At 46.4% G+C, this 56,825-nt stretch carries 57 protein-coding genes and 1 pseudogene (1 of these 58 running past the window's edge); 31 read left to right on the plus strand and 27 right to left on the minus strand.

Going from position 1 to position 56,825, the window contains the following annotated elements; all coding sequences use genetic code 11:
- A partial coding sequence (locus tag RH89_RS10520; RefSeq protein ID WP_004401730.1) for an LptF/LptG family permease occupies positions 1–323 on the minus strand: 323 nt, incomplete at its 3' end.
- 191 nt (positions 324–514) lie between these two features.
- Here RH89_RS10520 and pepA point away from each other — a divergent pair.
- From pepA to RH89_RS10535, 3 genes are all read left to right on the plus strand, one after another.
- A complete protein-coding gene (gene pepA, locus RH89_RS10525; RefSeq protein WP_004401731.1) occupies positions 515–2,026 on the plus strand; it encodes a leucyl aminopeptidase in 1,512 nt (503 codons plus the stop codon).
- Positions 2,027–2,084: 58 nt separating this feature from the next.
- A complete protein-coding gene (locus tag RH89_RS10530; RefSeq protein WP_004401732.1) occupies positions 2,085–2,534 on the plus strand; it encodes a DNA polymerase III subunit chi in 450 nt (149 codons plus the stop codon).
- Positions 2,535–2,626: 92 nt separating this feature from the next.
- Positions 2,627–5,485 (plus strand): valine--tRNA ligase, encoded by a 2,859-nt coding sequence (locus tag RH89_RS10535; RefSeq protein WP_004401733.1) that lies wholly within the window; start codon positions 2,627–2,629, stop codon positions 5,483–5,485.
- 109 nt (positions 5,486–5,594) lie between these two features.
- Here the strand turns inward: RH89_RS10535 and RH89_RS10540 are convergent, their stop codons facing one another.
- From RH89_RS10540 to mlaF, 8 genes are all read right to left on the minus strand, one after another.
- Entirely contained in the window at positions 5,595–6,326 is a 732-nt protein-coding gene (locus tag RH89_RS10540) for a 1-acylglycerol-3-phosphate O-acyltransferase (protein ID WP_004401734.1), read from the minus strand.
- Positions 6,327–6,452: 126 nt separating this feature from the next.
- Positions 6,453–7,715, minus strand: coding sequence for a UDP-N-acetylglucosamine 1-carboxyvinyltransferase (murA, locus tag RH89_RS10545; protein ID WP_004401735.1), 1,263 nt, complete (start codon positions 7,713–7,715; stop codon positions 6,453–6,455).
- A gap of 9 nt (positions 7,716–7,724) precedes the next feature.
- On the minus strand, positions 7,725–7,979 hold the full coding sequence (ibaG, locus tag RH89_RS10550; RefSeq protein WP_004401736.1) for a BolA family iron metabolism protein IbaG: 255 nt from the start codon (positions 7,977–7,979) through the stop codon (positions 7,725–7,727).
- Positions 7,980–7,991: 12 nt separating this feature from the next.
- Positions 7,992–8,351, minus strand: coding sequence for an STAS domain-containing protein (locus RH89_RS10555; protein WP_004401737.1), 360 nt, complete (start codon positions 8,349–8,351; stop codon positions 7,992–7,994).
- Positions 8,351–8,995, minus strand: coding sequence for a phospholipid-binding protein MlaC (mlaC, locus tag RH89_RS10560; RefSeq protein WP_004401738.1), 645 nt, complete (start codon positions 8,993–8,995; stop codon positions 8,351–8,353). Before mlaC ends, RH89_RS10555 begins: the two co-directional genes overlap by 1 nt.
- Entirely contained in the window at positions 8,995–9,486 is a 492-nt protein-coding gene (mlaD, locus tag RH89_RS10565) for an outer membrane lipid asymmetry maintenance protein MlaD (protein ID WP_004401739.1), read from the minus strand. The genes mlaC and mlaD overlap by 1 nt, the downstream gene beginning before the upstream one ends.
- A 2-nt stretch (positions 9,487–9,488) precedes the next feature.
- The gene (gene mlaE, locus RH89_RS10570) at positions 9,489–10,277 is read right to left on the minus strand and encodes a lipid asymmetry maintenance ABC transporter permease subunit MlaE (protein ID WP_004401740.1); all 789 of its coding nucleotides are present in this window, start codon (positions 10,275–10,277) and stop codon (positions 9,489–9,491) included.
- Positions 10,270–11,070 (minus strand): phospholipid ABC transporter ATP-binding protein MlaF, encoded by an 801-nt coding sequence (mlaF, locus tag RH89_RS10575; RefSeq protein WP_004401741.1) that lies wholly within the window; start codon positions 11,068–11,070, stop codon positions 10,270–10,272. Before mlaF ends, mlaE begins: the two co-directional genes overlap by 8 nt.
- Positions 11,071–11,325: 255 nt before the next feature.
- Here mlaF and RH89_RS10580 point away from each other — a divergent pair, with 255 nt between their 5' ends.
- The 15 genes from RH89_RS10580 to RH89_RS10650 all read left to right on the plus strand — a co-directional run bounded on the left by RH89_RS10580 (position 11,326) and on the right by RH89_RS10650 (position 24,580).
- Positions 11,326–12,291: a calcium/sodium antiporter gene (locus RH89_RS10580; protein WP_004401742.1), complete on the plus strand. Its 966-nt coding sequence runs from the start codon at positions 11,326–11,328 to the stop codon at positions 12,289–12,291.
- Positions 12,292–12,314: 23 nt separating this feature from the next.
- Complete coding sequence (kdsD, locus tag RH89_RS10585; protein WP_004401743.1) at positions 12,315–13,286, plus strand: arabinose-5-phosphate isomerase KdsD; 972 nt, start codon at positions 12,315–12,317, stop codon at positions 13,284–13,286.
- An 8-nt stretch (positions 13,287–13,294) separates the two neighbouring features.
- The gene (gene kdsC / locus RH89_RS10590) at positions 13,295–13,843 is read left to right on the plus strand and encodes a 3-deoxy-manno-octulosonate-8-phosphatase KdsC (RefSeq protein WP_410482902.1); all 549 of its coding nucleotides are present in this window, start codon (positions 13,295–13,297) and stop codon (positions 13,841–13,843) included.
- Positions 13,840–14,403: an LPS export ABC transporter periplasmic protein LptC gene (gene lptC, locus RH89_RS10595; protein ID WP_004401745.1), complete on the plus strand. Its 564-nt coding sequence runs from the start codon at positions 13,840–13,842 to the stop codon at positions 14,401–14,403. The genes kdsC and lptC overlap by 4 nt, the downstream gene beginning before the upstream one ends.
- Positions 14,384–14,881, plus strand: a complete 498-nt coding sequence (gene lptA, locus RH89_RS10600) for a lipopolysaccharide transport periplasmic protein LptA (protein WP_022551567.1) — start codon at positions 14,384–14,386, stop codon at positions 14,879–14,881. The genes lptC and lptA overlap by 20 nt, the downstream gene beginning before the upstream one ends.
- A gap of 6 nt (positions 14,882–14,887) precedes the next feature.
- Entirely contained in the window at positions 14,888–15,613 is a 726-nt protein-coding gene (lptB, locus tag RH89_RS10605; RefSeq protein ID WP_004401747.1) for an LPS export ABC transporter ATP-binding protein, read from the plus strand.
- 62 nt (positions 15,614–15,675) lie between these two features.
- Positions 15,676–17,148: an RNA polymerase factor sigma-54 gene (locus RH89_RS10610; protein WP_004401748.1), complete on the plus strand. Its 1,473-nt coding sequence runs from the start codon at positions 15,676–15,678 to the stop codon at positions 17,146–17,148.
- Between the two features lie 23 nt (positions 17,149–17,171).
- Positions 17,172–17,459: a ribosome hibernation promoting factor gene (hpf, locus tag RH89_RS10615; RefSeq protein WP_004401749.1), complete on the plus strand. Its 288-nt coding sequence runs from the start codon at positions 17,172–17,174 to the stop codon at positions 17,457–17,459.
- 2 nt (positions 17,460–17,461) lie between these two features.
- Positions 17,462–17,905, plus strand: a complete 444-nt coding sequence (gene ptsN, locus RH89_RS10620) for a PTS IIA-like nitrogen regulatory protein PtsN (RefSeq protein ID WP_004401750.1) — start codon at positions 17,462–17,464, stop codon at positions 17,903–17,905.
- Positions 17,906–17,907: 2 nt separating this feature from the next.
- Entirely contained in the window at positions 17,908–18,801 is an 894-nt protein-coding gene (gene rapZ / locus RH89_RS10625) for an RNase adapter RapZ (RefSeq protein WP_004401751.1), read from the plus strand.
- 21 nt (positions 18,802–18,822) lie between these two features.
- Entirely contained in the window at positions 18,823–19,101 is a 279-nt protein-coding gene (locus RH89_RS10630; RefSeq protein WP_004401752.1) for an HPr family phosphocarrier protein, read from the plus strand.
- A gap of 114 nt (positions 19,102–19,215) precedes the next feature.
- The gene (gene mgtE / locus RH89_RS10635; protein ID WP_004401753.1) at positions 19,216–20,574 is read left to right on the plus strand and encodes a magnesium transporter; all 1,359 of its coding nucleotides are present in this window, start codon (positions 19,216–19,218) and stop codon (positions 20,572–20,574) included.
- A gap of 204 nt (positions 20,575–20,778) precedes the next feature.
- Positions 20,779–22,416, plus strand: coding sequence for an AMP-binding protein (locus RH89_RS10640; RefSeq protein ID WP_004401754.1), 1,638 nt, complete (start codon positions 20,779–20,781; stop codon positions 22,414–22,416).
- On the plus strand, positions 22,413–23,753 hold the full coding sequence (locus tag RH89_RS10645) for a ferredoxin reductase domain-containing protein (RefSeq protein WP_004401755.1): 1,341 nt from the start codon (positions 22,413–22,415) through the stop codon (positions 23,751–23,753). The genes RH89_RS10640 and RH89_RS10645 overlap by 4 nt, the downstream gene beginning before the upstream one ends.
- A 62-nt stretch (positions 23,754–23,815) precedes the next feature.
- A complete protein-coding gene (locus RH89_RS10650; RefSeq protein WP_004401756.1) occupies positions 23,816–24,580 on the plus strand; it encodes an enoyl-CoA hydratase-related protein in 765 nt (254 codons plus the stop codon).
- 6 nt (positions 24,581–24,586) lie between these two features.
- Here the strand turns inward: RH89_RS10650 and RH89_RS10655 are convergent, their stop codons facing one another.
- The 4 genes from RH89_RS10655 to RH89_RS10670 all read right to left on the minus strand — a co-directional run bounded on the left by RH89_RS10655 (position 24,587) and on the right by RH89_RS10670 (position 28,705).
- Complete coding sequence (locus RH89_RS10655) at positions 24,587–26,032, minus strand: sensor histidine kinase (protein ID WP_004401757.1); 1,446 nt, start codon at positions 26,030–26,032, stop codon at positions 24,587–24,589.
- A complete protein-coding gene (locus tag RH89_RS10660) occupies positions 26,029–26,835 on the minus strand; it encodes a response regulator transcription factor (protein WP_004401758.1) in 807 nt (268 codons plus the stop codon). The genes RH89_RS10655 and RH89_RS10660 overlap by 4 nt, the downstream gene beginning before the upstream one ends.
- Before the next feature lie 166 nt (positions 26,836–27,001).
- The gene (locus RH89_RS10665; protein WP_004401759.1) at positions 27,002–27,199 is read right to left on the minus strand and encodes a hypothetical protein; all 198 of its coding nucleotides are present in this window, start codon (positions 27,197–27,199) and stop codon (positions 27,002–27,004) included.
- A 132-nt stretch (positions 27,200–27,331) separates the two neighbouring features.
- The gene (locus RH89_RS10670) at positions 27,332–28,705 is read right to left on the minus strand and encodes a PhoH family protein (RefSeq protein WP_004401760.1); all 1,374 of its coding nucleotides are present in this window, start codon (positions 28,703–28,705) and stop codon (positions 27,332–27,334) included.
- A gap of 422 nt (positions 28,706–29,127) precedes the next feature.
- On the opposite strand from RH89_RS10670, the gene rapA reads away from it, so the two are divergent.
- The 3 genes from rapA (at position 29,128) to RH89_RS10685 (ending at position 33,861) form a co-directional block, all read left to right on the plus strand.
- Entirely contained in the window at positions 29,128–32,037 is a 2,910-nt protein-coding gene (gene rapA, locus RH89_RS10675; RefSeq protein WP_004401761.1) for an RNA polymerase-associated protein RapA, read from the plus strand.
- 93 nt (positions 32,038–32,130) lie between these two features.
- The gene (gene rluA, locus RH89_RS10680; RefSeq protein WP_004401762.1) at positions 32,131–32,868 is read left to right on the plus strand and encodes a bifunctional tRNA pseudouridine(32) synthase/23S rRNA pseudouridine(746) synthase RluA; all 738 of its coding nucleotides are present in this window, start codon (positions 32,131–32,133) and stop codon (positions 32,866–32,868) included.
- Between the two features lie 39 nt (positions 32,869–32,907).
- Positions 32,908–33,861, plus strand: coding sequence for a D-2-hydroxyacid dehydrogenase (locus RH89_RS10685; protein WP_004401763.1), 954 nt, complete (start codon positions 32,908–32,910; stop codon positions 33,859–33,861).
- 57 nt (positions 33,862–33,918) lie between these two features.
- Here RH89_RS10685 and RH89_RS10690 read toward each other — a convergent pair whose 3' ends face one another.
- The 4 genes from RH89_RS10690 to argR form a co-directional block, all read right to left on the minus strand.
- Positions 33,919–34,359, minus strand: a complete 441-nt coding sequence (locus tag RH89_RS10690; protein ID WP_004401764.1) for a universal stress protein — start codon at positions 34,357–34,359, stop codon at positions 33,919–33,921.
- A 54-nt stretch (positions 34,360–34,413) separates the two neighbouring features.
- Entirely contained in the window at positions 34,414–36,996 is a 2,583-nt protein-coding gene (locus tag RH89_RS10695) for a TRAP transporter permease (RefSeq protein ID WP_004401765.1), read from the minus strand.
- 273 nt (positions 36,997–37,269) lie between these two features.
- Positions 37,270–38,238, minus strand: a complete 969-nt coding sequence (locus RH89_RS10700; protein WP_004401766.1) for a TAXI family TRAP transporter solute-binding subunit — start codon at positions 38,236–38,238, stop codon at positions 37,270–37,272.
- A gap of 318 nt (positions 38,239–38,556) precedes the next feature.
- Entirely contained in the window at positions 38,557–39,027 is a 471-nt protein-coding gene (gene argR / locus RH89_RS10705; RefSeq protein WP_004401767.1) for a transcriptional regulator ArgR, read from the minus strand.
- Between the two features lie 372 nt (positions 39,028–39,399).
- On the opposite strand from argR, the gene mdh reads away from it, so the two are divergent.
- Positions 39,400–40,335, plus strand: coding sequence for a malate dehydrogenase (gene mdh / locus RH89_RS10710; protein ID WP_004401768.1), 936 nt, complete (start codon positions 39,400–39,402; stop codon positions 40,333–40,335).
- A 123-nt stretch (positions 40,336–40,458) separates the two neighbouring features.
- Entirely contained in the window at positions 40,459–40,644 is a 186-nt protein-coding gene (locus RH89_RS10715; RefSeq protein ID WP_004401769.1) for a hypothetical protein, read from the plus strand.
- Positions 40,645–40,706: 62 nt separating this feature from the next.
- Here RH89_RS10715 and ispB read toward each other — a convergent pair whose 3' ends face one another.
- Positions 40,707–41,678: an octaprenyl diphosphate synthase gene (ispB, locus tag RH89_RS10720; protein WP_004401770.1), complete on the minus strand. Its 972-nt coding sequence runs from the start codon at positions 41,676–41,678 to the stop codon at positions 40,707–40,709.
- A gap of 268 nt (positions 41,679–41,946) precedes the next feature.
- Here ispB and rplU point away from each other — a divergent pair, with 268 nt between their 5' ends.
- The 6 genes from rplU to folA all read left to right on the plus strand — a co-directional run bounded on the left by rplU (position 41,947) and on the right by folA (position 45,813).
- The gene (gene rplU / locus RH89_RS10725; protein WP_004401771.1) at positions 41,947–42,258 is read left to right on the plus strand and encodes a 50S ribosomal protein L21; all 312 of its coding nucleotides are present in this window, start codon (positions 41,947–41,949) and stop codon (positions 42,256–42,258) included.
- Between the two features lie 22 nt (positions 42,259–42,280).
- Complete coding sequence (rpmA, locus tag RH89_RS10730) at positions 42,281–42,538, plus strand: 50S ribosomal protein L27 (RefSeq protein ID WP_004401772.1); 258 nt, start codon at positions 42,281–42,283, stop codon at positions 42,536–42,538.
- A 259-nt stretch (positions 42,539–42,797) separates the two neighbouring features.
- A complete protein-coding gene (cgtA, locus tag RH89_RS10735; protein ID WP_004401774.1) occupies positions 42,798–43,964 on the plus strand; it encodes an Obg family GTPase CgtA in 1,167 nt (388 codons plus the stop codon).
- Positions 43,965–44,064: 100 nt separating this feature from the next.
- The gene (locus RH89_RS10740; protein WP_004401775.1) at positions 44,065–44,832 is read left to right on the plus strand and encodes a threonine/serine exporter family protein; all 768 of its coding nucleotides are present in this window, start codon (positions 44,065–44,067) and stop codon (positions 44,830–44,832) included.
- Positions 44,829–45,293, plus strand: a complete 465-nt coding sequence (locus RH89_RS10745; protein ID WP_412179117.1) for a threonine/serine exporter family protein — start codon at positions 44,829–44,831, stop codon at positions 45,291–45,293. The genes RH89_RS10740 and RH89_RS10745 overlap by 4 nt, the downstream gene beginning before the upstream one ends.
- 34 nt (positions 45,294–45,327) lie before the next feature.
- Positions 45,328–45,813: a type 3 dihydrofolate reductase gene (folA, locus tag RH89_RS10750; RefSeq protein ID WP_004401777.1), complete on the plus strand. Its 486-nt coding sequence runs from the start codon at positions 45,328–45,330 to the stop codon at positions 45,811–45,813.
- Positions 45,814–45,892: 79 nt separating this feature from the next.
- Here the strand turns inward: folA and RH89_RS10755 are convergent, their stop codons facing one another.
- The 6 genes from RH89_RS10755 to lptD form a co-directional block, all read right to left on the minus strand.
- Positions 45,893–46,705: a symmetrical bis(5'-nucleosyl)-tetraphosphatase gene (locus RH89_RS10755; protein WP_004401778.1), complete on the minus strand. Its 813-nt coding sequence runs from the start codon at positions 46,703–46,705 to the stop codon at positions 45,893–45,895.
- 12 nt (positions 46,706–46,717) lie between these two features.
- Entirely contained in the window at positions 46,718–47,098 is a 381-nt protein-coding gene (gene apaG, locus RH89_RS10760; protein ID WP_004401779.1) for a Co2+/Mg2+ efflux protein ApaG, read from the minus strand.
- A gap of 358 nt (positions 47,099–47,456) precedes the next feature.
- On the minus strand, positions 47,457–48,266 hold the full coding sequence (gene rsmA, locus RH89_RS10765) for a 16S rRNA (adenine(1518)-N(6)/adenine(1519)-N(6))-dimethyltransferase RsmA (protein WP_004401780.1): 810 nt from the start codon (positions 48,264–48,266) through the stop codon (positions 47,457–47,459).
- Positions 48,263–49,252, minus strand: a complete 990-nt coding sequence (gene pdxA, locus RH89_RS10770) for a 4-hydroxythreonine-4-phosphate dehydrogenase PdxA (protein WP_004401781.1) — start codon at positions 49,250–49,252, stop codon at positions 48,263–48,265. Before pdxA ends, rsmA begins: the two co-directional genes overlap by 4 nt.
- A complete protein-coding gene (gene surA, locus RH89_RS10775; RefSeq protein WP_004401782.1) occupies positions 49,242–50,534 on the minus strand; it encodes a peptidylprolyl isomerase SurA in 1,293 nt (430 codons plus the stop codon). The genes pdxA and surA overlap by 11 nt, the downstream gene beginning before the upstream one ends.
- 43 nt (positions 50,535–50,577) lie before the next feature.
- Positions 50,578–52,869 carry an LPS assembly protein LptD gene (gene lptD / locus RH89_RS10780; protein ID WP_004401783.1) on the minus strand — a complete coding sequence of 764 codons (2,292 nt, stop codon included), beginning with the start codon at positions 52,867–52,869 and terminating at the stop codon, positions 50,578–50,580.
- 150 nt (positions 52,870–53,019) lie between these two features.
- On the opposite strand from lptD, the pseudogene djlA reads away from it, so the two are divergent.
- Together djlA and RH89_RS10790 are read left to right on the plus strand one after the other, a co-directional pair.
- A pseudogene (gene djlA / locus RH89_RS10785) lies at positions 53,020–53,882 on the plus strand (co-chaperone DjlA).
- Between the two features lie 15 nt (positions 53,883–53,897).
- Positions 53,898–54,434: a DUF924 family protein gene (locus RH89_RS10790; RefSeq protein WP_004401786.1), complete on the plus strand. Its 537-nt coding sequence runs from the start codon at positions 53,898–53,900 to the stop codon at positions 54,432–54,434.
- Between the two features lie 25 nt (positions 54,435–54,459).
- On the opposite strand, the gene RH89_RS10795 is transcribed toward RH89_RS10790, so the two are convergent.
- From RH89_RS10795 to leuC, 3 genes are all read right to left on the minus strand, one after another.
- Positions 54,460–55,245, minus strand: coding sequence for a DUF547 domain-containing protein (locus RH89_RS10795; RefSeq protein ID WP_004401787.1), 786 nt, complete (start codon positions 55,243–55,245; stop codon positions 54,460–54,462).
- Between the two features lie 114 nt (positions 55,246–55,359).
- Positions 55,360–55,962 carry a 3-isopropylmalate dehydratase small subunit gene (gene leuD / locus RH89_RS10800; RefSeq protein ID WP_004401788.1) on the minus strand — a complete coding sequence of 201 codons (603 nt, stop codon included), beginning with the start codon at positions 55,960–55,962 and terminating at the stop codon, positions 55,360–55,362.
- A 10-nt stretch (positions 55,963–55,972) separates the two neighbouring features.
- Positions 55,973–56,825: the 3' portion of a 3-isopropylmalate dehydratase large subunit gene (gene leuC, locus RH89_RS10805; protein ID WP_004401789.1), read on the minus strand. 551 nt of this gene lie beyond the right edge of the window; only the last 853 of its 1,404 coding nucleotides appear in the window; its start codon lies off the right edge, out of view; it ends in the stop codon at positions 55,973–55,975.

Raw genomic sequence — 56,825 nt, forward strand, 5'->3', positions numbered from 1 at the left:
ATCACTGCCAGACTTAATGCAGCCTGAATCAAGAATTTATTGCCAATTCCGGTCGCGTTCATCACGGTAATTTCACTTTCAGCGTATAAGCGTCCAAAAGTCAGCAATATCCCCAGATAAAGGCTTAAAGGCAGCATAAGCATGCCCATTGTCGGCATATTTAAACCAACCAGCGTTAAGATTAGCCGAGCAGGAATATCGCCGTCAGACGCGTGGGAAAGGATACGAATGAACTCCTGACTGAGGAAGATCAGAAACAGGACTAAAAATACAGCAAATTGCGTCTTGATTGTCTCGCGGATCAAATATCTAACAATAATCACGCTGAAATCACCTATAGAAAACTTGTTTTTTTAATTGAATCACTATAATTTCTCGTTGAATCTTTTATTTTTAAATCTTTGGCTAATTGTTAGTCAACATAATGGGCTTAGCGTTCCAACGTGAGTATTTTAAGCTAAGTGAGCATTATCTAACATTTAGTTCAGTTTGTCTTCAGGATGTAGGAGTACGCATGGAGTTCAGTGTAAAAAGTGGCAGCCCTGAGAAACAGCGCAGCGCGTGTATCGTTGTCGGTGTTTTTGAGCCTCGCCGTCTTTCTCCAGTAGCCGAGCAGCTCGATAAAATTAGTGATGGCTACATCAGTTCACTATTACGACGCGGTGACTTGGAAGGAAAACCAGGGCAGATGCTACTTCTGCACCAAGTTCCTGGTGTTCTCTCTGAGCGTGTGTTGCTGGTAGGTTGTGGTAAAGAGCGTGAGCTAGGCGAACGCCAATACAAAGAAATCATCCAAAAAACCATCAGCACTCTGAATGAAACAGGCTCAATGGAAGCGGTTTGCTTCCTGACAGAATTACACGTTAAAGGCCGTGATACCTACTGGAAAGTACGCCAGGCGGTAGAATCTACTAAAGACGGTCTTTACACTTTTGATCAGTTCAAGAGCACTAAGCCAGAAACCCGCCGTCCACTTCGTAAGCTGGTCTTCAATGTACCAACTCGCCGCGAATTGAATCTTGGTGAGAAAGCCATCAGCCATGGTTTAGCAGTGGCTTCTGGTGTGAAAGCATCAAAAGATCTAGGCAACATGCCACCAAACGTTGCGAATCCGGCTTACCTAGCTTCTCAAGCTCGTCGTCTTGCTGACGAGTACGAAACGGTAACCACCAAAATCATTGGTGAGCAGGAGATGGAAAAGCTAGGCATGACTTCATACCTGGCAGTCGGTCGTGGTTCACACAATGAATCTTTGATGTCCATCATGGAGTACAAAGGCGCGCCAGACCCTGATGCGAAGCCTATTGTACTTGTCGGTAAAGGTCTGACATTTGATTCAGGCGGTATCTCTCTAAAACCTGGTGCAGGTATGGATGAGATGAAGTACGACATGTGTGGTGCAGCATCTGTCTTCGGTACCATGAAGGCACTGGCGAAGCTGAACCTGCCAATCAACGTAGTCGGTATTCTGGCTGGTTGTGAAAATATGCCGGGCAGCAACGCATACCGACCTGGTGACATCCTGACTACCATGTCTGGTCAAACGGTTGAAGTATTGAATACCGATGCCGAAGGTCGCTTGGTACTTTGTGATGCACTGACTTACGTTGAGCGTTTCGAACCAGAATGTGTTGTAGATGTTGCCACGTTAACGGGTGCTTGTGTGGTTGCACTAGGTCACCACATCAGTGCCGTGATTTCGAATCACAATCCGCTATCGCATGAATTGATTAATGCCTCTGAACAAGCGGGTGACCGTGCTTGGCGTTTGCCAATGGCAGAAGAGTACCAAGAGCAAATCGCCAGCCCGTTTGCCGATATGGCAAACATTGGAGGTAAATCAGCAGGTACTATTACCGCAGGTTGCTTCTTGTCTCGCTTTACTAAGAAATACAACTGGGCGCACCTTGATATCGCAGGTACAGCTTGGAAATCGGGTGGCAAAGACAAAGGCTCAACAGGGCGTCCTGTCTCAATGCTGGTCCAATTCCTTCTGAACCGCAGCGGCCAGGACACAGAAGAGTAAATCTTCAGAATTCAGAAAGGGCCGAAAGGCCCTTTCTTTTTTTAGGTGAACGGAAAAAATGGCAACAGCGACGTTTTATCTGGTTAAAGAAGGCAGTTCACAATCACAAGAGCAGGGGTTCTTCGAGTATGTGGTGTTTCTCGCTCACCATTTTGCTAAGCAAGGAGTAAAGGTGTTTGTGAATGCCGACGATAAGCCTTCCGCTGAAGCCATTGCAGAACTGTTGTGGCAGGCAAAACCTGAAGACTTTATTGCTCATAACCTGGTTGGTGAAGGACCTAAGTCGGGGACGGCAATTGAGGTAGGACACTCCTCCGTTAAGCCATCCTGGAATCGTCAACTAGTTATAAATGTGGCGAATGATAATACAATTTTTGCCCCAACCTTTGGTCAGGTGGTAGACTTCGTTCCCTGCGAAGAAAAAGCAAAGCAACAAGCTCGAGAAAGGTATAAAATTTACCGTCAGGCTGGTTACCAGCTTCAAACAATCGAGATTCAATATCCTTAGTCCAACCCTATAGTTAAGGCGTCTCTCCAGAGAGCCCTCAATTATAGAGTTTGACCAAGATTAACCCGTAAACGTATCCATTAAAGAGCACTATGGAAAAGACATATAACCCAACATCTATTGAACAAGCGCTTTATCAAGCTTGGGAAGAGAAAGGCTACTTTAAGCCGCACGGTGACACGACAAAAGAATCATACAGCATCATGATCCCGCCACCGAACGTCACTGGTAGCCTGCATATGGGCCACGCGTTCCAGGATACCATCATGGATACACTGATCCGTGCTGAGCGTATGAAAGGTAAAAATACGCTTTGGCAGGTGGGTACAGACCACGCGGGCATAGCAACTCAAATGGTGGTTGAGCGTAAAATTGCCGCTGAAGAAGGCAAAACTAAGAACGATTACGGTCGTGACGCATTCATCGACAAAATTTGGGAATGGAAAGGCGAGTCAGGCGGCACTATCACAAAACAGCTTCGTCGCCTTGGTGCTTCTGTGGATTGGGAACGCGAGCGTTTCACCATGGACGATGGCCTTTCTAATGCCGTTCAGGAAGTCTTTGTTCGCCTGTACGAAGAAGATTTGATTTATCGTGGCAAGCGCCTGGTTAACTGGGATCCTAAACTGCACACCGCGATTTCTGATCTAGAAGTTGAAAACAAAGACAAAAAAGGCCACATGTGGCACTTCCGTTACCCTCTAGCGGATGGTGTCAAAACGGCAGAAGGCAAAGATTACATCGTTGTCGCAACGACACGTCCAGAAACTATGCTGGGTGATACTGGCGTAGCAGTGAACCCAGAAGATCCACGTTACAAAGATCTGATTGGTAAAGAAATCCTGCTTCCAATCGTTGATCGTCGTATCCCTATCGTAGGTGACGAGCACGCCGATATGGAAAAAGGTACAGGTTGTGTGAAGATCACACCAGCTCACGACTTCAATGACTACGAAGTGGGTAAGCGCCACCAGCTACCAATGATCAACATTCTAACCTTCAACGCGGATATTCGTGATGCGGCGGAAGTCTTCACCACTAACGGTGAAGCGAGCGATGCCTACCCAACGGACCTTCCTGCCAAATACCAAGGTGTGGAACGTTTTGCGGCGCGTAAAGCGATCGTAGCGGACTTTGATGAGTTGGGTCTTTTGGATGAAGTGAAAGATCACGATCTAACCGTTCCTTACGGTGACCGCGGTGGTGTGGTTATTGAGCCAATGCTAACCGACCAATGGTACGTTCGCACAGCGCCTCTTGCGGAAACGGCAACTAAAGCAGTGGAAGACGGAGAAATCCAATTCGTTCCTAAGCAATACGAGAACATGTACTTCTCTTGGATGCGTGACATTCAAGACTGGTGTATCTCTCGTCAGCTTTGGTGGGGGCACCGTATCCCAGCTTGGTACGACAACGACGGCAACGTATACGTAGGTCGTACTGAAGAAGAAGTTCGCGCCAATAACAACCTAGCGCCTGTCGTCGTTCTACGTCAGGATGATGATGTACTGGACACCTGGTTCTCTTCTGCGCTGTGGACTTTCGGAACGCAAGGCTGGCCAGAAAACACAGATGACCTGAAGACATTCCACCCTTCAGACGTACTGGTTACCGGTTTTGACATCATCTTCTTCTGGGTTGCACGTATGATCATGATGACGATGCACTTCTGTAAAGACGAAAACGGCAAACCACAAGTACCATTCAAGACAGTTTACGTGACGGGTCTTATCCGTGATGAAAACGGCGATAAGATGTCTAAGTCTAAGGGTAATGTGCTTGATCCAATCGATATGATTGATGGTATCGATCTTGAGTCTCTTGTTGAGAAGCGCACAGGCAACATGATGCAGCCTAAGCTTGCGGCGAAGATCGAGAAGAACACGCGTAAGACGTTTGAAGACGGTATTGAACCTTACGGTACAGATGCATTGCGTTTCACTCTTGCAGCGATGGCGTCTACGGGGCGTGATATCAACTGGGATATGAAGCGTCTTGAAGGTTACCGTAACTTCTGTAACAAGCTATGGAACGCTAGCCGTTACGTATTGATGAATACCGAGGATCAAGATTGTGGCTTTGGTAGCAATGATATTGAATACTCACTAGCTGACAAATGGATCGAATCTCAGTTCGAACTGGCAGCGAAAGAGTTCAATGGTCACATTGATAATTTCCGTCTGGATATGGCAGCGAACACGATTTACGAGTTTATCTGGAACCAATTCTGTGACTGGTATCTAGAGCTAACGAAACCGGTTCTTTGGAAAGGCAACGAAGCCCAGCAACGTGGTACACGTCGTACGCTAATTACTGTTCTAGAGAAGACTCTTCGTCTGGCGCATCCAGTAATTCCATATATCACAGAAACTATCTGGCAGAGTGTTAAGCCATTGGTTGACGGTGTTGAAGGTGACACAATCATGCTTCAATCACTTCCTCAGTACGATGAAGCAAACTTCAACCAAGCGGCGCTTGATGATATTGAGTGGGTTAAATCATTCATTACCAGCATTCGTAACCTACGTGCAGAGTACGACATCAACCCAGGTAAGCCGCTTGAAGTAATGCTTAAAGCGGCAAGCGAAGAAGATGCCGTTCGTCTTGAAACGAACAAGCAAGTTCTTATTTCTCTGGCGAAGCTTGAATCTGTACGCGTTCTTGAGTCTGGCGAAGAGACCCCTGCTAGCGCGACAGCACTTGTTGCTAAGTCTGAGCTTATGATCCCAATGGCAGGTCTGATTGACAAAGATGCAGAACTTGCTCGTCTGGACGGCGAAATCAAGAAAACTCACGGTGAGATCAAACGCATTGAGGGTAAGCTAAGTAACGAAGGTTTCGTTGCGAAAGCGCCTGAAGCGGTTGTGGCAAAAGAGCGTGAGAAGCTTGAAGGCTACAAAGAAACGCTAACGAAACTTGAAGAGCAAAAAGCAACGATTGCTGCTCTGTAAGCGATTTTCCTGCTAGTTAACTACTAGCAGGAATACTGTTATTTGCTTTGTAGTAGATACAAAAAAACGGTCATCAGTTGATGACCGTTTTTTATGTTCTGAAATTAACCTACTTTTGGTTGTTCAGTTTTTCCACTTCAGCATCCAACTCTTCAAGTTTAGCTTTCATTTGGGCACGGCACAGGTTTGCTAGCTCGCGAACATTTTCCTTGCTGTAACCTTCGATACTGACCGGAGGTAGCATCTCAACAATCACATGCCCATTATCCCAGCGATTCAGCTTGAACTTGCCTTCAGTGGTGCTGCAAACAATCGGAATGATTGGCACATTTGCACCGACTGCAGCGTGGAAAGCCCCTGTTTTAAAAGGTAGCAGACCGCGTCCACGTGAACGAGTACCTTCAGGAAACATCCATACTGATACGCCACGCTCTTTCACTTTCTCAACCACTTGCTCAATAGTGCCCATCGCTTTGCTTCGGTTAGCACGATCAATCAGGATGTTACCAGTAATCCAATAAAGCTGACCAAACAGTGGTAGCCAAGCCAGGCTTTTCTTACCTACGGTGACGACATTGGGGGTTACCGCAGAAGAAACGGTGAACATATCCCAGTTGTTTTGATGGTTAGCAATGTAGATGTGCTGACCACGCTGATAAGCATCTTCAGGAATACGCAAATCCAGCTTGATACCGAACACTTTAGACATGCGACCAAAGTAACGACCAAAGGTGAATACGTGTTTTGGGTTTCTCGGACTAAGCAGGCAATAACCGCAGCCAAATACAAACATCAGGACAGCAAATATTGCTACAGCAATGATACGCAATAACGCAATCATAGAATTCTCTTTGTGATTCAAGGACTACCGAGGCAATCTGGGTTGCCTGCGTAGTGAATATAAACGCAACAAAAAAGCCGAAACCTGAGAAATACAGTTTCCGGCTTTCGGGTTCAGGGGTAGAGTTTAACCAGACTCTCTGAAACGCTCAATATTTGCTCCGAGCGCGGAGAGTTTATTTTCGATTTTTTCATACCCTCGATCAATGTGGTAAATGCGATCGACGATGGTTTCACCTTCTGCAATACAGCCAGCGATTACCAGGCTGGCAGAGGCACGCAGATCCGTTGCCATTACCTGTGCACCGCTTAAACCTTCGGTATCACCGCAAATAACGGTGTTTCCTTCGATTTCTGCTTTTGCACCCATGCGCATCAGTTCCGGGACATGCATGAAACGATTTTCAAAAATGGTTTCGGTAATGACGCCACCACCTTTTGCCATCATATTCAGAAGCGTGAACTGTGCTTGCATGTCGGTTGGGAAACCAGGGTGAGGTACAGTGCGAATCGATACGGCTTTCAGATCTCTGCCTGTCATGTCTAGGCTGATCCAGTCCTCACCTGTTTCGATAAGCGCCCCTGCTTCTTCAAGCTTTGCGAGTGCAGCTTCAAGCAGTGAAGCGTTGGTGTTTTTACAAAGGATCTTACCACCAGAAACTGCGGCAGCAACGAGGAAAGTCCCCGTTTCAATGCGATCCGCAACAACAGAGTGTTTGCCTCCACCTAAACGTTCAACGCCTTCGATGGTGATGGTATCAGTACCCGCGCCAGTAATTTTCGCGCCTAATGTATTTAGGAAAGCCGCAGTGTCGACTATTTCAGGTTCACGCGCTGCGTTATCCAGAACCGTTTTGCCTTCAGCCAGGGTTGCAGCACACATTACTGTAATGGTTGCGCCAACACTGACTTTGTCCATAACGATGTGTGCACCTTGGAGGCGACCATCAACTTCGGCTTTTACATAACCTTCTTCTAGAGTGATAGTCGCACCGAGCTGCTCAAGACCGTATATGTGAAGGTCGACAGGTCGTGCGCCAATCGCACAGCCACCAGGCAGGGAAACTTGTCCCTGACCAAAACGAGCAACAAGAGGACCTAACGCCCAGATAGAAGCGCGCATGGTTTTAACTAAGTCGTAGGGTGCGCAGTACTGGTCGATAGAGCGTCCATCCACATGCACCGAACCGTTACGTTCTACTTTTGCACCTAAACGCTTGAGCAGCTCCATGGTTGTGTCGATGTCGCGCAGTTTAGGAACATTGGCAACTTCCACGGGCTCTTCTGCAAGGATAGAGGCAAATAAAATTGGGAGGGCGGCATTTTTAGCGCCAGAGATAGAGACCTCGCCACTGAGAGGACCCGAACGTTTAACTCGAAACTTTTCCATCAATAAACCTTAAAGAGACATGAGTTTCTTATCGCGTTCCCACTCTTCAGGCGTGTAAGCCTTAATTGAAACCGCATGGATATCGTTTCTTTGGATGTATTCCATCAGCGGAGCGTAAATGAGCTGCTGTTTCTTTACACGGTTCATTCCTTCAAAACTGGCATCAATCGCAATCACTTCATAGTGGCTGCCTTCGCCTTTAACGTGCAACTCTTCTAGATTAAGAGCTTGATCTAAAATTTTTTTTACTTCAACGCTGTCCACGGTAGATCCTATTTAAACTTCAATGTGTTTGCGTTCACCCAGAGCTTCATTGTGAGGCTTATTTGCAGCCTCGCTCTCGGGAAATAGCAGTGATTCGACGTTACTCAGTTGACACAAAGTGCGTAGCTGGTCGGGCACGAAACTGAGCATTATATGACAGTTTTGTTTTTTTGCATGCTCAATTAAATGAATCAGCATCACCATACCAGCGGAATCAACTCGATTCACTCCGCTCATGTCAATATTTAACTGGGTTGTGTCAGTTTTTCGTTGCTTTAAAAAATGCCATAAACCTGGAACACTTTCGCGATCCAGGTTTCCAGATAAATAAGATTGAGTAGGGGCAGCTTGCTGCCATTGAGGATGCGCCATCAATTCACATCCTTAAACTGAATTGGTCGAGCTGCCAGCTCTTGCAAGTCTTTGCTTACGGCTACAAGCCCGTCTTTACGGATTTTTCCATTCCACTCAGATTGTTTACTGGAAAGTAAGCTAACACCTTCGGCAACCATATCAAATGCGGCCCATTCACCACTTTTCTTGTTCTTTCTTAACTTAAAGTCCAGTTTGATGTTTGGGTTAGGTGCATCAATGATTTCCACGCGAATTGAAATGATGCGACTCTTGGGGTCAAGAGGTCTTGCAGGCGCGAATTCTATTAATTGATCGGTGTATTGGGTTAAAACCTGAGCGTAAGAGGTAACCAGATATGCTCTAAATGCTTCGACGAAGACTTTAACGTCTTCTTTTTTTGCTTTTTTAAGGTTTGGACCGAGTAGTTTGAGAGCTGCGTAACGATCGTTGACGTAGGGCATCAGCTCTTCTTCAACCACCACTTTGAGTGTTTCCGGGTTGTCTCGAATCTGGCTTTGTTCGTTTTTTAAGCGGCTGAATGTTTTGTCTGCCACTTGCTTCATCATGTCGTAGGGTTTGGTTGCATCTATGGTTTGTGCCATGCCAGTGAAAGACATTAAGCTCATCAAACCAATCACTAACCATTGCTTCAACCGATTCATTATTGTTCCTCCGAACCTTGAGAATCCCCACCGACGCGGTAAAGCACCTGACCAATCAAGTCTTCAAGCACCAATGCGGATTTCGTATCCTCTATATAGTCGCCATCCTGCAGCATGTCGATGTCTTCGTCGACAAAACCGGGGACAAGTCCAATATATTGCTCACCAATAAGACCAGACGTCAGAATCTGAGCACTTGATGTTTCTGGAAAGTCGCCGTATTTCTTATCAATGGTCAACGTGATAACGGGCAGGTAGCTTTCTGTATCTAACGTAATGTCAGACACTCGTCCAACGACTACACCACCGATTTTGACTGGTGAGCGAAGCTTCAAGCTGCCGATATTGTCGAATTGCGCTCTTAACGTGTATGTCTCACCGGAACCCAGACTTTTGACATCGGCGACTTTTAATATCATCACCAAAATCGCAACCACACTCGCGATGACAAAGCTTCCTACTAATAATTCTAACTTACGAGTTTGTTGCATCTTTAGTTCCCAAACATAAGTGCTGTTAATACGAAATCTAACCCAAGCACAGCCAATGACGAGTGTACAACGGTTTTAGTGGTAGCACGGCTTATCCCTTCAGAAGTCGGAATGGCGTCATAGCCGTTAAACAGTGCTATCCAGGTAACGGTCAGAGCAAATACTATGCTCTTAATCATACTGTTTCCAATATCTTGCCCAAGCTCGACAGATGATTGCATGGATGCCCAGAAGCTGCCGTGGTCAATGCCTTTCCAATCTACGCCAACCAGTTGACCGCCCCATATACCTACCGCCATAAAGATCATCGCTAACAGCGGCATAGAGATGACCCCAGCCCAGAAACGTGGCGCAATCACCCGACGGAGCGGGTCAACAGCCATCATTTCCATGCTCGACAACTGTTCAGTCGCTTTCATCAGACCGATTTCTGCCGTTAAGGCTGAGCCCGCCCGACCTGCAAAGAGCAGAGCGGTCACTACAGGGCCTAATTCCCGGAGTAGGGACAGTGCGACCATCTGACCCAGAGCGCCTTCAGCGCCAAAATCCACCAGTACAACATAGCCTTGCAGGCTGATGACCATGCCGATAAACAGACCTGACAAAACAATGATGACCATGGACTGGACACCAACGCTGTACAGCTGTTTAACGAGCAACGGAAAGTGTTTTACAGGTTGCGGTTTAGCGAACAAGGCACCAAACAACATTAGGGTTGCTCGCCCCCATGCTCTACAGATAGACAGCGCACTGTGACCAGTGTTCGCGATAAAAGTGAGAAAACTACTCATTAAACAGTTCCTCACTCAGTGACGAAGCAGGATATTGGAATGGAACAGGTCCATCTGCCTGACCGGTTAAAAATTGTTGTACGTTTTCATCGGGGTTTGACATCAGCTCTTCTGGTGAACCGCTGGCAATGACCTTGCCATTCGCCAGTATGTAGGCGTGATCTGCAATGCTCATGACTTCAGGAACATCATGGGAAACAACAACGGATGTTAGGTTGAGTGCTTGATTGAGGTTTCGAATCAGCTTGACCAGAACTCCCATGGTTATCGGGTCCTGCCCGACAAAAGGTTCATCGTACATGATGAGCTCTGGATCCAGAGCAATGGCACGGGCAAGGGCTGCTCGTCGTGCCATGCCTCCTGATAATTCACTTGGCATTAACTGAGAAGCTCCACGTAGTCCAACGGCTTCGAGCTTCAACAATACGATACTGCGGATAAGTTCTTCGGTAAGTTCAGTATGTTCGCGTAATGGAAATGCGACGTTATCGAAAACATTGATATCGGTGAACAAAGCGCCGGATTGAAACAGCATGCTCATCTTTTTGCGTGCTTCGTACAATACACTTCGCGATAGAGTGGGAATGTTCTGCCCATCAAAAATCACCTCGCCAGAATCCGGGGCGATCTGCCCGCCAATCAAACGCAGTAACGTGGTTTTCCCTATTCCAGAAGGTCCCATAATGGCGGTGATTTTTCCCTTTGGAACTGACAGGCTGACATCGTCAAAAATTTTCCGTGTTCCACGATAAAATGTCAGGTTTTGGATAGTGACTAAATCCGGTGTCGACATAAAGTTCTTCTAACATGCTGCTGGTTGAGCGGAGGTGAATTAGCAATCATAAGCACTAAGCGCCTTGAATTCAAAGCAAAGCTATCGAATTTGACCTTAATTTAACCCAAAGTTCAAACCTATTGAGATTTCTTAATACGAATTGTTTATCTCATTCAGTCCTTTCTTTTTTCCTTAATGACTTCCATTTTTACTCATGAACCGTCAAAATTGGCGGTCACTTGTCTTTCTACTCAGTAAATTAAAGGGAACATCATGCTAGAAGCCGTTGCGTTGCTTGTCGTAGGCTTAATTTTGCTCGTCTGGAGTGCAGATAAATTGGTCTTAGGTGCCGCCGCTCTTGCCCGAAATTTTGGTATTTCACCGCTGGTCATTGGTATGACGATTCTGGCAATGGGGTCTTCAGCTCCCGAAATGATGGTTTCAGCCACCGCGGCACTGGATGGAAAGACAGACACTGCAGTGGGTAACGTTATCGGTTCTAACATTGCCAATATCGCCCTTATTCTGGGTATTACTGCACTGATTAAACCTCTTTCAATCAGCTCCGTGGTTGTGCGTCGTGAGCTGCCTCTAATGATCGTTGTTACCCTGGTTGCGGGTGCGTTGATGTACGACAACTTCCTTGGCTTCTACGAAGGCATTCTACTTTTTGTTCTGTTTGCGGCATTCATCATAGCGATGCTAAGAATCAGTCAGAAAGAGAAACAAAATGGCGATGCGTTTGTCGAAGAGCAGGAATCTGAAATTCCAGAAGGCATGGCAAACTGGAAAGCTGGCATGTGGGTCGTTGTTGGTTTGGCGCTTCTGCCATTATCGGCGGATCTGTTAGTAGACAATGCGGTAGTGATTGCTAAATTCTTTGGTATGAGCGATCTGGTGATTGGATTAACGATTATCGCGATTGGAACAAGTCTTCCTGAATTGGCGGCTTCTCTTGCCGGTGTCATGAAAGGCGAAGACGACATGGCGGTGGGTAATATCATCGGCTCGAATGTGTTTAATATCCTGGCCGTTATGGGTATTCCGGGCATTCTGAACCCTAGTATCCTGAATGAAAATGCCATGGGACGCGACTTCTGGGTCATGCTGGCTGTATCACTGCTGTTAGTGGTTATGGCTCTTGGGAAGTCCCGCAGCGTTAATCGCGTCGAAGGTGGTGCCTTGTTCACCATTTTTGCCGTTTACCAAGGTTATCTGTTCTACCACCTGGCTGCTTAATCTAAATTATCGGGGGCTCATTCATGTCGAAATCATTTGATTTCTGTGCTGCTGCACGAGAAGTGTTGAACATTGAAATTCAGGGTTTGTCTCAGCTAGAGCAATATTTTGATTCGTCATTTGAAAGAGCCTGCCAAAAAATCCTGTCTGCTAAAGGCAAGGTTGCCGTGATGGGAATGGGAAAGTCCGGTCATATCGGTAAGAAAATAGCCGCGACGCTGGCGAGCACAGGTACTTCGTCTTTTTTTGTACACCCCGGTGAAGCGAGCCATGGCGATTTAGGCATGGTTGGTGCTGGCGATATTGTTCTCGCCATTTCAAATTCGGGTGAGTCCTCAGAAATTCTGGCTCTCTACCCCGTGCTTAAACGCCGTGGCATCGATATCATCAGCATGACAGGCAAGTCTTCGTCCAACATGGCGAAGCAAGCCGACATCAACCTCTGTATTCATGTCCCTAAAGAGGCGTGCAGTTTAGGGTTAGCGCCTACCACCAGTACCACGGCGACTCTGGTCATGGGGGATGCATTAGCAGTATCACTCCTACAGGCCAGAGGGTTTACCGCCGACGACTTTGCTTTATCGCACCCTGGTGGCGCGCTGGGTCGTAAACTTTTACTCAAACTACGAGATGTCATGCAAACGGGTGATGCATTGCCAAAGGTTTCTCCTGAGGCAACAGTTAAAGATGCACTACTTGAGATTTCTCAAAAAGGCTTAGGTATGACTGCAATCGTGGATGAGCAAGATCAGGTACTGGGCATTTTTACGGATGGTGACTTGCGTCGTCTTCTTGATAAAAAAATCGATATTCATTCGGCTTCAATAGGTTCTGTTATGACCAAAAGCCCTATGATGGCGTCACCCGACATGCTGGCGGTAGAAGCGGTCAACATGATGCAGGCAAAAAGCATCACCAGTTTGCTGCTGAGTGAAAACAAAACTTTGGTTGGCGCGTTGAATATTCATCACTTATTAAAAGCTGGAGTAATGTAGTGGGGCAAATGATCTCAACTTTGTATGGTGAAGTAGAAAGCGGCATTGTGGACATTGCCAAAAATATTAAGCTGTTGATTTGTGATGTAGATGGCGTGTTCTCTGATGGTCTGATTTACATGGGCAATCAGGGAGAAGAGCTAAAAACTTTCCATACTCGTGATGGTTATGGCGTGAAATCGCTGATGAACGCCGGGGTTGAAATCGCCATCATAACGGGTCGACAGTCTAAGATTGTTGAAAATCGTATGAATGCGCTTGGTATTTCCCTTATCTATCAGGGACAAGATGACAAGCTCAAAGCCTATGAAGACATTTGCAGTAAGCTCTCTGTTTCCCCTGAAGAGACAGGCTACATAGGGGATGATTTGATCGACTGGCCTGTTATGGAAAAAGTCGGTCTTAAAGTGTGTGTCGCAGATGGTCACCCGCTATTGGCAAAGCGTGCGAACTATGTCACCCAAATTAAAGGTGGTCATGGCGCTGTGCGAGAAGTCTGTGACTTGATTTTAGAAGCGCGTGGCGAGCTGGACGTGCACAAAGGTTTGAGTATATGACCTTACCGCGCCCAATTTATTTGGTTCTGATTTTTATCTCGTGCTGGTGTGTGTATTATCTATACGGTAAAAGCGACCCTGAGATCCTTCAGGTAAAACCAAATGTTGAGCTGCCTGCGTTTTCTGGTAAAGACCTTCTTAACACCAGTTATGCTGAAAATGGCGTGCGAAATTTTGATATACGGTCTAACTTTTTGGACCACTTTGCGAAAAGTGGTGATACCGTTTTCGAAACTTTGGAGCTGAGTGTATACCGAGAAGGTGACGTTCGCGAATGGGCTATCACGGCGAATAAAGGCGTTCTCAATGATGATAACGTGCTGACTTTGACTGGTAATGTGTTAGCCAAAAATTTAAACCCAGAAGCTGGATTTGATTCGATGACCACGGAAAAGTTGATCATTGAATTAGTAAGTAAAGATTTTAATACCGATGAGCCTGTAAAGCTTGTTGGTCCGACGTTTATTTCAAACGGAAATGCCATGGTGGGTAACTTCGGTGACAACACGGCGACTCTGTTTAACCAAGTGCAAAGTATCTATGAGACAAAGACTCCTTAGCCTTATTTCTTGCCTAATATTGTCTGCTCCGGTTTATGCCTTAAGTACGGACTCTGAGCAACCAATCTACATTGATTCTGATAGTCAGGCGCTGGATATGATCAGCAATACGGTCACATTCATTGGCGATGTGGTGTTGAAGCAAGGCAGCATCAATATCACAGCAGACAAAGTTGTTGTTGTACGAAATTCTGAAGATGAGAGCATCGAGCAAATTGAAGCATTCGGAAAGCCGTCCGTGTTTACTCAGTTAACGGATGACGGTAAAACTCTCCATGGGGAAGCAAATACGCTGCATTATCATGTTCGTGATGACTTGCTCACCATGACCAAAAACGCAGTGCTTTCCCAAGACGACAGCGTAATTAAAGGTCCGTTAATCAAATACTTGATAACGCCTCAAAAACTGATCGCAGATGGTAAGAAAGGCGAACGTGTTTCCACCGTACTGCAACCGACTCAACCTAAGAAGCAATAAATTTTCATGGCGACTTTAAAAGCAGAAAACTTAGCAAAAAGTTATAAAAAACGAAAAGTAGTCACGGACGTAAGCTTAGAGGTAAAATCAGGGCAAATAGTAGGGTTACTCGGTCCTAATGGTGCGGGTAAAACCACCTCTTTTTACATGATTGTTGGACTGGTCGGGCGTGATGAAGGGCGAATTTCGATTGATGAAGAAGACATCAGTATTTTGCCAATGCATGCCCGTTCGCGTTTAGGTATCGGTTACTTGCCGCAAGAAGCGTCGATTTTCAGAAAGCTATCGGTGGAAGACAACATCATGGCGGTTCTGGAAACGCGCAAAGAGCTGACCCGAGAACAGCGTCAGGACCGATTGGAAGATCTGTTGGACGAGTTCCATATTCAGCACATTCGCAAGAGTAACGGTATGGCGTTGTCTGGTGGTGAGCGTCGCCGGGTGGAAATTGCCCGAGCATTAGCGGCTAACCCTAAATTTATATTGCTGGACGAACCGTTTGCTGGGGTCGACCCAATCTCGGTTATCGACATTAAAAAGATCATTGAGCACCTGCGAGACAGAGGGCTGGGTGTATTGATTACCGATCACAATGTGCGTGAAACGCTGGATGTGTGTGAGCGTGCATACATAGTGAGTCAGGGACATTTGATTGCGGAAGGTACACCGGAACAGGTTCTCAATAATGAACAGGTAAAACGGGTTTATCTGGGTGAGCAATTCCGTCTATGATTAAATAGTGGATAGAAGATGGCGCATCCTCTCCCAAATTAGAAAGATAAGAAAAGGACTACATGAAACCCTCATTACAATTAAAGCTAGGTCAACAGCTGGCAATGACGCCTCAGCTACAACAAGCGATACGCTTGCTGCAGTTGTCGACGTTAGACTTGCAACAGGAGATTCAGGAAGCGCTGGAATCCAATCCTCTGCTGGATGTGGATGAAGGGCAGGATGAAGCTGCGGCAAGTGACGAGTCAGCCAAAGAGACCAGCGCTAATGAGAAAGAGTCCAACGACGAAATAACCGCAGAACCTGAGCTTAGTGACAGCTCAGATCTGATTGAGAAATCCGAGATCAGTAACGATCTGGAAATCGACACCACCTGGGAAGATGTTTACAGCGCCAATACGGGTAACACAGGTATTGCACTTGACGATGACATGCCCGTTTACCAAGGTGAAACCACCCAAAGCTTACAAGACTACCTAACCTGGCAACTTGATCTCACTCCTTTCACTGAAACCGACCGTACCATTGCTATGGCTATCATCGATGCTGTAGACAACTACGGCTACCTCACGTTGGAAGCAGAAGAGATTCTGGACAGCTTAGGCAATGAAGAAGTCGAATTGGATGAGGTGGAAGCGGTACTTAAGCGTATTCAGCAGTTTGACCCTCTTGGTGTTGCGTCACGCAATCTGCAAGAATGTTTGTTGCTTCAACTGGCTACCTTCCCTGAAGATACGCCGTGGCTTTCGCAAGCCAAATCGCTGTTAGAGAATCACATCGATCAGCTAGGCAATCGCGATTACAAACTGATCATCAAAGAAACCAAGCTCAAAGAAGCCGAGCTGCGCGACGTATTATCGTTGATTCAGCAGCTTGATCCTCGCCCCGGCAGTAGCGTCACTCCTGACGAGACAGAATATGTCATTCCCGATGTGTCCGTGTTCAAAGAACACGGTCAGTGGCGTGTGTCGATTAACCCAGACAGTGTGCCGAAGCTGAAAGTGAACCAGCAGTATGCTGCTCTTGGTAAGGGGAACAGCTCTGACAGCCAGTTTATCAAAACCAATTTGCAAGAAGCCAAATGGCTGATTAAGAGCTTGGAAAGTCGAAACGAGACGCTGCTCAAAGTTGCACGTTGCATTGTTGAACATCAACATGATTTCTTTGAGTATGGTGAAGAAGCCATGAAGCCAATGGTGCTGAACGATATTGCACTGGCGGTCGACATGCATGAATCGACCATATCAAGGGTCACCACTCAAAAGTATATGCACACTCCGCGTGGTATTTTTGAACTGAAATATTTCTTTTCCAGTCACGTCAGTACCGATAATGGCGGAGAGTGTTCATCAACGGCAATTCGCGCCTTAATTAAAAAGCTGGTGGCTGCGGAAAACACCGCTAAGCCTCTCAGTGACAGCAAAATTGCCGCTTTGTTAGCTGACCAGGGGATACAAGTCGCACGACGAACGATCGCGAAATATAGAGAGTCCCTCGGCATCGCGCCATCGAGTCAGCGTAAACGCCTACTCTAGGCCAACAACAAGAAGGAAAGTCTATGCAAATCAATATCCAAGGGCACCACGTTGATCTTACCGATTCAATGCAAGACTACGTTCAATCCAAGTTCCAAAAACTAGAGCGATTCTTCGATCACATCAATAATGTTCATGTGGTTCTGCGAGTTGAAAAATTGAATCAAATCGCAGAAGCTACACTCCACGTCAATCAAGGTGACATTCACGCTACTTCAACGGATGAAAGCATGTATGCTGCCATTGACTCTTTAGTCGACAAACTTGTTCGACAACTCAATAAGCACAAAGAAAAGCTAAGTAGCCATTAACCATGCAATTAAGCGAAGTACTTTCATTGGACTGCACAAAAAGTGCAGTCCAATGCACAAGCAAGAAAAGAGCACTGGAAATCATCAGTGAAGTTGCCGCCAGTCACACGGGGCAAAACTCAACGACCCTGTTCGAGTGTATGCTCAACAGAGAAAAAATGGGCAGTACAGGAATTGGCAATGGCATCGCCATTCCGCACGGTCGCATGATGGACAGCGATCAGGCTGTCGCCGTATTGCTTCAATGCCAGGAACCCATTGAATTTGATGCCATCGATAATCGTCCGGTGGATCTGTTGTTTGCGTTGCTTGTACCGGATGCACAATGCAAAACACACCTTAAGACTTTATCTGCAATGGCAGAGCGCCTGAACGATAAGTCTACTCTCAAATCTCTGCGTAACGCTCAGAGCGATCAAGAGCTTTACGACATCATCACTCAGTAGCCATGACAAACTCATCTCAGCCATCTTCCCAAAAACGCCTGATTGTCATCAGTGGGCAGTCAGGGGCCGGCAAAAGTGTCGCCCTGAGAGTTTTGGAAGACTTAGGCTATTACTGCGTCGATAACTTACCTGTATCGCTGCTGGAAAGCTTTGTTCAGTCCATTCAGGGCGGGCAACAAAACGTGGCAGTGAGTATTGATATTCGCAACCTTCCGCAAGACCCTGCTCTGGTAACGACAACGCTGACCAAGCTGAAATCAGAGCTGGACGTCAACGTCCTGTTTTTGGATGCAGATGAGACCACTCTGCTGAAAAGATACAGCGAGACACGTCGGATTCACCCTCTCTCAATGCGCCCTAAAGAGAAACTTTCTCTGGAGCAGGCGATTCGTCTGGAGAAGGGCTTACTCCTCAATTTGAAAGAGTATGCGGATCTGGTGTTGGACAGCAGTAATCAGTCTTTGCATGATTTGAGCGAGACAGTTCGCCAGCGAGTTGAAGGGCGGGAAAGCAAAGAACTGGTGATGGTATTTGAATCTTTCGGTTTCAAATATGGGCTACCTAACGACGCCGACTACGTTTTCGATGTTCGCTTCCTGCCCAATCCACATTGGGAACCGGCTTTGCGACCTCAGACGGGGTTGGATGCGCCGATAAAAGCTTTTCTGGAAAAGCATGACGAAGTAACGGAACTGAAAAATCAGATTCAGTGCTTTATCGAGCACTGGTTGCCGCTGCTTCAGAAAAACAATCGCAGTTACCTCACCGTAGCCATTGGCTGTACTGGCGGTAAGCACCGTTCGGTGTACATCACTCAGCAGTTGGGTGAGTATTTCACCAAGCAGGGGCAACAAGTTCAGATTCGCCACACCAGCTTGGAAAAGCACCACAAATAACAATTGAATTGAGGATAATGAATGGCAACGGAATGCTGTAGAACGGTATTTATCCAAAATCGTTTAGGTTTGCACGCTCGTGCAGCCGTCAAACTTGTCGAACTGGCTCAAAGCTTTGACGCGGATATCAGCGTCAGCAATGGTGAGAAAACCGTTGTCGCAGATAGCGTGATGGGGCTTCTGATGCTGGAATCATCCCAAGGGCAAAGTGTTACCATCTCCGCCAACGGTCAGGATGCAGAAGCAGCATTAAGCGCTGTTTGCGACCTGATTGAGCATCGTTTCGACGAAGAAGAGTAATTCTTCTCCTCTTTCACAATAAGTTAATAAAGTCGTTCTTCCTGAACCTAGCATCTTGAGGCAGTTTGGGTATACTCAACATATTGTAAACGAATGTAAAAATAGGGGACGAGAATGGCAGAGCAGTTAGAAATTGACCAAACTCATCAAACCCTACAAGAAGTCAGCGATGCGCTAGATAGCGGTCGATTTGTCCATGTCCGTAGAATGTTACAGGACATGGAACCGGAAGATATTGCCCACCTTTTACAAGCTTCTCCTCGAAAAAGCCGTGACGTACTTTGGCAGCTCACCGATCCTGAAGATTACGGTGAAATTCTTGATGAGCTCTCGGAAGATGTCAAAGACAGTCTGGTGTCGAAAATGGCACCAGAACGACTGGCTGAAGCGACAGAAGGTCTGGAAACCGATGACGTTGCTTACGTTTTACGTAGTTTGCCAGACGACGTATCCCGGGAAGTGTTGTCGCAGATGGATGCGGCAGACAGGCACCGAATTGAAACCGCACTTTCTTACGATGAGGATACCGCTGGTAGCTTGATGAGCACCGACGTCATCACCATCCGTAGTGATGTGGATGTCGATGTGGTACTTCGTTATTTGAGGATGAAAGGCGAACTGCCGGAAGCGACCGATGCACTGTATGTGATTGATGACGACAACAAGCTGGCTGGGTATTTACACCTCACCACACTCCTGACGTCTCAACCGGATGTACAAATCAGCGAAATCATGGAAGACGCCGATGAAGCGATTTCCGTGAATGCCAGCGACAGTGACGTGGCAAGCCTGTTTGAACGTCGTAACTGGGTGTCTGCGCCTGTTGTGGATGAAGATAACCAGTTGGTGGGCCGTATTACCATTGATGACGTGGTTGACGTTATCCGTGAAGACGCTGAACACTCGATGATGAGTATGGCGGGTCTGGATGATGAAGAGGATACCTTCGCCCCCGTCGTAAAATCGGCACGAAAGCGCAGTATCTGGCTGGGTGCGAATGTACTGGCGGCACTGACTGCAGCCTCTGTTTCCAATCTTTTTGAAGCCACGTTACAACAGATGGCGGCGATTGCTGTTTTGATGACCATTGTTCCTTCCATGGGAGGCGTCGCCGGTAACCAGACGGTTGCGCTTGTGATTCGAGGTCTGGCGCTTGGTCACATTGGTGATACCAACAAACGTGAATTGCTGTTAAAAGAAGCGGCCATCGGCTTTCTGAATGGGTTGCTATGGGCACTCATCATTGGCGGTATAGTGGTTGTTTGGAAAGACGACTGGTTGCTAGGAGGCGTCATTTCTGCGGCTATGATGACCAACCTGCTTGTTGCAGGGGTCGCCGGGGTGAGCATTCCTATCTTCCTGAAAAAAATGAATATCGACCCGGCTCTGGCTGGCGGAATGGCCTTAACCACGGTGACGGACGTGGTGGGGTTAATGGTCTTTCTTGGTCTCGCCACACTCTTTATTGTATAAGCAATATCAAAGGATTACATCAATGCCTCTTTCAGTTGAAAGGGGCATTTTTTATTCTACCTTGCCATTTCAATGTCCGGTTTTCATCAGAGTTTCTTCACAAAGACTGGCGAGAAACTTGTGACAAACTCAGTACCTGGTTGTGAGAATTTTGTGAACTTCTCTTGTTAGCTTTTTAGCAAATCAATAACAAGGAGAAAGTTAATGAAACTCCCAAAGTTACAGTCAGAACACAACCTCCACCCTGAGCTTGAGCAATCTTTCCATCAGGCTACGCGTCGTTTTCATTTTCACAGAGACGCGTTGTCTGAATTGCCAATGAGCGATCAGATCTTATTCGAGCAGTTTGGTCAGGGTCCTTACGCTACCCCAGAATTCTCATGTCTTCATACGGCAATTGAAGCGCAGGCACTGCAGCGCCCTGAAGCCATTGCCGCAATTCATGAAGGTCAGGAAATTACCTACCAAGCTTTAAACGAGAAAGCCAATCAGCTCGCCCAATTTCTGAGTCAGCGTGGCGTCGGGCAGGGTGATGCGGTCGGGATCTTTCTAACCCGTTCTATTCCAATGCTCATCGGGATACTGGCTACCTTAAAACTGGGTGCCTGTTACGTTCCACAGCACGCCGGAGTCGCGCCTGAGAAAGTGCTTAAACACGTTTGCGATACAGCAAATATCGACGTGGTACTTAGCCTGTCTCATCTCTCAGAGCACCTGCCAGAATTCGAGCATCAAAAGCTATTCTTTCTCGACGAGCTGCTTGATGAACTCTCCCCAGCCAATCAATACAGCTTTCCACTAGTCGACCCCACGTCCCGTTGCTTTATTTTGTTCACATCAGGAACCACAGGGACACCAAACGGAGTGCAGGTAACACACCAGAATGTGGCAAATATTGTAATGACGTCGCCAGGAAACCTGGGAATAGAACCGGGTATGAAAGTAGGACAGATTCTGAGCATTGCCTTTGATATGTGTGCCTGGGAAATCTTTGTCACGCTCTGCCACGGGGCTACCTCGCTGATTCGCAGCCGAAACATAGAAGAAACCGTCAGTCGCGCGGACGCCGTCATCGCTACCCCTTCCATTCTGGCAAGCTTAAACGCTGAACATTGTCAGTCTGTTCAGGTGGCAGCCGTTGCTGGAGAGCCATGCCCACAGCCTCTGGCGGATAGCTGGTCATCGTTCTGCCGTTTCTACAACTCTTGTGGTCCAACGGAAACCACCATCATCAATACTGCGCAACATTATTCTGAGTCTTGTGATGAGCTCACCATAGGTAAACCGACACCGAACAACACCGTTTACGTTCTGGATGAAGATCTGAAGCCGTGTGCCATTGGTGAAGTAGGTGAAATGTGGGCTGGTGGATTGTGTGTCACCTCGGGCTACATTGGCAATGAAGTGCTCAATGCCGATCGCTACCGCCCGGATCCTTTTCTTGGTGGTAAATACAAAATGTTCCGCACCCGAGACTTGGGCAAATGGAATAAAAATGGTGAGCTCACTCATCTGGGGCGAACTGATGATCAGGTCAAGATCCTCGGGTTCCGAGTTGAGTTGGATTCGGTGTCACGTGTACTCGAAAAAACCGATCACTGCCACCAGGCCGTCACTATGAAGGTCGACTGCAAAACACTCATCGCATTTGTTACTCCAAGCCATGTTAACCCTGAGCAGGCGCAAGAAAGCGTGAGAGCCCATTTGCCTTATTACTGTGTACCTAAGGTGGTTTTTGCGCTGGATAGCCTGCCCAAAACATCAAGAGGAAAAATCGATAAGCGCGCATTGATGGCGCATTTCCAAGAGTCGCAAACAGAAGTTACGGAGGAAACCCAATGAGTTCGATAGATCAAAGTGCCATTGTTCTGCCCGAGCAAAAATCGTTACTTCGTCGTATCTGGTCTTATCCTGCGATGGAACACTATTACCGCTTAGTGATTGTAGTGCTCACTGCGAATTTGATGACACTGGCATATGGCGTTGTTGCAGGAGGCTGGTTTCAATCTGACTCCATTGCACTGCAAACACTCTCGAACATGGTGGTACTGAACCTGACTGTCGCAGTGCTGGTGCGTCAGCAATACGTAATCAACCTATTGTTTTGGCTGGCAACGCGAGCGCCTACCTCATGGCCGTTAGCAATTCGCTGGCACCTTGGGAAAATTTACCACCACGGTGGGTTACACAGCGGAAGCGCGATGGCAGCAACAACTTGGTTCGCCATCTTTACTGGTGCTTTGGCATACAGCTACCAGCATCAACTGGCAAATATATCGCCAAGTACACTGGGAATTACGTACGCCATTCTTGCTCTGCTGATGTTGATCATCTTTATGGCGCTGCCAAACATTCGTAAGAAATATCACAACGCGTTTGAGAAAACGCATCGCTTCGGTGGCTGGAGTGTTCTGGCGCTGTTCTGGACGCAAACTTTTGCTCTGGCGGTAGATTTACATCCAGAGCAGAGTTTCGGACAAGTCTTGTTGGAGTCCGCATCGTTTTGGGCTCTGGTGGTCGTTACCTTCAGTATTCTTCTTCCATGGCTGCGCCTGCGTCGTGTTCCAGTGGAAATAGTGACGCCATCAAACCACGTCGCGCTGCTTAAGTTTGATTATGGCGTGACACCATTTGCCGGGTCTTCTACGGCTATCAGCACCAATCCTTTAATGGAGTGGCACCACTTTGCAAACGTGCCTAGCCCAGGTGAACCAGGCTTTCGATTGACGGTATCACGAGCTGGTGACTGGACGGGCAAGCTGATTGAAAACAAACCAAGCCACCTTTGGGTTAAAGGGATCCCGACCGCAGGAGTGGCGAACATAGAAGTGCTGTTTAAGCGAGTGGTGTATATCGCGACAGGAAGCGGAATCGGACCTTGTCTGCCACATCTTTTGGCAAAAGAAGTGCCGATGCATCTGGTCTGGTCAACCCGAACACCACGCGAAACCTACGGTGATGAATTAGTAGATGAAATCTTATCGGTTCAGCCGGATGCGGACATCTGGGACACCACGGAAAAAGGCAAACCAGACATGGTGAAGCTGGCGTACGCGGCTTACAAAAAATTTGATGCAGAAGCGGTGATATGTATCGCCAATCAGAAACTGACCCAGGAAGTGGTGTTTGGCTTAGAGAGTCGGGGAATTCCAGCCTACGGCGCCATTTGGGATTCCTAAAACCATTCCAGCCTACGGCGCCATTTGGGATTCCTAAAACCATTCTAGCAAGGAGAAAGGTCATGATTATCCAAACTGAACTAATCGGTCGCGTCGTTCTTATTCGACTCAACCGACCTGATAAACTCAACGCCCTCAACAGTGAAGTCATGTCTGCGATTACGCAGACATTGACCGAGTACGATCAAAACCCTGATATCGGCTGTTTTGTGATAACGGGGTCAGAGCGGGCTTTCGCTGCTGGTGCTGATATCGCAGAAATGTCAGACAAAAGCTACAGTGAAATGCTCAGTACCGATTACTTCTCTGGTTGGGATGCGTTTTGCTCCCTCCGGACGCCCAAGATTGCTGCGGTGTCTGGTTACGCATTGGGGGGAGGGTGTGAACTCGCCATGATGTGCGATCTGATATACGCCGCCGAATCGGCACTGTTTGGGCAGCCGGAGATTAAACTGGGTGTTATTCCGGGTATAGGAGGGACTCAGCGCCTGACTCGTTTGGTCGGCAGAGCCAAGGCGATGGATCTGATTCTCACAGGTCGAATGATGGATGCGTTGGAAGCCGAAAGGGCGGGATTGGTTGCGAGAGTAATGCCGGATGAAACTTTACTGGAAGAGACATTAGCGATTGCCAAAGTCATTGCCAGCTACAGCAAACCATCGGTATTAGTCGCCAAAGAAGCGATTGATCGAGCTGAACAAGTGCCACTTAAGGAAGGATTGTTGTTTGAAAGAAGAGTATTCCACTCTCTGTTTGCAACCAGTGATCAGAAAGAAGGGATGCACGCTTTTTTAGAAAAACGTGCTCCTAACTTTCAAGGACATTGATTAGGGTTAACCAATGTGATTGATGGCGCTGTTAACCGCTAGACCATCTGAAATCGGTTCGGCTTGCAGTCTGAACTTGGCGATAAACAAGCCCGGTTGTTCCGAGATTTCAAGTTTGGACTGATGCAGCGCCAGTATCGCATTGACAGTTTTCAGCCCCATACCTAACTCGCCACCGCTGTTAGCTGGGGCAACTGTATTGATGATCACAATGCTGATGTCCCGAACGTGCAATTGCGAAGACAATCCAGAATGCGGTTTGACAAACAGTTGAATGGTGGCGTGTTCCGGGCTGTGTCGGATAGCATTTTCCATCAGGTTATCCATCAGACGATTAAGCAGCTTTTTATCGGCATGCACTAACGCGTTGACTGAAATGGTGGTGAAAATGTCCAACGACTTTTTCTCCAGCCCCATTACAAAACGATCTTTCAGCTCTTTGATAAACTCGCTCACATCAATGGCTTCGGGTGCAACTTCGGGCTCAACCAGCTCCTTTTTTGCGGCTTCAAACTGTTCTTTAAGCTGTTCGTGAAGCTTTAGCGCATTGTTGTGGGCGGTAGACACCAGTTCCGCATTTTGTTTGCCATCGATTAACCAGGTCTCCAGATAACCTTGTATATTGGCTAACGGAGTTTTCAGGTCGTGACTTAAGCGCATTAAATACTCTCGCCTTGAATGCTCTTGCTGTCGAAGCCTCAGAAACTGCCATTGTATGTGTTCAAGTAGGTAACCAAACTGCTTGGAAAGCGGCATCAGTTCAGAAACGGGCACTTTGAGGTTGGGTTCGACGCGAAAATTCTCCTTAGCGGAGTGTTCAATCTGGCGAATCAGGTGCTGGCTCGGATTCAGGAGATCTTTTTTGATTAAGCGATAAATCAGGAAGGTGAACAATAAAATCAGAGCGATACCACCAACCAAGATAGGTGAGTATTGAATCATATAACGATTCACCCGGGCGATGGCAGAAGACTGCCGACCGATTAATACGTAAAGGTAGCCCTCAACCCCTTCTGCCCCCTGAATCTCAGAAACTGAAAACACTTTCTGGCGAGACATGTCGCGCGGGTCATCTCCCAAGATAGGCAAGTTGCCACCTTTGAGGAACTGCTTTATCGGAGCGATGTCAACGCGGGGCGCAAATTCAACACCTTCTTTAAGCCCGGTTGTGGTGATCTTCCCTGTTTTATCCAGAAAGTAGATTTCAAAATCGGGACCTAACATCATCAATGTGTGGAAAATACTTTTCAACGCTTTAGGGGAGTAATCATTCCCCTCCATTAACGGGTTTTCGTCTCGCATGTGGCGAGCCAGATCTTTATGAAGAAACTGACGGGCACTTTGTTCACTGTTTTGCCAGGTCATATGGAAGTGGTAGGTAAGGAGAGGAATGCTCACCAAAGCCCAGACAAGAGAAAGCAGAAAGAGACGTTTTTGAAACGAACGGGTCATGGTCTCGCCTCATGCTGAAATTTGTATCCGACGCCCCACACGGTTCGAATATAGCGGATTTTGTTTTGAGGCTTTTCTATTTTGTTTCTCAGTCGGTTGATGGTGCTGCACACCGTGTGATGGTAGCCGTCATAGTCGGTATCCCATACCCTCATGAGCAGTTCATCTTTGGTGAATACTCTTCCCGGTTTGCTGGCAAGGCAGTAAAGCAGGGAGAATTCTGTTGGCGTAAGGTTGACGTTTGCTCCGGCAAGGCGCACTTCATGCTGCTTTTTGGAAATGACCAGCTCGTCGAAGATCAAAGCGGCAGGCGTATCCCGTTCAACCTGCTCGGGGGCAAGTTGGTGGGTTGAATGGTTCGCAACCTGCCAGTCTGGGTTGGCTTGTGGTGGCGTCACATCTGATGCATTGTCGCTGGCATCTTGCCAGTGAGAGTGCTGAGCCCTTCGTAGCAAAGCCCGGACTCTGGCCTGAAGTTCGATCACGCTGAACGGTTTGGTCAGGTAATCGTCCGCTCCGGCTTCCAGTCCATCCACCATATCATGCTCGCTGGTTAAGGCTGTCAGCATAAGAACGGGGATTCCGATATGTTGTTGTCGCAATAGTTTGCACATTTCAGTGCCGTCACCATCACACAGCTTTCTGTCCAGAATAACCGCGTCTGCCAACCCCTGGCAGGCGATCTGATACCCTTCGCTGATGTGAGATGTAAGAATGGTTTTGTAACCCTGAACCTTCAAATTAAGGCTGATCAGGTTCGCCATATCCTGGTCGTCTTCGACCACTAGAATCGTATATGACATCGTGACTTCCCTCTCTAGTCGATTCAAGAAGTAGACCAATTCTGATGTGCTTCTCTTTCAGACCAACGTCAGGAAATTCGCTTTTAGGATAGAAAAGTGGAACTGGTCTCAAAAATGATTGAAGAGTGAAACACAGGGAAAATTAGCGTGTCACGAAATGAGCTTTTCAGGAAGAAAAGAGCGTAGGTGAGTAGTCAAAACGCCAAGTCCATCGCTCAAAGGCGTTCGTCTTATTCACATTTTGAAGATGACGAATAATATCAACCGCTTTGATTGAACCCATGTAAGTATCATCGGGCTCGAACTCGTCAATCAGGACTGATTGGTCGAGGGTACTTTCCAGTTGTAAATAGATTCTCGCCATCGTTCACCTCACTATTGATAGAATTCTTGGTCTCTGAACCTAATTATTACCAGCAAAAGCGATAAGTTGAACGTTGGGTATGTAAGCGTATGTCAGGAAGTGCCTCTCACATGGTGTGAGAGGCATTTAGGGTTACAGGTTTTCTTCAGCAAACTCTGCCAGGCGGCTACGTACAACACCATTTAGGTGCACGTTGGCACTGCCTTCAAAGTTTTTGAAGCGTTCAACCATATAGGTCAAACCCGAGGTGACCGGGGTCAGATAAGGGGAATCGATCTGTGCCAGGTTACCGGAGCACACGATCTTAGTCCCTTCACCACAACGGGTGATGATGGTTTTGATTTGAGAAGCCGTCAGGTTCTGACACTCATCCAGCAACACAAAGGCATTCTGAATAGAACGGCCGCGCATAAAGTTGATCGACTTAAATTGAATGTTGGCCTTATCACAAATGTACTTGAGCGAACCTTCAGTGCAGTGGTCGTTTTTATGCAATGCTTCTAACGTATCGGTGACGGCAGCCAGCCAAGGCATCATCTTCTCTTCTTCCGTACCCGGTAAGAAGCCAATGGATTCACCAATGTCTGGCGTATTTCGGGTGACGATGATCTTATCGAACTGATTGCGTTCAATCGACATGTCCAGCGCTGCTGCCATGGCTAACATGGTTTTACCACTGCCCGCTGCCCCCGTAAGGATGACCAAATCAATATCCGGGTCGAGCAGAGCATCAAGCGCCATACCCTGATAGATATTTTTTGGTCTCACATCCCATGCCTGGCGGTTCATCAGGCGCTCTCGGCTAAGGTGTTTGAGAGTGACTGTCTGCTTGTCCATTGAATCGACACGAGCAGCAAAGTCGGTATCTTTATCTACGATGTATTGGTTAATGAAAGTCGGTTCAAGCGACTCTTTGTTGATGTCGTGATAGGTTCGACCGGCTTCGCTGCGGCTTTCAACCTTTTCTATGTTTGTCCAGAAATCCCCTTCGTAGGTATGGAAGCCTTTGGTCAGGAACTGAACATCGTCAATCAACTGATCGGTGCGGTAATCCTCTACGAATCGCACACCAGCACCTTTGGCGCGTAATCGCATGTTGATGTCTTTGGTTACAAGAACCACTTCACGAGGGGATCGTTTGTTCTGCAGGTAAATCACCCCGTTTAAAATTCGGTTATCGCCTTCTTTGTCGGCAAACGCGCGAACGGTTTCCTGCAATTCAAAATCGGCAAGAATAGCGAGCGTGCCGCTGGCGTTGTCTTTGGAGAGAGGAATGCCTTCAGAGATTTGGTCTGGAGTGGCATCGTGAAACAGGTTTTCCATTGCTCGAATCGCTACGCGTGCGTCCCTTGCTACATCGCGTTTACTGTCTTTGATTCGGTCGAGTTCTTCGAGGACGGTCATTGGAATGACCACATCATGTTCTTGAAAGGAATAAATTGCGAAAGGTTCGTGCAGAAGGATATTCGTATCCAGTACAAAGATTTTCCGGTCGGTATCGCCCATAAGCGTCTCCTTTTCTGCCGCAGCAGAGTGCTTAGCCAAGCATTTGTCTGAGGCATAGGTCACTGCAGAAGGCGAGGGGTACCAAAACCCCAAAAAGGTACCGCTAGGAGAGTGACATACTTCAGACCCGTTAAGATACCAAACTCAACACCTTTCCTGTTTCGGTGCGAGCTCATTAGTAAGTATAAGCAACAGTTCATGGGTTTGTAATTTAGATTTGTCACAACTCTTTTACACTTTGATTGCAATTGCGAAATGGGTAAAAAAAAGCGTCAAATTACTCGCGATGAACGTGACGCGAATCACGTGTTCAAGTAAGATGAGCGCCCTTTTGAACAGGGTGAAGAAAAAACACAGGATTCTGTCCTTCACGTATAATTGCCCTGTAGAAACAGAACATATCAATTGAGGTAGTCAATCACATGACATTTGCTTTAGGTCAACGCTGGATCAGTGACACAGAAAGTGACTTGGGTTTGGGTACGGTAGTGGCGCTGGATGCCAGAACCGTGACTTTGCTATTTGCGGCGTCGGAAGAAAACCGAGTGTATGCCCGCTCAGATGCCCCGGTAACTCGCGTGACGTTCAATGTTGGCGATGTGATTGATTCCCACGAAGGCTGGAGCCTGAAAGTCGACCAAGTTGTTGATGACAACGGCGTCTTATCTTACCTAGGTACACGTACCGACACCGAAGAAACGGGTGTGTTACTGCGCGAAATCATGCTCAGTCATCAAATCCGTTTCAATAAGCCTCAGGACAAACTGTACGCCGGTCAAATTGATCGCATGGACAACTTTGTTTTGCGTTACCGTGCTCTGAATAATCAGTATCAGCAGCATAAAAGCCCAATGCGCGGTTTGTGTGGTATGCGTGCAGGTTTGATTCCTCATCAGCTTTACATCGCTCACGAAGTGGGTCGCCGACATGCACCGCGTGTTCTCCTTGCTGATGAAGTAGGTTTAGGTAAAACCATCGAAGCTGGCATGATCATCCACCAGCAGGTGCTATCTGGTCGTGCTGAGCGCATTTTAATTGTGGTGCCAGAAACCCTTCAGCATCAGTGGCTGGTGGAAATGATGCGTCGCTTCAACCTGCACTTCTCAGTGTTTGACGAAGAGCGTTGTATTGAAGCATACGCCGAAGCGGATAACCCATTTGACACTCAGCAATACGTGCTGTGTTCTCTGGATTTTCTACGCAAGAGCAAAAAGCGTTTTGAACAGGCTTTGGATGCAGACTGGGATCTTCTGGTTGTCGACGAAGCGCATCACCTTGAGTGGAGTCAGGACAACCCAAGCCGTGAATACCAAGTGGTAGAAGGTCTGGCGCAGCGCACGGCTGGGGTATTATTGCTTACGGCAACACCAGAGCAGTTAGGTCATGAAAGCCACTTTGCCCGTCTTCGTCTTCTCGATCCAGATCGTTTTTACGATTACGAGGCTTTCGTAAAAGAAGAGCAGCAATACGCGCCGGTTGCCGATGCCGTCGCAACTCTGTTTTCTGGTGAAAAGCTGGAAAATGAAGCGAAAAACCAAATTACTGAATTGCTTTCCGAGCAGGATGTCGAGCCATTATTCCGCATCATAGAAGGCAATTGCGAAGAAGAAGAAAAAGCCAAAGCGCGCCAAGAGTTAATCGATAACCTGATGGATCGTCACGGTACAGGTCGCGTACTTTTCCGTAACACTCGTGCGGCAATCAAAGGTTTCCCGGAGCGAAACGTACATCTTCTGCCAATGGATATTCCAAGCCAGTACACCACGGCAATGCGAGTGGCTGGCATGTTGGGTGGGCAGATGAGCGCAGAAGCTCGCGCCATGAAGATGCTTTATCCAGAAGAAATCTATCAGGAATTTGAAGGCGACAGCGCAACCTGGTGGCAGTTTGATTCTCGAGTGAACTGGCTAATCGAAAAAGTGAAAACTAAGCGCAGCGAGAAGGTTCTGGTGATTGCTTCTCGTGCCAATACTGCACTTCAACTTGAACAGGCACTTCGTGAGCGTGAAGGCATTCGTGCCACGGTTTTCCATGAAGGTATGTCGATTCTGGAACGTGATAAAGCCGCAGCTTACTTTGCGCAGGACGAAGGTGGTGCTCAGGTGCTGATTTGTTCTGAGATTGGTTCGGAAGGTCGTAACTTCCAGTTTGCTAACCAATTAGTGATGTTCGATTTGCCATTTAACCCTGACCTGTTAGAGCAGCGAATCGGTCGTCTGGATCGTATCGGGCAGCAACGCGACATCGATATCTACGTGCCTTACCTGAAAGGGACTTCTCAAGCGATTCTTGCACGCTGGTTTGATGAAGGCTTGAGTGCCTTTGGCGAAACATGCCCGACAGGACGTGCAGTTTACGATCAGTATTCCGAGCAGTTAATCGAGATGTTGGCGTCAGGCAATACTGAAACGCTGGACGAAGTAATTGAACACTCACGCCATATGAATCAGGAACTGAAATTCAAGCTAGAGCAAGGTCGTGACCGTTTGCTTGAGATCCACTCTAATGGTGGCGAAAAAGCGCAAGGGATTGTTGAGCAAATTGAATCGACCGACGGCGATACGAATCTGGTTACGTTCGCTCTTAGCCTTTTCGATACCATTGGTCTGAATCAGGATGATAAAGGCGAAAATGCGCTGGTGGTGACGCCTTCTGAGCACATGATGGTGCCGAGCTACCCAGGTCTTCCTTATGAAGGTGCGACTATTACTTTTGATCGTGATACTGCACTTTCACGCGAAGATATGCACTTCATGAGTTGGGAGCACCCAATGATTCAGGGTGGCATTGATTTACTGCTAAGCGAAGGTGTAGGCACCTCGGCAGTATCACTTCTGAAAAACAAAGCGCTGCCAGTGGGTACGATTCTTCTGGAGCTGGTTTATCTGGTGGATGCGCAAGCGCCTAAACGCAGTGGCTTGTCTCGCTTCTTACCACAAACCCCAATTCGCATGATGCTTGATGGCAAGGGCAACGACTTGTCTGAACAGGTTGAATTTGAAGGCTTCAACCGTCAGTTAAGTCCGGTGAATCGTCATCTTGCAAGCAAGCTAGTGAATTCGGTTCAAAATGACGTTCACAAGCTGATAGAAGCCGGTGAAGGACACATTCAGGGTCACCTCGAAAAAGTACGTGAAGGTGCATTGAAAGACATGCAATCCAGCTTGAATGGTGAACTAGAAAGGCTACAGGCATTAAAAGCCGTTAACCCGAACATTCGTGACGAAGAGCTGGAATCGATTGAATCCCAAATCAAAGAGCTGACTGGCTACATCCAAAGTGCTCAGATTCAATTGGACTCACTCCGCCTGATTGTGGTGAGCCACAACTAGGACATGGCATAGATGCAAAGGAGAAGTGGTCAGCCACTTCTCCTTACTCTTTCAGCGAATCAAAGTGTTAAACCAACCGAACGCGTCTTTATTATGGCAATGCTTGAATACACTCCACCCACAGAACCTTGGACAGACATCAGTTATCAGGATGAAGATATTCTGATAGCCAATAAGCCTTCTGGCTTACTGTCTGTTCCTGGCAAAGCGCCAGAGCACGCAGACTGCATGTGGAGCCGTTTGCGTGAAACGTATTCTGAGATAGAAGTGGTGCATCGGCTGGATATGTCGACTTCTGGCTTGATGCTGTTCGCCAAACACAAAGAAGCAGAACGAGCACTGAAAAAGCAGTTTCAGTATCGCTTGACCCATAAGATCTATTACGCTCGCGTTTGGGAGCATCCCGAAAACGATCAGGGTGAAGTCGATTTACCGCTGATTTGTGACTGGCCAAATCGCCCACGTCAGAAAGTCTGTTTTGAGCATGGAAAGCCTTCACTAACTCGCTATCAAGTCGTTAAGCGTGAAGAGAAGACGTCCATCGTCAGGTTATTACCCATCACTGGACGCTCTCACCAATTAAGAGTCCACATGCAAGCTTTAGGTCACGCGATTGTTGGGGATGAGTTTTATGCGTCTCCAGAAGCCATGGCGTTTGCCGATAGGCTAGAGTTGCATGCAACAGAGCTGACGTTTTACCACCCAGCAACGCAAGAATTGCAGGTGATGTTCGTGCCTTGTGATTTTTATCCCGAAGCGAAACCCGAAATTCTGCAACAATTTCAGCTCGATAACACATTACCGGATTATAAGACCCTGCCTACACCCTAGGTCAACAGACCCTAATCAGAGGCAGGAAAGGAGCCTTCAATGAAAATCGTCTTTCTAGATAGAGACACCATTCCTGCCCAGATTCCCGTTCCAAAACCTGCTTTTGACCACGAGTGGATAGAGTATCCACTGACGACAGCCGAAGAAACGACAAGCCGCATTCAGGACGCCGACATCATCATTACCAATAAAGTGGTTCTGAACTCCGACAACCTGCAATCTGCGGCGTCGGTCAAGCTGATAGCTGTTGCGGCGACTGGCACCAACAACATCGATCTTGAGTACTGTAGAAGCCGCGGTATCGCTGTTTGTAATATCCAAGGGTATGCGACCCAATCAGTTCCTGAACATGTTATTGCATCAGTGTTTGCGCTAAGACGCAACCTCATGGCGTATCACCAAGACATCGCCAATGGAGAATGGCAGAAGAAAAAGCAGTTCTGCTTTTTTACTCATCCTATCGGTGATATTGCCGGTTCCACAATGGGCATCATCGGCTCGGGCGCATTGGGAAGAGCAACAGGCAAACTTGCAAAATCGGTGGGTATGAATGTCATCTATGCAGAACGCAAAGGTGAATCGGAATGTCGTCAGGGTTATTCACCCTTTGAACAGGTGCTGACCGAGTCGGATGTTATCAGTTTGCACTGCCCACTTACCGAAAGTACCCTCAATCTGATTGGCGCATATGAGCTCAAGCAAATGAAGAACAATGCCATTCTCATTAATGCAGGTCGAGGTGGCTTAGTTGACGAGAATGCGCTGGTGGAAGCACTTCAATCCAATACCATTGCAGGTGCCAGCGTGGATGTATTTACCCAAGAGCCCGCCGACGAGTCTAACCCTCTGATCGCGAATATGGATTTACCCAATCTATTGCTCACTCCTCACGTAGCCTGGGGAAGCGACAGTGCAATCACTCGTCTTTGTGAAATTCTGGTCGAGAATATTGAGTCTTATGTCGATGGGGAATTACACAATCGAGTGGTTTAGAACATACAAAAAAGCACGCTGAACAGCGTGCTTTTCACTTCTGTAAGGTATTGAACTTTAACCTTGTGGTTTCACTACCAATACACTGACTTTGGCGCTTTGCACAACCTTGGATGCGACTGAACCCAATACTGCCTTGTTTAGCTTAGAACGCTTGTGACTAGGCATGATGATAAGGTCGACATTGAGTTTGTCTGCATGCTTAAGAATGGCGGCGTAAGGCTTGCCTTCAGCGACATGTGCTTCGTTTGTGATTTTTGCTTTGGTTAGGCTTTCATCTGCTACTTTCTGCAACTGCGCTTTTACGTCTTTCTTCATCTGGCTGGCCGCGTCTTTTGGAAAGTACGTAGCGACCATGGAGTTATGAATACCCGGAAGAACGGTTAGTAGGTGGACTTTTGCATCTGAGTTTTTAGCGTGCCAAACAGCCAGCTCAATGGCTTTATCAGCAAAGCCTTCGTCGTTAAGGTCGACGGGAACCAATATATTTTTATACATAGCTTATCTCTTGTAAGGCAGCACCGGATTGGGTGCTGCCGATTTTAGAATGAATTAAGCTGGAATGGCGTCTTTCATCGCACGACGTCGTTGGTTCCAGGCCATGGCAAACAAAATCAGAAGGGCAGGAACAAACACCCACTCTTTCATTGGGCGATCCGCTTCCAGAACAACCGATTTAATTTCCCAGTCAAAATCGATACCAGATGCTTCTGCAGGGCTGCCAAATTCAACCATATCAACAATCATGCGACCATCGACTTCGTTCAGCATCAGACCCATGGAGCTCACTCGCTCTTCACCTGTTGCGGCTGAATCTTCGAATGGCAGACGTACTGTCTTTTCACTGTAATCGCCATCTAAGTTTTCACCGCCCACACGAAGTTCCAGAGTCTGACCTATGTTCAGACCTTCTGCAATTTCAACAATCTGATTGCCTTCATAGTAATCTTTTGCTGGGTAAAGCATGTCCCACCAGAAACCCGGACGGAAGAAGGAGAACGTCAGCACCAACAACAGTACAGTTTCCCACCATTTGTTTCTCGTGAACCACCAGCCTTGCGTTGCTGCTGAGAAAATCAGCATTGCGATAATGGAAGAAATCACCGTCAGAAGCAGGTGCCACCACGAGTCGATACCCATCATCAGTAGTTGGGTGTTGAAAATGAACATGAATGGCAAGATTGCAGTTCGGATGTCGTAGGTAAAGCCCTGAATACCAGTTTTGATTGGGTCAGACTTTGCAATCGCTGCGGCAGCAAAAGCAGCCAGACCAACTGGTGGCGTATCATCGGCTAAGATACCGAAGTAGAACACAAACAGGTGAACGGCAATCAGAGGAATGATCAATCCATGAGCTGCACCCAGTGTCACGATGACTGGAGCCATCAGAGTCGATACTACGATGTAGTTTGCGGTGGTAGGAAGACCCATACCCAGAATAAGTGAGATAACCGCAGTGAACAGAAGCATCAGGATAACGCTGCCGCCTGAGATAAACTCAACGAAGTCTGTCATTACCAAGCCGATACCTGTCAGAGTAACTACGCCTACAACCGTACCAGCGGCTGCTGTCGCAACACCGATACCAATCATATTACGAGCACCAGAGACCAGTGCTTCCGCCAGGTCAACAAAACCTTCTTTTGCTTGAGTGGCAACGCTGTCGCCAGATTTAGACATGATGGCAAGCAGCGGACGCTGAGTGATCAGAATGAAGATCATGAACACTGTTGCCCAGAAAGCAGACAGACCAGGTGAGAATCGCTCTACGGTTAAACACCAAACCAACACAACGATAGGCAGAAGGTAATGCAGACCAGACTTAATGGTTGGACCCGGTTCAGGGACTTCGGTTAACTCGGAGTCAATCGAAATGTTGCCCTCTTTCATGTGCTTAGAAGATACGCGAATCAGTGCCACATATGCCACAAGTAAAGCAACGGTTACGATCGGCGTTGCCGCTTCGCCAAACACATCTTTCGTCCAGCCTACACCGTAGTACACCAATGCACTGATGATACACAGACCTAAAATTGTTCCTGTAAAGGAAAGAAGGCTTTGTACCAGTGTTGGGTTATGGCGACGAGGCAGACCAGTCATGCCTGCTTTACAGGCTTCAAGGTGAACGATGTAAATCAAAGCGATGTAAGAAATCAACGCAGGCAGAAGTGCTGCTTTAATCACTTCAACATAAGAAATGCCCACGTACTCCACCATCAGGAATGCGGCAGCACCCATGATTGGCGGTGTTAGCTGACCGTTGGTGGATGCTGCAACTTCAACAGCACCAGCTTTAGTGCCAGGGAAGCCGACGCGCTTCATCAGTGGAATGGTAAACGTACCTGTGGTCACAACGTTGGCAATGGACGAGCCCGAAACCAGACCTGATAAACCAGAAGCCACTACTGCTGCTTTTGCAGGACCACCACGCATATGACCGAGTAGTGAGAATGCGACTTTGATGAAGTATGCCCCTGCACCTGCTCGCTCTAACATTGCACCAAACAATACGAACAGGAATACGAAGGAAGTCGATACACCCAATGCAACGCCAAATACCCCTTCAGTTGTTAACCAAAGATGTGACATGGCCTTATTCAGACTTGCGCCTTTGTGGGCAATTACGTCTGGCATGTATGGACCTGCAAAGGTGTAGGTTAAGAAGACCGCTGCAACCACCATGAGTGGGGGACCAAGCGCGCGACGAGTCGCTTCTAGCAATAACACCATGCCTGTAACGGCTGCTACGATATCAAACGTAGTGGGTGCGCCAGAACGCCCTGCGAGCTCGGTATAAAATAGATAAATGTATGCCGCTGAAAAGCTACCTGCCAGTGCCAAAACCCAGTCGATAAGGGGAATATGATCCCTTGGGGAGTTTTTCATCGCCGGGTAAGCAGTAAATGCCAGGAAGATTGCAAATGTCAGGTGGATTGCTCGGGCTTCTGTGTCGTTCAGAACGAAAATATTGAAAATAAATGGCAGAGGTGATGCGTACCACAGTTGGAAAAGGGACCAACAAAGAGGGACAAACCATAAGATCCGACCTGGAATACCTGAAGGGTTTCGTGCTCCGGTGTCGGCCTGTGCCACCATATCTTGCACATCTTGAGACGGTGTTGTTGTCTGCGTCATGTACGTTATCCTTATTATTTTTGGTGTTTTGTGCTGCGTATCCTGCAGCCGATCGTTCATTTAATGTAACGAAAAAATCTTAACAAAATATTAACAAGTGTATTCAGTCTAGCTATTGAGACTACTCAAGACAATAATCGGTGTTTTGAAACAGTGCATCAGTCAGAATTATCGTAGGTGCTGTCTGGAGAGCGACTGTTTGTATGCGCTGTCAAAAGGCAATAAAAAGGAGGCAATCGCGCCTCCTTTTTTATCGTTTAAAGAGCAGGCGCTTTATTTAAGCAGACCAATTTCTCTGTAGTATTTCTCAGCACCTGGGTGTAGAGGAATGGAAAGACCCGCTTTCACCATGTCTTCTTTCTTCAGGTTTGCAAATGCTGGGTGCAAACGCTTAAACGTGCTGAAGTTTTCGAATACCGCTTTTGCTACGTTGTAAGCAACTTCGTCAGATACGTCTGAAGTGGTTACCATAGTTGCAGCAACACCGAAGCTCTTAACGTCGCCATCAGTACCACGGTACATACCAGCAGGTACGTTGCTGTACGCGTAGTAAGGGTTGTCCGCTACGATCTTGTCGATCTCTTTACCCGTTGCAGATACCAGTTTCGCGTCACAAGATGTTGTCGCTTCTTTAATAGAGCCATTCGGGTGACCTACCATGTAAATGAATGCGTCAATCTTGTTATCACAAAGTGCTTGTGAACGCTCAGAACCTTTTAGCTCAGATGCCAGCTTAAAGCTGTCGTTTGTCCAGCCAAATGACTCCATCACTACGCCCATTGTTGCGCGATCACCAGAACCAGGGTTACCGATGTTCACACGTTTGCCTTTAAGATCAGCAACGTTTTCAATGTTTGCGTCTGCACGTGCAATGATGTTGAACGGTTCAGTGTGAAGAGAGAACATAGCACGCAGCTTTTTGTACGGACCTTGTTCAGAGAATTTACTTGTACCGTTGTAACCGTGGAACTGCCAGTCTGACTGAACAACGCCAAAGTCCAGTTCACCAGCTCGAATGGTATTTACGTTGTAGATAGAACCGCCAGTGGATTCTACTGAACAACGGATATTGTGTTCTTTACGACCTTTGTTCACTAGCTTACAAATCGCACCACCTGTTGGGTAGTAAACGCCAGTAACGGAGCCTGTACCAATGGTAATGAATTCTTGAGCGTGAACAGAACCAGCACCTGCAACGGCTGCTGCAATCGCACTGATTTTTACAAGGTGTTTAAATGCCATGAATTTCCCTTCCTTATTTTCATTATTCGCCACGTGATGTGGAATAGCTTCCTATTGGAAACGGCATCTTTTTCAGTCCATTAGATGAAAAAGTGGCTGAATAATAGCAAAAATCAGGTTGGAAATTACAAGAATGTTAATTTCTATAGACGATAAGTCTGGAGACGAAATGGAATAAAGGAAATAAATAACCCCATAAAATCTTTGTTTTTCATGGGGTTAGAGTTTGGGGCTTAGTTAAGTAGCAGATTGTATTTTTTGTGATCTACTTCGCTTATTTAATGTAATCATCAAAAATAACATTTCAGCGTGTGAAAATTAACCAGCGTATTCAAACAATTCGCAAACCGAACGGAATAACTCTTCGGTTGTAACAGGCAATGTAGGGGTGATGAATATGGTGTCGTCACCAGCAACCACACCCAAAATGCCTTCGGATTTTCCAAGGGAGTCAAGTAGCCGGGCAATCAGTTGAGCTGCTCCCGGACCCGTGTGGATGACAACAAGAGCGTTGTTGTGGTCAATATCCAAAACCAACTCTCTTAAAGAGCTGGAAACCGTTGGAACCCCAAGTTCTGCTGGAAGGCAATATACCATTTCCATTTTGGCATTGCGGGTACGCACTGCGCCAAATTTAGTCAACATACGTGAAACTTTGGATTGGTTGATGTTTTCAAAACCTTCCAGCTTCAACGCGTCGACAATTTCACCTTGTGAACCAAAACGCTCTTCTTTTAATAGCGCTTTAAACGCGCGCACAAGGGTGTCTTGCTTTTCTGTATTTCGCATGATTCTCAGTTTCATATAATTAAAACTATTTTTGTTATTTTTGCATAGATAATGTGCCTTCACCAACTTCTGCCCGATTTCTGCTACTAAAGTCACTTGTAGTTGTGCCAAAGTCACGAGAATATATGAGATTAATGCCACAAAATTTTGAATCCAACTTGTTGTAGCTTCAATGTTTTAAGAGCATGCTCTCGCTTCATTTTGTGGCACGTCAGAGGTGAGTTGCGCGAAGTCGCAAAGCTGGGGTTAATTAATTGTAATAAGATCGTAGTTACTATAATTTCTTATTTACATATGAGGTTAAAAAACCCAACTCCCAAACGTTTCATACCTTAACGTGAAGTATTGCTAAATTACCCAAGGAGAATAACCATGAAAGTAGCCGTCATTGGTGCCGCAGGAGGCATTGGCCAAGCACTTGCACTTCTACTCAAGAACCGTTTACCAGCAGGTTCTGATCTTGCACTTTACGATATCGCTCCAGTCACTCCAGGTGTTGCAGCGGACTTGAGCCACATCCCAACGCCGGTTTCAATTAAAGGTTATGCAGGTGAAGACCCTACACCAGCACTGGAAGGTGCAGACGTTGTACTGATTTCCGCTGGTGTTGCACGTAAGCCAGGTATGGATCGTGCGGATCTGTTTAATGTGAATGCGGGCATCGTTAAGTCGCTTGCTGAGAAAATTTCTGTTGTTTGCCCTTCGGCATGCGTTGGTATCATTACAAACCCAGTAAACACGACTGTTCCAATCGCTGCAGAAGTACTGAAGAAAGCAGGCGTTTACGACAAGCGTAAGCTATTTGGTGTAACTACTCTGGACGTTATCCGTTCTGAAACTTTTGTTGCTGAGCTAAAAGACAAAGATCCAGGCGACATTCGCGTTCCTGTTATCGGCGGTCACTCTGGTGTGACTATTCTTCCTCTGCTTTCTCAAGTTGAAGGTGTAGAGTTCACTGACGAAGAAGTTGAAGCTCTGACTAAGCGTATCCAAAATGCAGGTACTGAAGTAGTAGAAGCTAAAGCGGGTGGCGGTAGTGCAACGCTTTCGATGGGTCAGGCGGCATGTCGTTTCGGTCTGGCACTTGTTAAAGCACTTCAGGGTGAAGAAGGTGTTATTGAGTGCGCTTACGTTGACGGTGGCAGCGAGCACGCAGAATACTTTGCTCAGCCAGTTAAACTTGGTAAGAACGGTGTAGAAGAAGTACTGAGCTACGGTGAGATCAGTGCTTACGAGCAGGCTGCACTGGATGGCATGTTAGATACACTGAAAGGTGATATCGCTATCGGTGTTGACTTCGCAAAGTAATCACCAGGGGTCATTGACCCGAAGCCATTAAATGTAAAAGTCGACCTTTTGGGTCGGCTTTTTTGATCGCTCTTCCTATGCTTTACGTAATTCAATTCGTGCTAGGTAAGTAGGAGAGTGAAAGTGGATATTTCCAGACTGACAAAAGGAATGTGGGTAGAAAAAGACGACTGCGTGGCAGAGGTCTTAATCGTAGATACAGCAACCAACATGGTATTGATGGAAAACACAAAATCTAATCAGCAGATAATGCAATCCATCAGTGAGCTAGAACAGAGCTGGCATATTTACAATGGCTGTTTAGGGTAAACGAATAAGCGCTCCCAGTGGAGCGCTTATTCGTAGTGGTCAGTGTTAACAGACATTAACTGTTACTTACTGCGTTTCACCGCCATATGAGCAAGCGTCACCAGTGCTTCTTTGTATTCTGACTCCGGCAGTACATCAAGTTCGGCGATGGCTTTATCAGCTTCTTTGTTTGCTAGATCTGTAGTGTATTCAAGAGAGCCTGTCTCTTTCATTGCCTGAAGAATGTCATCCAGACGCTCCATGCCATTGGCTTTTTCAATCGCCTCGTGGATCATCTCACGTTGTGCTTCAGTACCATTTCTCATTGCGTAAAGAAGAGGAAGAGTAGGTTTGCCTTCTGCGAGGTCATCACCCACATTCTTACCCATCTCTTTGCCGTCTGCCGTGTAATCCAAAACATCGTCAATTAACTGGAAGGCTGTACCTAGGTACTTGCCGTAGTTTTGCAAGGCCGTCTCTATTTCTGGTGATGAGTCCGTCAGGATTGCGCCAATTTGAGTAGCTGCCTCAAACAGTCTTGCTGTTTTTGAGTAGATGACTTGCATGTAGCTTTCTTCAGTGGTGCTTGGGTCATTACAGTTCATTAACTGCTGCACTTCACCTTCAGCAATGATGTTTACGGCATCGCTCATCAATTTAAGGATCTTCATGGATCCTAGCTCAGTCATCATTTGGAAAGAGCGAGTATAGATAAAGTCACCCACCAATACGCTTGCCGCATTACCAAACGCTGCGTTGGCTGTTGCTTTTCCTCGACGCATGTCTGATTCATCGACAACGTCATCATGCAGCAGTGTAGCAGTGTGAATAAACTCAATAAATGCAGCTGCAGTGGTGTGACTGCTTCCTTGGTATCCCAATGCACGTGCAGAAAGCACAGCAAGAAGTGGGCGTAGGCGTTTGCCGCCTCCACTCACAATATAAAATCCAAGTTGATTAATTAAACTTACATCCGAGTTGAGTTGAGCAAGGATGGTTTCGTTCACTTTTGCCATATCATCGGCTGTGAGCGCTTGGATAGCTTTAAAATCCATTGTACTTCCGGCTGAGGTTAGACCCTGTAAGGCTTAATGATTTTGATTAATTGCTGAATATTACACTAAAAATCGTTGCGAAATGCATTATCTAACGGCATGATTGGCTCACTTTTCTTTGGCGATTAGCTTTTCGCCAATTTTTTCAAAATATGGCTTGTCATAGGGTTGTCCTTTCTGTAGAATCTGCGCCCTATTGATGATTAGTTTAGCGCACACCCAAGATGCCCAACAAAGCATAGGCTGTGCGGAAAAAGCGGAGTAAAATATGTACGCTGTTTTCCAATCTGGTGGTAAACAACACCGTGTAAGCGAAGGTCAAACTCTTCGTTTAGAGAAATTAGACGTTGAAACAGGCGCAACTGTTGAGTTCGATAAAGTTCTTCTTGTAGCTAACGGTGAAGAAATCACTGTTGGTGCTCCTCTAGTAGAGGGTGGCAAGGTTACTGCTGAAGTGGTTCAGCACGGTCGTGGCGACAAAGTTAAAGTCGTTAAGTTCCGTCGTCGTAAGCACTCTCGTAAGCAACAAGGTCACCGTCAGTGGTTCACAGAAGTGAAAATCACTGGCATCAACGCTTAATCGAAATTAGGAGAGTTTAACAATGGCACACAAAAAAGCTGGCGGTTCTACTCGTAACGGTCGTGATTCAGAAAGTAAACGTCTTGGTGTTAAGCGTTTCGGTGGCGAATCTGTACTAGCGGGTAACATCATCGTTCGTCAACGTGGTACTAAGTTCCACGCTGGTAACAACGTAGGTTTGGGTAAAGACCACACTCTATTCGCTCTAACTGACGGTAAAGTTAAGTTCGAAGTGAAAGGTCCTAAAAACCGTAAATTCGTTAGCATCGAAGCTGAATAATTTTAGTTTCTAGCTGAATTCAAAAGCCCTGCCGATTCGGCGGGGTTTTTTATTTATGACAGAGCACAAAGCACAATTTTCTGGCGATAGAAACTTATAGTCTAAAGAGCACAATTAAGACGTGCTAGAAACTTTTTCTTTTTGTTCTTGAATGCAGACCGATCCTGGATCTCAGGTGATCGATCTTACATCTGGATCTGCTAGAATTTATATCACTTTACTCGAGTGGTATTGAAACGCAAAAAATGCGGAGTAAGAGATGAAATTCGTTGATGAAGCGGTAATTAAAGTAGAGGCTGGCGACGGTGGTAACGGCGTTGTTAGCTTTTGGCGTGAGAAGTTTGTCGCCAAAGGTGGTCCTGATGGTGGTGATGGTGGTGATGGTGGTGATGTTTACGTCCAGGCGGATGAAAACTTAAATACGCTTATCGACTATCGTTTCCAGCGCTTCTATAACGCTGATCGTGGTGAAAATGGTCGTGGTGGTAACTGTACGGGTAAGCGCGGCAAAGACATTACGTTGAAAGTACCGGTGGGTACGCGTGCGGTTGATATCCATACTAACGAAATCGTAGGTGAAGTTGCCGAACACGGTAAAAAAATCATGGTTGCCAAAGGTGGCTGGCATGGTTTAGGCAACACGCGTTTCAAATCGTCCGTTAACCGTGCTCCTCGTCAAAAGACAATGGGTACTAAAGGCGAAGTTCGCGAATTACGCCTTGAGCTTCTTCTGCTTGCTGATGTTGGTATGCTTGGTCTGCCTAATGCGGGTAAGTCTACGTTTATTCGAGCGGTATCTGCAGCGAAGCCGAAAGTGGCGGATTATCCGTTTACCACTCTCATTCCAAGCTTAGGCGTAGTGAGTGTCGTACCAGAGAAGAGCTTTGTTGTTGCGGACATTCCTGGTCTTATTGAAGGGGCTGCGGATGGCGCTGGATTGGGTATTCGTTTCTTGAAACACCTTGAGCGCTGCCGAGTCTTACTGCACATGATCGACATTATGCCGATCGATCAGTCGGATCCTATCCAAAATGCTCTGACCATTATTGATGAGCTTGAGCAATACAGTGAAAAAGTCGCTCAAAAGCCTCGCTGGTTGGTATTCAATAAGACTGACTTGATGCCAGAAGAAGAAGCCAATGAGAAAATCCAAGAGATTTTGGATGCTCTGGGTTGGGAAGACGAGTACTTTAAAGTTTCTGCTGTTAACAAGCAGGGCACGAAAGAGCTTTGTTACAAACTGGCGGACTTTATGGAAAATCTACCACGTGAAGTAGAAGAAGAGACCGAGGAAGACAAGGTCGACTTTATGTGGGACGACTACCATAAAGATGCGATGAGTGGAAAAAATGTCATTACCGAAGACGACTGGGATGACTGGGACGATGAAGAAGATGACGGTCACGTTATCTACGTCCGCGATTAAGCTCACTGTTAACAGAAATGCCGCAATCTTTGGTTGCGGCATTTTTTATGTGTAGAAGCTCAGTATACTTTCTGAGCATGAATTGAATGTTTAGGTTGTTATGGAAAACAGTCAGCGAAAAGTGACACGCCTTATTGCTCAGGCAGCGCAAATGCTGCTCGCTCATGGTGCGGAAAGCACGTTGGTGAGTGATATTGCTCGCCGAATAGGTATTGCCAGTAAAATGGATGAAGTGGAAGTATCACTCTCAGCCAGTTCACTTGTTGTGACTACGCTTAAGCATGGCAATTGTATTACCACCGCCAGACGAAGCCCAGACAGAGGCATCAACATGCGCGCAGTCACTCAGATACAGCGCATTTGCATTTTGATGGAGAAAGGGCTTTTAGATAGTACTTTGGCTCAGGAAAAATTAGACGCAATCACGCCAGAGCGTTACAACCGCTGGCTGGTCGTGGTTATGATTGGACTCTCTTGTGCATCATTCAGCCGCTTAGCTGGCGGAGACTGGGCAATTTTTGCGATGACGTTCTTGGCGTCTGCACTTGGCATGATCGTTCGTCAGGAAATTGGTCATCGTCACTTTAATCCATTCTTAAATTTCTCCGTGACCGCTTTTGTCACCACCTTAGTTTCTGCTCAGGCGATGCTTTTTCAAATCGGAAACGAACCATTTATCGCAATGGCTTCATCAGTTCTGATGTTGGTTCCCGGCTTTCCTTTGATTAATGCGGTTGCGGATATGTTGAAAGGTTACGTGGACATGGGCATCGCTCGCTTTGTTATGGCGAGTCTTCTCACTCTGGCAACCGCAATGGGGATCATAGGTGCCATGAATATCGTTGGTGTATGGGGGTGGATAGGATGAATCTATTTTTAGCGCTCATCAACGACATGTTTTTCGCAGCGATACCCGCCATAGGGTTTGCTCTGGTTTTCAATGTGCCCGCTAATGCTCTAAAGTTTTGTGCCATTGGCGGAGCTATCGGTCACGGCAGCCGTTTCTTACTAATGGAGTATGGTGTGCCTATTGAGTGGGCGACATTTTTAGCTGCTACCGTCGTTGGTTTTATCGGAGTGAAATGGTCACACCGATTTTTGGCTCACCCTAAGGTATTTACTGTTGCCGCATTAATTCCTATGGTGCCGGGGGTATACGCCTTTAAAGCGATGATTGCCTTGGTAGAATTGAATAGTCTTGGTTACAGCGATGCGCTTTTTGGTGCATTGGTTGAAAACTTCCTTAAAGCCATGTTTATCATCGCTGGGCTGGCCATTGGCTTAGCCATGCCCGGTTTGCTATTCTACCGCCGCAAACCCATTGTTTAGATTAATGAAGCGTTAGCCGTTTAAAAGGACCCGAATGAAAATCAGCATGATCGCCGCAATGGCACACAACCGCATTATTGGTAAAGATAACGACATGCCTTGGCACCTTCCTGCCGACTTTGCGTGGTTTAAGCGTTGTACTATGGGTAAGCCTGTTGTTATGGGGCGTAAGACCTATGAGTCGATCGGGCGCCCACTACCTGGGCGACGTAACATTGTAGTCAGCCGTGACCCTAACTTGAAAATTGAAGGGGTAGAGACCACTACCAGCATCGATCAAGCAAAACAACTTGTTGAAGGTATTGAAGAGCTAATGATCATTGGTGGCGGTTCAATTTACGCAGAGTGTTTACCAATTGCCGATACCTTGTATATCACTCACATCGATGCGGAAATAGAAGGCGATACGCAGTTCCCTGACTGGGGAGAAGGTTGGAAACAGACTCATAAAGAGCATTTTTCAAAAGATGAAAAGAATGCCTATAACCTGGAGTTTGTGGTCTTGAAACGGGAACGATAAGGCAATGATAAATGGGAGAAATTCTGCTTTCTCCCATTGAATGCTCTAATTTGCTGAATGCTTTAATCTACAGAAAGGTTTAATCCGCCGAAAGGGCGCTTTGGGTAAAGATCTGCTTATCTTCCCAGCGAATCATTGTGAGTTCGCCTCCCCAGACACACCCAGTATCCAGACCAATAAGATCTTCTCTTTGAACTCCCTCAAGTGCTGCCCAGTGACCAAATAAAACAGCTTTGCCTAGCGGCTTTCTATCTGGAAGATCAAACCAAGGCATTAAGGATCCATCTTCTACTTCTGATGGCGGAAGCTTACACGCCATATCCAAACGACCATCGGGAAAGACGAAACGCATTCGAGTGAAAGCGTTAATGGTATAACGATAACGCTCGATACCTTGTAAATTTTCGTCCCAGGTATCGGGCTGATTGTCATACATATTTTCAAGCAACCATTCCCATCGATCGCTTTGCAGAATATTTTCCACAATTTTGGCTTCCCGACGCGCGGTTTCTAGGTCCCATTCAGGAGAAATTCCAGCATGACACATCACAAAATCATCGTGCTCAATCATTAGTGGTTGTTCACGTAACCAAGCCATCAATTCATCACAATCTTTAGCATTGATAATTGGCGCAGTTTTGTCTTTCTTCTTTAGAGGGCTAATACCATGATAAACAGCGAGTAAGTGCAGATCGTGATTTCCCAGAATGACTTTTGCTGCTGAACCAAGTTTTTTGACGTACCTGAGAGTTTTTAAAGAGTCTGGTCCTCTGGCAACCAGGTCACCAGCAAACCAGATCGTATCGGAATTCTTGTTGAAGTCTGCTTGTTTGAGCAGAAGTTTCAGTTCTTCGTAACAACCCTGAATATCACCAACAATGTAGTTAGCCAAGAAATGAACTCCTTAATTTAAGATATTGGGAATAGCCAGACGGAAAGGGTCGATGTCTGCTTTGAATTCTGCGCCAGCTTCATCGTGCATGATGTAGTGACCCTGCATGACACCAATGGGGGTTTCGATGGCGGTACCGCTGGTGTAGGTATATTCATCACCTGCCTCGATAACAGGTTGTTCTCCCACGACACCATCACCTTCTACAACTAACTGTTTGCTGTTTCCATCGGTAATCAGCCATTTTCGGCTCATTAGCTGCACGGTTTGCTGGCTGAGATTTTTAATCGTGATGATATAAGCGAAGACGTAGCGGTTTTGATCCGGTTGGGATTGCTCGGGTACATACTTGGTATGCACCTGACATTTAACACAAGGATGGGATACTTCCATATAGGCTCTCCTTGAAGGCGTAAAAAAGCCTTAAGTCCGGTATTTTTCTTAACTATAACAGAGTTATACCCAAGTTGCCTCAAGGTGCAGGCCTCAGAGCTAAACTTCTGTTGCAGTTCAAGTAATTCATTCGCTACAGTGGCTTGTGTATTTCTGATGATCTAACCAGAAGATGGGAAAGAGGATTAGCTCCCAGGGGCGAGTTTTCTTGGCTTTCATGCTGCGGTATCGATTTTTGATTTAGACCCACTAGATCTTTAAATCGATGTCTTGCCTGAAAACCAAGAAATTCACGCCGAGACCAACACCCTGAGGTAACTTAGGTATTGGTCATTTGTCTGCTTTATGAGGATAGATTCTAGCTGGAGTGGTTAGAATCTAGCCAGTTTGCCATATCGACAAATTGTTCGAGTGTCAGGTTTTCAGGGCGCATACTTGGATTTACTCCAAGCTCTTCCAACACCTCTTGGCTCAGCAGACCTTTGTAACAGTTGCGAACGGTTTTACGACGTTGGTTAAACCCTTCACGACATACACGATCTAGCCATTTCAGGCTTTTTGCTGGATAAGGCAGTTCTTCGTAAGGCATCAATCTTACTACTGCCGAGTCTACTTTCGGTGGTGGAACAAATGCCGTTGGTGGCACTTCCAGTACAGGGACAACTTTACAGAAGTATTGGGCCATTACCGTTAATCGACCATATGCCTTACTGCCAGGTGCCGCTGCTAGGCGGTTTACGACCTCTTTTTGAAGCATAAAGTGCATATCTTGAATGTCTTTATGGAATTCAAAAAGATGGAACATCAATGGGGTCGAGATGTTATATGGAAGGTTGCCGAAAATGCGCAATTTGTTATTTGGCTTCACTAATTGAGTGAAGTCAAAACGCATAGCATCGCCTTCGTGAATGGTCAGTTTTTCTGCTAAGTCTGGATGAGTGCGCAGACGCTCTGCCAGATCTCGGTCGAGTTCAATTACCGTAAACTTATCGACTTCTTTGCCTACTGGCTCTGTAATTGCCCCCAGACCAGGACCGATTTCAACCAGATTTTGTCCAGGTTTAGGGCTAATCGCAGACACGATGCCATCAATAATGTATGGATCGTTCAAAAAGTTCTGACCAAAACGTTTACGCGCTTTGTGTCCTAAGTGGACATCGTTTCTCATTGTTTCTTCTCTACTAATTCGATAGCGTGCGTGAGCGCTGTTTGGAAACTTCCTGTATCCGCCTGACCTGTCCCTGCCAAATCAAGTGCTGTACCATGGTCTACTGATGTACGAATGAACGGTAAACCGAGCGTTATATTAACAGAACGACCAAAACCTTTGTATTTTAATACAGGAAGAACTTGGTCGTGATACATGCCCAAAACGGCGTCCGCTTCTTGCAAATATTTTTGGTTGAAGATGGTATCGGCAGGTAAAGGACCGATTAAGTCGACACCTTTTTCCTTGCGGATTTTTTCTAATGTAGGAGTGATGGTTTCAATTTCTTCCATCCCCAGACATCCATCTTCACCTGCATGGGGGTTTAATCCGCATACATAAATTTTAGGCTGCTTAATGGCAAATTTTTCCACTAAGTCTTTGTGTAAGATCTCAATGATTTTTTCAAGGCGATCCTTGGTTACAGCTTGGGAGACATAAGCCAGAGGAATATGCGTCGTGACAAGCGCGACACGCAAACCTTCAGTTGCCAGCATCATTACTACGAGAGGAGTATCCGATTTGTCAGCGAAAAACTCTGTATGCCCGCTAAACGCGACTCCTGCTCTGTTAATGATCCCCTTGTGCACAGGGCCGGTGACAATAGCATCAAATTCGTCTTTCATACAGCCTTCGGCGGCTCTTTCTAGCGTATTCAGAACATAGTGACCATTGGATTCGTTGAGCTCGCCCGCAACAACTGGAGTGGCAACAGGTATATGGTCAACAATGAGTGTGCCGCTTTTCTGTGGTAACGCTGGATTTTCCGAATCGTAACTGATCAATTCAACGTCAATATTGAGTTGTTTAGCACGTTCAGCCAGAACCGTTTTATCAGCGATAACAATGATCTGGTGCGCCCAGTCATGTTTGGACAGTGCCAGAACCAGGTCAGGTCCTATGCCAGCAGGTTCACCAGCTGTGACTGCAATTCGTCTAACTGTCATTCTCTTCTCCTAACACCTCTACGTAAGCACCTGCACGAATTTCCTGCATCCAGGCTCCCACTTCTTCATTGAATTTGCGGTTAAAGAGAATTCGATAGGCTTTGTTGGTGAGAGCAGAGTCGGTTCTGTCCACTTTTCTTCTGTCTAACACTTCAACAATGTGCCAGCCATGAACGGTTTCGAAAGGTTTACTGATTTGGCCTACTGGAAGAGTTTCAATTTGATGTTTGAACTCAGGAACGTAGAGATCTGGAGTTTGGAATCCAAGTTCACCATTATTTGCAGCCGACCCCGGATCTGCGCTATATTGCTGTGCCAAGTCACCGAACGTGCGCTCTCCCGCATTGATCTGGCGAATGTATTCATTCAGTTCTCGCTTGGCTCCCTCATCACTTAAGATAACCGATGTTTTGATCAGAATATGACGCGCGTTCACTTCGGTGACCGCAACGGTTTCAAGCCCTTTGACGTCTTCAAGTTTTATAATATGAAAACCCACGCCACTACGGAACGGTCCAATTACTGCACCTTTACCTTGTGTGGTGATCTGATCTGCAAAGATGGTTGGCATCTCTTCTTTTCTTAGCCAACCCCAGTCGCCACCCTGCAGCGCTTTTGGTCCTTTGGAATAGGTGTACGCCATGGTTTTAAAGTCTTCACCAGCGTTGATCTGAGAAACGAGTTGTTTCGCTTGTTTTTCCACTTCTTGTTTTGTCTGGTTGTCATTGAAGCGAAGCTGAATGTGATTCACTTTGTACTGAACAGTGGCGTTGCTCTCTTTCGCCAGAATTTCCGCCAAGCTTTCAACTTCGGCAGGAAGAATGTTGATACGGCGACGCACTTGCGCATTTCGAGCTTCAGATGCGGCAATTTCGTTTCGAACCTGCTCACGAAATTCGGCGTAACTTAAGCCTTCTTTAGATAAAGACTGACGAAGTTGTGTCACGGATTTTTTCTGGTTGGCAGCGATCTCTTTTATCGCAAGCTCAAGGCGGTTGTCATCTATACGTACGCCTAGCTTCTCTGCTTGCTGGGTTTGAATGGTGTCTAAGATGAGTTTTTCCAGCACTTGATCTCTGAGAATATCTGCGCTTGGTAGTGCCTGGTTGGCTGCTCGCGCATTTGCTCGAATGGTTTTGAGCGCGGAGTCGATGTCGCTTTGCAGGATAACGCCTTCATTAACGATAACAACGACTTTATCTAACTCAACGGGTTGAGCAAATGCACCAAACGAACCGAGTGCAATAGTGAGGCTTAAGAGTGTTTTTTTCCACATTTTCATGTTGTTTCCATTACTTTCAGAGGAGTTCTCTGAAAAAGATAAATTAGTTGTTTAGATAAAACGGGCGACCGTAACCCAGAGCGTTGCCAGCAGAGGTTAAAGATGGAGCCCCTACAGACGTACCGAAGCCGAATATGCCAAAGTTTATGGCAAAGTTGTCGTCATATATTGGGGTAGCATTAGGATCGGTTACAAAGTTTCCATTCCACCCTCTCAACTGATTGCTATAGGTAAAGCTGATGTACCAGCAATCCGAACGATATCGGAGGTTTGCTAGCCACTCTAGATTTTGTTTCACTGTTACGTCGTAGAAGTATTGTGCGTTTAAGTGCCATTTTGGTGTGATTTGATAAGCAGCAAGTAAGCCAGCCTGAGATATACCCGTTTTAGTAATATTGGATACATCCAATCCATCTATAGCACTTTCAATATACTCTTTCGTCACATAGCGATAGTTTGATTGAACATACCCGCCGTTAAAACGATATTCAAGAGCACTATTAGCTAACTGAATCGCACTGGATTCGATGTCATACTGGACTCCACCGTGGTAGAACAAGTAGTCGTTAAAATTAAAGTCTGTTTCAACCGCCCAGGCGGAATAATTAGATGCATTTTCACCAGATGATATCGGTTCTAAAAAGTAGATCTGTCCGAATGAAACATTCAATCGTTCTTTGTAATCGCCGTCATAAAAGCGTGTTGTTGCTCCATAACTGAACTGGTTCGCTTTTTGTATACGGTCTACACCACTGTGCTTTCTGCTTCGGAATAACCCGTAGTAATCAGTTTGAAGGAGAGTGGTATCATAGAGACCTATCCCCTCTTGCTCGACTTCTGGAATGTATAAATACTGAACCTGAGGCTCCAGTGTTTGTATATAGCTACCCGCGTCCCTTTCAAGATTTAGAATTCCGTGGAGCCTTAATTCAGGTAACGTTCTTGATATCTGTTCCTTTAATACCGGATCACTTGAACTGTCAATTTCCTGCTGGTAGTAAGTGGCCAGCATTCGTGCTTCACCCGTAAGAGAACCCCAAGGTCTTGAAAATGGGACGACAACGCCAGGCTCAACATGAACTCGAGTTGCAGAAGGTTTTTTACTATCTTCAGTTACAAAGCGGCTTATATGACTTGTAAGATCAAAGTTGACCCCACTATAAAAATCAGGTGAGTAGTAATTAAATTTAAGTTGGGGAAGCATTTGGTATGGTTGAGTGGCATTCTCATCCAAAATTTGAAAGTCTTTGACTGTTAAAGTCAGATCCCAATCTTGAGTACGGTATGCGGCACTACCGGTTTGAATTAACTGACCATCTTCACGATTACCGATACTTGATTTGAAGTCTCTAAAATAATTGACGTCGCTAACCAGTGAATAGTCAATGTCCAGTTTCCAATTGTGTAGAACAATTCCACTGTGAGAGTAGTTTAATCCCCAACGAGAACCTAACTCTTCGTTTTTCCTATCGCTAGCGATATATTCGGTTCTTAAGTTACCTGAGCCATAATTTGTTAGGTAACGAAAGTTAGCGTCAAGTTGAAGACCTCTTCTTTCCATATAGTTAAATCGGGTAAGCAGGTCATAATTGGGTGCTAGGTTCCAATAAACAGGTATGTTTACACTTAAGCCATCATTGGTATCTAGAGAAACTCTTGGGAATAATAAGCCAGATTTTCTCTTGTCTCCTACAGGCATACTCATATAAGGCATGTAGAAGATTGGAACATTTAATACTTCAAAACGCGTATTGTAAAAGTATGCTTGTTCTTCATCCTGATCCAGCTCGATAGAAGATGCTTTTACTCGCCATGAGCTATCTCCCTCTGGGCAGGCAGTCAAAGTGCCGTCTTCCATTTCGTATATAGCTTGACCAGTTTTTAACACTCTTGTCGCTTCACCTCTCCCTGCTTCACAGAGAAAACGGTATTGTGTGTTTTCCATCGTGACTAATTCATCGTCAACATTGGAAGTAACAACTGTTGAATGGGACTTTATTTGCCCATCACTAAACTGAACATTACCTTCGGCGCGCAATGTATTTTCAACAGGGTTGTGGGTGACAGAGTCGGCTTTCATCTTGCGGTGCCCTTGAGTGATGACCACATCACCTTGGTATACAGCCTGTTTTTCAGCTATTGCCGTAATACTGTCTGCTTCGACAAAAACCGGCTGTTCGTCTGCATCTGGTGCTCCAACTTCCGGTACATAACATTGATCTATAGCGGGCATTTCCTGCACACTATCATCATTATGGGTATCGGCTTGTGTCGAAGGCACGGTGAGTGCAGCGCCAATTGAAGCTGCCAGAAATGTGCGGGAAGAAAAAGACATCGAGTTGAGCTATCCTGTGAAACCTAATCCATTCGGTAAAGTAGTCGGACACCGAATTAAAACATCGCCCTTTATCATAAAGGAATTTGTATTAACCGACACTATAAGACCGCGGTAGTTCGCAAAAATTCATAGATTGAGAGCACAATAATGCAGATTTTTGGCAAAATTCTTGGCCTTTTTTTCGGTTTCCTTTTTGGCAACATCCCTGGGGCGATTCTTGGGCTTTTTTAGGGCATCAATTTGATAAGGCGAGAAACCGTCAAACAGGTGGATTTTCCTCCTCAAAAGGTTTTGGTGGTCCATCTCAAGCTGAAAAACAAGCAGAGTTCTTTAAAAGTGCTTTTGCCGTTATGGGGCATGTCGCTAAAGCGAAAGGGCAGGTGACTAAAGAAGAAATTCAGCTTGCAACGACCATGATGGAGCGAATGAACCTTCATGGGGAACAAAGACGCGCGGCACAGGATGCTTTTCGTTCCGGTAAGTCATCGGATTTTCCGCTGGAAGAAACACTAGCGAGTGTTCGTTCTGCAACAGGTGGTCGGTTTGACCTGCTACAGTTCTTTTTGGAACTGCAAATCTCGGCTGCGTTTGCAGATGGCGACCTGCACCCAAGTGAACGCAATGTACTCCATGTTATCGCACAAGGTCTTGGGTTTTCGTCACAACAGCTTGAACAACGTTTGCAGATGCAAGAAGCGGCTTTTCGTTTTCAGCGTGGAGGAGGCGGCTTTGGTGGGAGCCAGTCGGGCAGCCATCAGCAGCGATCTTCTGGACAGTGGCAGCCATCGTCCGCAAGTCAGCTTTCTGATGCCTTTAAAGTGCTGGGTATTTCCGATTCTTCTGACGCGAAAGCCGTGAAGCGTGCATATCGCAAACTGATGAATGAGCACCATCCAGATAAACTCGTCGCCAAAGGCTTGCCTCCAGAAATGATGCAAGTGGCGAAAGAAAAGGCGCAGGAGATCCAGTCTGCGTATGACTTAATCAAAAAGGAAAAAGGGTTTAAGTGACCCCAAGGAGAATCTATGTACAAGGAAGTGATTGATTTTTGGTTTAGTGAACTTACACCAAAAGATTGGTTTGCTGGTGGTGAAGAGCTGGATAAGCTTATTAAGTCTCGCTTTGGCGACCTGCAAGCTCAAGCTGCTCAATGTGAATTAAGCGATTGGCGTGAATCTGCTCAGGGGCGATTAGCGGAAGTGATCGTACTGGATCAGTTTTCAAGGAACATTCATCGTGGAACACCAACCGCATTTTCCTCTGATCCTCTGGCTCTTGCATTGGCTCAAGAGACGATTCGATTAGGTCTAGACAAAGAGTTAACTCAAACAGAACGAACGTTTCTGTATATGCCATTTATGCACAGTGAATCTCTTAAGGTTCATGAGCATGCGGTTGAGCTGTTTAAAGAAAACGGCGTAGAAAACAATCTGGACTATGAATATAAACACAAAGTCATTATTGAACGATTTAGTCGATACCCGCACCGTAACGAAATTTTAGGGCGAGTATCGACAGAAGAAGAAATTGAATTTCTCAAACAGCCGGGTTCAAGTTTCTAAACCTATCTTCATCTAAAAAGAGAAGCTATTGTTTATTTAGATCCCAATCGTAGTCGTATTTGATTTTGCTGCTGTTATTCAGTGGCAAATCAGAGCGGTACTGCTTTAGGTGTGCGATAACACCTTCTTCGTTTCCACCGAAATCGGCAACAAACCATTCGTAGATAGAAGACAATTGAGCACCATCTGAATTCAAAGATACCCCTTTATCGCTATTCACAAATGATTGGGCTGCTTGTTCTAGAAGCGCTTCCGTGTTGTCTGCGGTAAATGCTGTCGTTTGTAAATTAGGACAGCCCAGGCTTGCACAGTTGACCGCGTAATGTGTACGAGGATCATTCCAGATAGGGCGAAGAATACGATGTTCAATATCGTTTAGCGTCAAGTCTTTACCTGCTACTTTCACCACCTTCTCACCCCAAGGTCCAAAGCTAAACAGCCCGCCTAATTTGGTAATGGATTTCACTGGGTAGTCATCTAAAATTAAATCCACGGTGATGGCGTTATACATATTTACCCAATAAGCGTATTGCTCTTTAAGTGGGTAGCTTCTTGGGTCTTGTGATGCCAGATTTTGGATATAACCCTTAAGAGCCGCTTTATCCGATGCAGTTACACCTGCGTAATCAAAGAGATTATGCTGACCTGATTCGGCTAAATACTTCTTCAGAAGCTCATCCCAAGCTTGATGCGATATGGTGGCAGTATTGCTTTCGTTGTTTTTCTGCCAAAACTCCCAAAGGTCGGACTTTGGTGCAGCAAAAGACAGGCTTGAAAAAAGAAAAATAAAAACAGTCAGTAAGATTCTCATAGTCAAAAAATTCTTTGGTCGTCATTGTGATTAGTATAGGAGACCCACGCCGATTGAGAATTCTTTCGTTGAATAGAAAAAAAGCCCCATTCCGGGGCTTAGATTTGAAAGCGTTTACGCCAAGAAGCTAGGGATTTTGGATTCGTATTCGGCGATTTTATCTTCATGTTGAAGTGTTAAACCAATATTATCCAAACCATTTAAAAGGCAGTGGCGACGGAATTCGTCGATTTCGAAACCGTACTCTTTGCCATTGGCTCGAGCTTTCATCGCTTCAAGATCCACTTCTACTTGTGCGCCTTCATTGGCATGTACAAACTCGAAAATCTCATCGACTTCTTGTTCAGTTAGACGAACAGGAACCATCTGGTTGTTGATGGAATTCCCATAGAAAATATCAGCGAAACTTGGAGCTATCATGACTTTAATGCCGTAGTCAGCCAGTGCCCACGGTGCGTGTTCGCGAGAGGAGCCACATCCAAAATTCTCTCGAGCTAGCAGGATAGATGCCCCTTGGTAACGAGGTGCATTCATTACGAATTCTGGGTTTGGCTCATTTCCCGCATCGTCTAAATAACGCCAGTCATGGAACAAGTGAATTCCAAATCCAATGCGATTTACTTTCTGAAGAAACTGCTTTGGAATGATGGCATCGGTATCGACATTGGCTGCATCTAAAGGAACAACCAAACCTGTATGTTGTTTAAAACCTGACATGATAAGTTCCTTATTGCTCTAATTCACGAATATCGACAAAGTGACCGGCAATGGCTGCGGCAGCTGCCATGGCTGGACTCACTAGATGAGTACGCCCATCACGACCCTGACGCCCTTCAAAGTTACGGTTACTGGTCGATGCGCAGCGTTCATGGGGACCCAGACGGTCATTGTTCATTGCCAGACACATGGAGCAGCCAGGTAAACGCCATTCGAACCCAGCGTCAATGAAGATTTTATCCAGTCCTTCCAGTTCAGCCTGTGAACGAACTTGCTCGGACCCCGGAACGATCAAAGCCTGAACATGACCTGCTACTTTCTTACCTTTAGCAATGGCGGCAGCAGCGCGCATGTCTTCGATTCGGGAGTTAGTACAGGAGCCTACAAATACTTTATCTACCTTGTAATCTGATAGCTTCTTACCCGCTTCTAAGCCCATGTAAGCCAGTGCTTTCTCGGCTGAGGCTTTTTCTACTGGATCTGCGAAACTGTCAGGTGCTGGGATACTGGCATCTACCGCGATAACTTGACCAGGGTTCGTTCCCCAAGTGACTTGTGGTTTGATTTGAGTTGCATCCAATGTCACAACTGCGTCAAATTCTGCGTCATCATCGGTTTTCAGTGATGACCAGTATTCAACTGCATCTTCCCAATCTTGACCTTGAGGTGCAAATTTACGCCCTTTGATGTAGTCAAAGGTGGTTTCGTCTGGCGCAATCAGACCTGCTTTTGCACCCAGTTCGATAGCCATGTTACAGACCGTCATGCGACCTTCCATCGTCAGGTCGGTAATGGCTTCGCCACAGAATTCGACCACGTAGCCAGTACCGCCTGCGGCGGTGGTTTTACCGATGATGGCAAGT

The sequence above is a fragment of the Vibrio nigripulchritudo ATCC 27043 genome, from assembly GCF_000222685.1.
In the GTDB taxonomy this organism is placed as follows: Bacteria; Pseudomonadota; Gammaproteobacteria; order Enterobacterales; family Vibrionaceae; genus Vibrio; species Vibrio nigripulchritudo.

Excerpts from the sequence above, each read along its gene's own strand:
- mlaE (WP_004401740.1), bottom strand. The coding sequence starts at position 10,277 with ATGAGTAGTTTTCTCACTTTTATCGCGAACACTGGTCACAGTGCGCTG.
- mlaF (WP_004401741.1), bottom strand. The coding sequence starts at position 11,070 with ATGTCGACACCGGATTTAGTCACTATCCAAAACCTGACATTTTATCGT.
- RH89_RS10630 (WP_004401752.1), top strand. The coding sequence starts at position 18,823 with ATGGCAACGGAATGCTGTAGAACGGTATTTATCCAAAATCGTTTAGGT.
- RH89_RS10740 (WP_004401775.1), top strand. The coding sequence starts at position 44,065 with ATGGAAAACAGTCAGCGAAAAGTGACACGCCTTATTGCTCAGGCAGCG.
- lptD (WP_004401783.1), bottom strand. The coding sequence starts at position 52,869 with ATGTCTTTTTCTTCCCGCACATTTCTGGCAGCTTCAATTGGCGCTGCA.
- kdsC (WP_410482902.1), top strand. The coding sequence starts at position 13,295 with ATGATCTCAACTTTGTATGGTGAAGTAGAAAGCGGCATTGTGGACATT.
- rapA (WP_004401761.1), top strand. The coding sequence starts at position 29,128 with ATGACATTTGCTTTAGGTCAACGCTGGATCAGTGACACAGAAAGTGAC.
- mgtE (WP_004401753.1), top strand. The coding sequence starts at position 19,216 with ATGGCAGAGCAGTTAGAAATTGACCAAACTCATCAAACCCTACAAGAA.
- RH89_RS10530 (WP_004401732.1), top strand. The coding sequence starts at position 2,085 with ATGGCAACAGCGACGTTTTATCTGGTTAAAGAAGGCAGTTCACAATCA.
- ptsN (WP_004401750.1), top strand. The coding sequence starts at position 17,462 with ATGCAATTAAGCGAAGTACTTTCATTGGACTGCACAAAAAGTGCAGTC.
- leuD (WP_004401788.1), bottom strand. The coding sequence starts at position 55,962 with ATGTCAGGTTTTAAACAACATACAGGTTTGGTTGTTCCTTTAGATGCA.
- cgtA (WP_004401774.1), top strand. The coding sequence starts at position 42,798 with ATGAAATTCGTTGATGAAGCGGTAATTAAAGTAGAGGCTGGCGACGGT.
- RH89_RS10690 (WP_004401764.1), bottom strand. The coding sequence starts at position 34,359 with ATGTATAAAAATATATTGGTTCCCGTCGACCTTAACGACGAAGGCTTT.
- RH89_RS10685 (WP_004401763.1), top strand. The coding sequence starts at position 32,908 with ATGAAAATCGTCTTTCTAGATAGAGACACCATTCCTGCCCAGATTCCC.
- rplU (WP_004401771.1), top strand. The coding sequence starts at position 41,947 with ATGTACGCTGTTTTCCAATCTGGTGGTAAACAACACCGTGTAAGCGAA.
- RH89_RS10795 (WP_004401787.1), bottom strand. The coding sequence starts at position 55,245 with ATGAGAATCTTACTGACTGTTTTTATTTTTCTTTTTTCAAGCCTGTCT.
- RH89_RS10670 (WP_004401760.1), bottom strand. The coding sequence starts at position 28,705 with ATGGGCGATACCGACCGGAAAATCTTTGTACTGGATACGAATATCCTT.
- pdxA (WP_004401781.1), bottom strand. The coding sequence starts at position 49,252 with ATGACAGTTAGACGAATTGCAGTCACAGCTGGTGAACCTGCTGGCATA.
- RH89_RS10700 (WP_004401766.1), bottom strand. The coding sequence starts at position 38,238 with ATGGCATTTAAACACCTTGTAAAAATCAGTGCGATTGCAGCAGCCGTT.
- RH89_RS10555 (WP_004401737.1), bottom strand. The coding sequence starts at position 8,351 with ATGGCGCATCCTCAATGGCAGCAAGCTGCCCCTACTCAATCTTATTTA.
- lptA (WP_022551567.1), top strand. The coding sequence starts at position 14,384 with ATGAGACAAAGACTCCTTAGCCTTATTTCTTGCCTAATATTGTCTGCT.
- kdsD (WP_004401743.1), top strand. The coding sequence starts at position 12,315 with ATGTCGAAATCATTTGATTTCTGTGCTGCTGCACGAGAAGTGTTGAAC.
- RH89_RS10650 (WP_004401756.1), top strand. The coding sequence starts at position 23,816 with ATGATTATCCAAACTGAACTAATCGGTCGCGTCGTTCTTATTCGACTC.
- RH89_RS10610 (WP_004401748.1), top strand. The coding sequence starts at position 15,676 with ATGAAACCCTCATTACAATTAAAGCTAGGTCAACAGCTGGCAATGACG.
- lptB (WP_004401747.1), top strand. The coding sequence starts at position 14,888 with ATGGCGACTTTAAAAGCAGAAAACTTAGCAAAAAGTTATAAAAAACGA.
- RH89_RS10660 (WP_004401758.1), bottom strand. The coding sequence starts at position 26,835 with ATGTCATATACGATTCTAGTGGTCGAAGACGACCAGGATATGGCGAAC.
- hpf (WP_004401749.1), top strand. The coding sequence starts at position 17,172 with ATGCAAATCAATATCCAAGGGCACCACGTTGATCTTACCGATTCAATG.
- lptC (WP_004401745.1), top strand. The coding sequence starts at position 13,840 with ATGACCTTACCGCGCCCAATTTATTTGGTTCTGATTTTTATCTCGTGC.
- rluA (WP_004401762.1), top strand. The coding sequence starts at position 32,131 with ATGGCAATGCTTGAATACACTCCACCCACAGAACCTTGGACAGACATC.
- ispB (WP_004401770.1), bottom strand. The coding sequence starts at position 41,678 with ATGGATTTTAAAGCTATCCAAGCGCTCACAGCCGATGATATGGCAAAA.
- mdh (WP_004401768.1), top strand. The coding sequence starts at position 39,400 with ATGAAAGTAGCCGTCATTGGTGCCGCAGGAGGCATTGGCCAAGCACTT.
- surA (WP_004401782.1), bottom strand. The coding sequence starts at position 50,534 with ATGAAAATGTGGAAAAAAACACTCTTAAGCCTCACTATTGCACTCGGT.
- rapZ (WP_004401751.1), top strand. The coding sequence starts at position 17,908 with ATGACAAACTCATCTCAGCCATCTTCCCAAAAACGCCTGATTGTCATC.
- folA (WP_004401777.1), top strand. The coding sequence starts at position 45,328 with ATGAAAATCAGCATGATCGCCGCAATGGCACACAACCGCATTATTGGT.
- RH89_RS10665 (WP_004401759.1), bottom strand. The coding sequence starts at position 27,199 with ATGGCGAGAATCTATTTACAACTGGAAAGTACCCTCGACCAATCAGTC.
- mlaD (WP_004401739.1), bottom strand. The coding sequence starts at position 9,486 with ATGCAACAAACTCGTAAGTTAGAATTATTAGTAGGAAGCTTTGTCATC.
- apaG (WP_004401779.1), bottom strand. The coding sequence starts at position 47,098 with ATGGAAGTATCCCATCCTTGTGTTAAATGTCAGGTGCATACCAAGTAT.
- RH89_RS10535 (WP_004401733.1), top strand. The coding sequence starts at position 2,627 with ATGGAAAAGACATATAACCCAACATCTATTGAACAAGCGCTTTATCAA.
- rpmA (WP_004401772.1), top strand. The coding sequence starts at position 42,281 with ATGGCACACAAAAAAGCTGGCGGTTCTACTCGTAACGGTCGTGATTCA.
- murA (WP_004401735.1), bottom strand. The coding sequence starts at position 7,715 with ATGGAAAAGTTTCGAGTTAAACGTTCGGGTCCTCTCAGTGGCGAGGTC.
- RH89_RS10655 (WP_004401757.1), bottom strand. The coding sequence starts at position 26,032 with ATGACCCGTTCGTTTCAAAAACGTCTCTTTCTGCTTTCTCTTGTCTGG.
- argR (WP_004401767.1), bottom strand. The coding sequence starts at position 39,027 with ATGCGAAATACAGAAAAGCAAGACACCCTTGTGCGCGCGTTTAAAGCG.
- RH89_RS10580 (WP_004401742.1), top strand. The coding sequence starts at position 11,326 with ATGCTAGAAGCCGTTGCGTTGCTTGTCGTAGGCTTAATTTTGCTCGTC.
- RH89_RS10695 (WP_004401765.1), bottom strand. The coding sequence starts at position 36,996 with ATGACGCAGACAACAACACCGTCTCAAGATGTGCAAGATATGGTGGCA.
- rsmA (WP_004401780.1), bottom strand. The coding sequence starts at position 48,266 with ATGAGAAACGATGTCCACTTAGGACACAAAGCGCGTAAACGTTTTGGT.
- pepA (WP_004401731.1), top strand. The coding sequence starts at position 515 with ATGGAGTTCAGTGTAAAAAGTGGCAGCCCTGAGAAACAGCGCAGCGCG.
- RH89_RS10540 (WP_004401734.1), bottom strand. The coding sequence starts at position 6,326 with ATGATTGCGTTATTGCGTATCATTGCTGTAGCAATATTTGCTGTCCTG.
- mlaC (WP_004401738.1), bottom strand. The coding sequence starts at position 8,995 with ATGAATCGGTTGAAGCAATGGTTAGTGATTGGTTTGATGAGCTTAATG.
- RH89_RS10640 (WP_004401754.1), top strand. The coding sequence starts at position 20,779 with ATGAAACTCCCAAAGTTACAGTCAGAACACAACCTCCACCCTGAGCTT.
- RH89_RS10645 (WP_004401755.1), top strand. The coding sequence starts at position 22,413 with ATGAGTTCGATAGATCAAAGTGCCATTGTTCTGCCCGAGCAAAAATCG.
- RH89_RS10745 (WP_412179117.1), top strand. The coding sequence starts at position 44,829 with ATGAATCTATTTTTAGCGCTCATCAACGACATGTTTTTCGCAGCGATA.
- RH89_RS10790 (WP_004401786.1), top strand. The coding sequence starts at position 53,898 with ATGTACAAGGAAGTGATTGATTTTTGGTTTAGTGAACTTACACCAAAA.